Source organism: Streptomyces lycii (genome assembly GCF_009735685.1).
Lineage (GTDB): Bacteria > Actinomycetota > Actinomycetes > Streptomycetales > Streptomycetaceae > Streptomyces > Streptomyces lycii.
Window position 1 is genome coordinate 1 of record NZ_WHPN01000431.1, and the last position, 54462, is coordinate 54462.

At 72.6% G+C, this 54462-nt stretch carries 36 protein-coding genes and 3 pseudogenes; 22 read left to right on the forward strand and 17 right to left on the reverse strand.

The features are described 5' to 3' along the window. Positions 1 to 4 precede the first annotated feature (4 nt). Positions 5 to 712: a DUF6542 domain-containing protein gene (locus tag GCU69_RS32175; RefSeq protein WP_156207973.1), complete on the reverse strand. Its 708-nt coding sequence runs from the start codon at positions 710 to 712 to the stop codon at positions 5 to 7. Between the two features lie 184 nt (positions 713 to 896). On the opposite strand from GCU69_RS32175, the gene ychF reads away from it, so the two are divergent. Next, positions 897 to 1985: a redox-regulated ATPase YchF gene (gene ychF, locus GCU69_RS32180; RefSeq protein WP_156207974.1), complete on the forward strand. Its 1089-nt coding sequence runs from the start codon at positions 897 to 899 to the stop codon at positions 1983 to 1985. 466 nt (positions 1986 to 2451) lie between these two features. On the opposite strand, the gene GCU69_RS32185 is transcribed toward ychF, so the two are convergent. Next, positions 2452 to 3444, reverse strand: coding sequence for a helix-turn-helix domain-containing protein (locus GCU69_RS32185; RefSeq protein ID WP_156207975.1), 993 nt, complete (start codon positions 3442 to 3444; stop codon positions 2452 to 2454). A 942-nt stretch (positions 3445 to 4386) separates the two neighbouring features. Here GCU69_RS32185 and GCU69_RS32190 point away from each other — a divergent pair. Next, positions 4387 to 5610, forward strand: coding sequence for a right-handed parallel beta-helix repeat-containing protein (locus GCU69_RS32190; protein ID WP_098753768.1), 1224 nt, complete (start codon positions 4387 to 4389; stop codon positions 5608 to 5610). A 376-nt stretch (positions 5611 to 5986) separates the two neighbouring features. Beyond that, positions 5987 to 7087 (forward strand): annotated as a pseudogene (locus tag GCU69_RS32195) (pectate lyase family protein); the annotation flags it as partial. A 373-nt stretch (positions 7088 to 7460) separates the two neighbouring features. Here GCU69_RS32195 and GCU69_RS32200 read toward each other — a convergent pair. The 8 genes and pseudogenes from GCU69_RS32200 to GCU69_RS32240 form a co-directional block, all read right to left on the reverse strand. Further along, positions 7461 to 8561 (reverse strand): hypothetical protein, encoded by a 1101-nt coding sequence (locus GCU69_RS32200; RefSeq protein ID WP_156207976.1) that lies wholly within the window; start codon positions 8559 to 8561, stop codon positions 7461 to 7463. Between the two features lie 89 nt (positions 8562 to 8650). Continuing rightward, positions 8651 to 9217 (reverse strand): GNAT family N-acetyltransferase, encoded by a 567-nt coding sequence (locus GCU69_RS32205; RefSeq protein ID WP_156207977.1) that lies wholly within the window; start codon positions 9215 to 9217, stop codon positions 8651 to 8653. Positions 9218 to 9635: 418 nt separating this feature from the next. Further along, positions 9636 to 10400 carry an isocitrate lyase/PEP mutase family protein gene (locus GCU69_RS32210; RefSeq protein WP_098753772.1) on the reverse strand — a complete coding sequence of 255 codons (765 nt, stop codon included), beginning with the start codon at positions 10398 to 10400 and terminating at the stop codon, positions 9636 to 9638. Positions 10401 to 10685: 285 nt separating this feature from the next. Beyond that, entirely contained in the window at positions 10686 to 11426 is a 741-nt protein-coding gene (locus GCU69_RS32215; RefSeq protein ID WP_176604694.1) for a hypothetical protein, read from the reverse strand. A gap of 52 nt (positions 11427 to 11478) precedes the next feature. Continuing rightward, entirely contained in the window at positions 11479 to 12390 is a 912-nt protein-coding gene (locus tag GCU69_RS32930) for a hypothetical protein (protein WP_170315996.1), read from the reverse strand. An 80-nt stretch (positions 12391 to 12470) separates the two neighbouring features. Continuing rightward, complete coding sequence (locus GCU69_RS32230; RefSeq protein ID WP_156207979.1) at positions 12471 to 13736, reverse strand: WXG100 family type VII secretion target; 1266 nt, start codon at positions 13734 to 13736, stop codon at positions 12471 to 12473. Between the two features lies 1 nt (position 13737). Next, complete coding sequence (locus GCU69_RS32235; protein WP_098751017.1) at positions 13738 to 14040, reverse strand: hypothetical protein; 303 nt, start codon at positions 14038 to 14040, stop codon at positions 13738 to 13740. Between the two features lie 214 nt (positions 14041 to 14254). Beyond that, positions 14255 to 16810: pseudogene (locus GCU69_RS32240) on the reverse strand (alpha-L-arabinofuranosidase C-terminal domain-containing protein). A 257-nt stretch (positions 16811 to 17067) separates the two neighbouring features. Here GCU69_RS32240 and GCU69_RS32245 point away from each other — a divergent pair. The 9 genes from GCU69_RS32245 (at position 17068) to GCU69_RS34485 (ending at position 30483) form a co-directional block, all read left to right on the forward strand. Then, positions 17068 to 17361, forward strand: a complete 294-nt coding sequence (locus tag GCU69_RS32245) for a hypothetical protein (protein ID WP_156207980.1) — start codon at positions 17068 to 17070, stop codon at positions 17359 to 17361. A 342-nt stretch (positions 17362 to 17703) separates the two neighbouring features. After that, positions 17704 to 19077 carry a tetratricopeptide repeat protein gene (locus GCU69_RS32250; RefSeq protein ID WP_156207981.1) on the forward strand — a complete coding sequence of 458 codons (1374 nt, stop codon included), beginning with the start codon at positions 17704 to 17706 and terminating at the stop codon, positions 19075 to 19077. Between the two features lie 147 nt (positions 19078 to 19224). Further along, positions 19225 to 19635, forward strand: coding sequence for a hypothetical protein (locus GCU69_RS32255; RefSeq protein ID WP_143671107.1), 411 nt, complete (start codon positions 19225 to 19227; stop codon positions 19633 to 19635). Positions 19636 to 19963: 328 nt separating this feature from the next. Next, the gene (locus GCU69_RS32260; protein ID WP_235978848.1) at positions 19964 to 21343 is read left to right on the forward strand and encodes an ABC1 kinase family protein; all 1380 of its coding nucleotides are present in this window, start codon (positions 19964 to 19966) and stop codon (positions 21341 to 21343) included. A 350-nt stretch (positions 21344 to 21693) separates the two neighbouring features. Continuing rightward, on the forward strand, positions 21694 to 22932 hold the full coding sequence (gene ispG / locus GCU69_RS32265; RefSeq protein ID WP_156207982.1) for a flavodoxin-dependent (E)-4-hydroxy-3-methylbut-2-enyl-diphosphate synthase: 1239 nt from the start codon (positions 21694 to 21696) through the stop codon (positions 22930 to 22932). Continuing rightward, the gene (locus tag GCU69_RS32270; protein WP_156207983.1) at positions 22929 to 23999 is read left to right on the forward strand and encodes a polyprenyl synthetase family protein; all 1071 of its coding nucleotides are present in this window, start codon (positions 22929 to 22931) and stop codon (positions 23997 to 23999) included. The genes ispG and GCU69_RS32270 overlap by 4 nt, the downstream gene beginning before the upstream one ends. Positions 24000 to 24172: 173 nt before the next feature. Beyond that, positions 24173 to 25183: a 4-hydroxy-3-methylbut-2-enyl diphosphate reductase gene (locus GCU69_RS32275; RefSeq protein ID WP_156207992.1), complete on the forward strand. Its 1011-nt coding sequence runs from the start codon at positions 24173 to 24175 to the stop codon at positions 25181 to 25183. Positions 25184 to 25206: 23 nt separating this feature from the next. Next, on the forward strand, positions 25207 to 26325 hold the full coding sequence (locus GCU69_RS32280; RefSeq protein ID WP_156207984.1) for a terpene synthase family protein: 1119 nt from the start codon (positions 25207 to 25209) through the stop codon (positions 26323 to 26325). Between the two features lie 1467 nt (positions 26326 to 27792). Then, a complete protein-coding gene (locus GCU69_RS34485) occupies positions 27793 to 30483 on the forward strand; it encodes a LuxR C-terminal-related transcriptional regulator (RefSeq protein ID WP_156207985.1) in 2691 nt (896 codons plus the stop codon). Positions 30484 to 30782: 299 nt separating this feature from the next. Here the strand turns inward: GCU69_RS34485 and GCU69_RS32290 are convergent, their stop codons facing one another. After that, the gene (locus tag GCU69_RS32290) at positions 30783 to 31325 is read right to left on the reverse strand and encodes a hypothetical protein (protein ID WP_098753791.1); all 543 of its coding nucleotides are present in this window, start codon (positions 31323 to 31325) and stop codon (positions 30783 to 30785) included. A 490-nt stretch (positions 31326 to 31815) separates the two neighbouring features. Between GCU69_RS32290 and GCU69_RS32295 the strand changes: the two genes are divergently transcribed. Then, on the forward strand, positions 31816 to 33441 hold the full coding sequence (locus GCU69_RS32295) for a S8 family peptidase (RefSeq protein ID WP_156207986.1): 1626 nt from the start codon (positions 31816 to 31818) through the stop codon (positions 33439 to 33441). A 202-nt stretch (positions 33442 to 33643) separates the two neighbouring features. On the opposite strand, the gene GCU69_RS32300 is transcribed toward GCU69_RS32295, so the two are convergent. Next, positions 33644 to 34396: a GntR family transcriptional regulator gene (locus tag GCU69_RS32300; RefSeq protein ID WP_098753789.1), complete on the reverse strand. Its 753-nt coding sequence runs from the start codon at positions 34394 to 34396 to the stop codon at positions 33644 to 33646. 351 nt (positions 34397 to 34747) lie between these two features. Between GCU69_RS32300 and GCU69_RS32305 the strand changes: the two genes are divergently transcribed. The 3 genes from GCU69_RS32305 (at position 34748) to GCU69_RS32315 (ending at position 38813) form a co-directional block, all read left to right on the forward strand. Further along, positions 34748 to 34939 carry an SPOR domain-containing protein gene (locus tag GCU69_RS32305; protein WP_098753788.1) on the forward strand — a complete coding sequence of 64 codons (192 nt, stop codon included), beginning with the start codon at positions 34748 to 34750 and terminating at the stop codon, positions 34937 to 34939. 580 nt (positions 34940 to 35519) lie between these two features. Then, positions 35520 to 35978: an ATP-binding protein gene (locus tag GCU69_RS32310; RefSeq protein ID WP_098753787.1), complete on the forward strand. Its 459-nt coding sequence runs from the start codon at positions 35520 to 35522 to the stop codon at positions 35976 to 35978. A gap of 195 nt (positions 35979 to 36173) precedes the next feature. After that, the gene (locus GCU69_RS32315; protein ID WP_156207993.1) at positions 36174 to 38813 is read left to right on the forward strand and encodes a SpoIIE family protein phosphatase; all 2640 of its coding nucleotides are present in this window, start codon (positions 36174 to 36176) and stop codon (positions 38811 to 38813) included. Between the two features lie 237 nt (positions 38814 to 39050). On the opposite strand, the pseudogene GCU69_RS34285 reads toward GCU69_RS32315, so the two are convergent. The 5 genes and pseudogenes from GCU69_RS34285 to GCU69_RS32340 form a co-directional block, all read right to left on the reverse strand. Further along, a pseudogene (locus tag GCU69_RS34285) lies at positions 39051 to 40296 on the reverse strand (LacI family DNA-binding transcriptional regulator). A gap of 133 nt (positions 40297 to 40429) precedes the next feature. Beyond that, positions 40430 to 41197: a succinate dehydrogenase/fumarate reductase iron-sulfur subunit gene (locus GCU69_RS32325; protein ID WP_156207987.1), complete on the reverse strand. Its 768-nt coding sequence runs from the start codon at positions 41195 to 41197 to the stop codon at positions 40430 to 40432. Then, the gene (locus GCU69_RS32330) at positions 41194 to 43182 is read right to left on the reverse strand and encodes a fumarate reductase/succinate dehydrogenase flavoprotein subunit (RefSeq protein WP_156207988.1); all 1989 of its coding nucleotides are present in this window, start codon (positions 43180 to 43182) and stop codon (positions 41194 to 41196) included. Before GCU69_RS32330 ends, GCU69_RS32325 begins: the two co-directional genes overlap by 4 nt. 18 nt (positions 43183 to 43200) lie before the next feature. Then, positions 43201 to 44055 (reverse strand): hypothetical protein, encoded by an 855-nt coding sequence (locus tag GCU69_RS32335; protein ID WP_098753802.1) that lies wholly within the window; start codon positions 44053 to 44055, stop codon positions 43201 to 43203. A gap of 300 nt (positions 44056 to 44355) precedes the next feature. Next, the gene (locus GCU69_RS32340; protein WP_098753804.1) at positions 44356 to 44646 is read right to left on the reverse strand and encodes a hypothetical protein; all 291 of its coding nucleotides are present in this window, start codon (positions 44644 to 44646) and stop codon (positions 44356 to 44358) included. 556 nt (positions 44647 to 45202) lie between these two features. Here GCU69_RS32340 and GCU69_RS32345 point away from each other — a divergent pair. The 6 genes from GCU69_RS32345 to GCU69_RS32370 form a co-directional block, all read left to right on the forward strand. Beyond that, a complete protein-coding gene (locus GCU69_RS32345) occupies positions 45203 to 47230 on the forward strand; it encodes an ABC transporter family substrate-binding protein (protein WP_156207989.1) in 2028 nt (675 codons plus the stop codon). A gap of 406 nt (positions 47231 to 47636) precedes the next feature. Further along, positions 47637 to 49511 carry a translational GTPase TypA gene (typA, locus tag GCU69_RS32350; protein WP_098753806.1) on the forward strand — a complete coding sequence of 625 codons (1875 nt, stop codon included), beginning with the start codon at positions 47637 to 47639 and terminating at the stop codon, positions 49509 to 49511. Positions 49512 to 50250: 739 nt separating this feature from the next. Beyond that, positions 50251 to 51864, forward strand: a complete 1614-nt coding sequence (locus tag GCU69_RS32355) for a peptide ABC transporter substrate-binding protein (protein WP_098753807.1) — start codon at positions 50251 to 50253, stop codon at positions 51862 to 51864. Positions 51865 to 51999: 135 nt separating this feature from the next. Continuing rightward, the gene (locus tag GCU69_RS32360; RefSeq protein WP_098753808.1) at positions 52000 to 52929 is read left to right on the forward strand and encodes an ABC transporter permease; all 930 of its coding nucleotides are present in this window, start codon (positions 52000 to 52002) and stop codon (positions 52927 to 52929) included. Next, positions 52922 to 53878, forward strand: coding sequence for an ABC transporter permease (locus GCU69_RS32365; protein ID WP_098753809.1), 957 nt, complete (start codon positions 52922 to 52924; stop codon positions 53876 to 53878). The genes GCU69_RS32360 and GCU69_RS32365 overlap by 8 nt, the downstream gene beginning before the upstream one ends. An 11-nt stretch (positions 53879 to 53889) precedes the next feature. Further along, on the forward strand, positions 53890 to 54462 hold a 573-nt coding region (locus tag GCU69_RS32370), incomplete at its 3' end, for an ABC transporter ATP-binding protein (RefSeq protein WP_156207990.1).

A 54462-nucleotide genomic window follows, 5' to 3' on the forward strand; every position in this document is an offset into this window, starting at 1 on the left:
TGCTCTAGACGCTCGCGGCCGTCCGCTGCGCCTGCTGGGCCCGGCGGGCGGCACGGTCGCCGAGCAGCAGGACCTTCCGCACGGCGGCGACCGCGCAGGCGGCCAGGGTCCCGGCGTAGAGCCAGCCGGCGTTCAGGGCCAGCGCGCTGAAGAGGTTCAGCAGCCGGTCGGCGTAACCGGTGCCGCCGGTCAGCATGGGGAGCCCGGCGGCGTACACGATCGGCGCGGCGACCGGGGCGGCGATCAGCTCGGTGGGCCGTACCCACAGCGCGGCGGCCGTGGCGACGAGACCGAACAGCACCCCGTAGCCGAACCGGACGGCGTCCTCGCCCACCGGCAGCGGCAGCAGCCGCCCCGCCGTACCGGCCCCGAACATCGCGAGGGCGGCGAAGAGGCCGCAGCCGAGCCCGGTGAACCGGGGGCCGGGCATCTGCCGCAGCCAGTGCAGCCGGTGCAGGGTGGCGGTGACGGGCGGCGCGGCGCGAGAGGGCCGGGCGCGGTAGACGGAGGCGGATTCGGCGGCCGGCGCACCCGAGGAGCCGTCCGGCTCGCGGACCGGACGGGACCCGGCGCCGGCGGCCCGCGCCGGAGCGCGCCGTGTGCCGGCGGGGGGCGTGACGGTGCCGCCCGGCGGCCCGCCGGACGTGGGGCGGGGCAGCGGGGCGGACCGGGGCGGGGTGCGCTCGTTGGTGCGCATGCTGGGTTGCTCCACGTGACCAACGTAAGTCGGAGCGTGTACGGGGGACGGCTCGGGACACGCCGTTGACACCGACATGGCCGTACGGTCGAACGATCATCGGCCCGCGCGGGGCGCGGCGCGCCGACCCGTAGACTGGATGGCCGGTCCCGTTCGGGGACTGCAACCGTCCACGATCCTCGCTCCGGAAAGTCGCCACGTGTCGCTCACGATCGGAATCGTCGGTCTGCCGAATGTCGGCAAGTCGACCCTGTTCAACGCCCTGACCAAGAACGACGTCCTGGCGGCCAACTACCCGTTCGCCACGATCGAGCCGAACGTCGGCGTCGTCGGTGTGCCGGATCCGCGCCTCGACACCCTGGCGGAGATCTTCAGCTCGCAGCGCAAGCTGCCGGCCACGGTGGACTTCGTCGACATCGCGGGCATCGTGCGCGGGGCCTCGGAGGGCGAGGGGCTGGGCAACAAGTTCCTCGCGAACATTCGCGAGTCCGACGCGATCTGCCAGGTCATCCGCGCATTCCACGACGAGAACGTCGTCCATGTCGACGGCAAGGTCTCGCCGAAGAACGACATCGAGACGATCAACACCGAGCTGATCCTCGCCGACCTCCAGTCCATCGAGAAGGCTCTGCCCCGGCTCCAGAAGGAGTCGCGTCTGCAGAAGGAGAAGGCGCAGGTCGCGGCGGGGTGCGAGGCGGCGCAGAAGATCCTGGAGGAGGGCCGCACCCTCTTCTCGGCGGGCGTCACCAAGGAGTCCGACCAGGGCAAGCTGCTGCACGAGCTGCACCTGCTCACCGTCAAGCCCTTCCTCTACGTCTTCAACGTCGACGAGGACGAGCTGGTCGACGAGGCGTTCAAGGAGGAGCAGCGCGCCCTCGTGGCACCGGCCGAGGCGATCTTCCTCAACGCCAAGATCGAGTCCGAGCTGATCGAGCTGGACGACGACGAGGCGCTGGAGCTGCTGCAGTCCATGGGCCAGGAGGAGCCGGGCCTGGCGACCCTCGCCCGGGTGGGCTTCGAGACGCTGGGCCTGCAGACCTATCTGACGGCGGGGCCGAAGGAGGCCCGGGCCTGGACGATCAAGAAGGGCGCGACGGCCCCGGAGGCGGCCGGTGTGATCCACACCGACTTCCAGAAGGGCTTCATCAAGGCGGAGATCGTGTCCTTCGACGAACTGGTCGAATGCGGCTCGGTCCAGGAGGCCCGCGCCAAGGGCAAGGCCCGCATGGAGGGCAAGGACTACGTGATGCAGGACGGCGACGTGGTGGAGTTCAGGTTCAACGTGTAGCGGGTGACCTGTCACCACGTCGCCGATCTGGCAGACAATGCAGGCCGGAGAGGGTCCGGAGAGTCGCGCGGCTCGGCGGCGTCTCCCCCTGCGGTCCCCCGTGCCGCAGGGAGAGACGGTCCGGCTCAGGTGCCGGGCCCGCGCCCGGCCGGGCCTCGGGTGCCGCGGCGCCGCCGGTGCGGGCGGGCGACCGGAACGCGGGCGACCGGAACGCGGGGCGAATCTCCGCGGGCCTGCGAGTTGGGCACCGGCTGTGCACACAAGGGTGCCGGTTCGGCGCGCGGCGGTGTTGTGGTTCCGTCCACAGTTCCTTGCCTCGGCGTGCACACCCGCAGGGCGGGGGCGGTGCCTCGGGTACGGGCGCCGGGGCGCCGGGGCGCGTGGCGGGTCTGCGAGCGTCGGCGAGCCGCTTCATGCCTCCGTGCCCCGTGTCCCCGTGCCCTTGTGCCTCAACGAGGCTCGGGAGTTACGACCTGGTTCCGGTATCCCGCAGGGCCCGCAGGCGGTATTCCCCGGGAGAGATCCCGTAGGCGGATTTGAAGGCACGGCTGAATTCGCCGGCGCGGGGAAGGCCCCAGCGGGCGGCGATCGCGTACAGGGGAGTGGTGCGCAGAGCGGGGTTCTCCAAATCGCGGCGGGCGTGTTCGAGACGCCGGCTCCGGATGGTCGCGGCAACCGTTTCACCGTGCGCCCGCTGCGCGAAGAGGCGGTGCAGATAGCTGAGGGAAATGTGGTGCGCGGCGGCGACGGCGCGCGGTGACAGTTCGGGGTCGTGCAGGTTCTGCCGGATGAACGCGTCGATGTGCCGGAGCAGGGTGTGCCGCCGGGTCTCGGGCGGCAGTGCGGCTTCGGCGTCCAGCGTTCGGGCGAGCAGTGCCGAGACCAGGTCCAGCACGATCGTTCCCAACTGCGGGGCCTCGGACGGCTGGAGCGTGCCGGCCTGCTCCTCCAGGCCGGTGAGGAACCCGGAGAGCAGCGCACCGGTGCCCTCTCCCGGAAGGCGGCGGCCCAGCACGTGCTGGAGCCGGTGTGCGGGCAGCGGAAGCAGCGCCTTGGGGAAGTCGACGCCCACCCCTCTGACGGCGTGGCACGCACCGTCGCGGGACGGCCGGAGGTCGTACGGCTGGGAGTCGTCCACCATGTGCAGGTCGCCGGGGCCGAACGTGTCCGTGCCCCCGGTGTGGTCGAGGGTCAGCTCTCCGTCGAGCAGCAGTGTCAGGTGGTAGAGGCCGGTGTCGTTCCGGCGCGCCCGCCGCGGGCTCAACCGGTAGCGGGTCGGCAGCACCGATGTCGGCCACACCGTCACCGGACCCAGTTCCATCAGCCGCATTCCGGCCCGGAAGTCCCGGGCGTGCGGGCTGCTCATGTCGCTCGAGCGGGTACGGCCGACAAGTTCCCGCCAGTAGTCGAACCTGTCGGCGACCGGCACATCGCGGGTGTGGAACACAGTGCCGAGCACGCGCTCACCTCGGCTTTCTAGCGGAGTCTCAGATTCCGACAGCCTAACCACGGGGTGTCCGGACTGATCTTGAGGTCGAGCGGTGGTTGTGGCCGGCGGCCCCCGTACTGGTCCCCGCACGGTCCTGACCCCGGCCCCGTACCGGTCCCGGCCCGCATGCCGGTGCCCGTACCGGTTCCCGGTCCCCACTCCGATGGTTCCGGCCCCCACTCCGATGGTCCCGGCCGCGCACCGGTCCCGGCCCCGCACCGGCACCCGTACCGGTCCCGGCCCCGGCCCCGGTCCCGGTCCCGGTCCCGGTCCCGGCACCAGCGTCGGTCCCGTCTCCGCGTCCCGTGTGGACCGGGCGTGCGGGCGCGCGGTGCCGGGCGGGGTGCGGGGTGCGGCGCAGGGACCGGATGTGGCGTGCACCGCGACCTCGCAGGCGACAGGCGACAGGCAGCAGGCGACAGATGGCAGGCAGCAGGCAGTAGGCAGCAGGCGGCAGATGCATCCCGGCAGGCAGCAGGCCGCAGATGGCAGGCGCCAGGCACCAGGCACCAGGCGCGGAGAGGTGTCCGTGCTGGTCGGTGGCCCAGGCCGGCCGGTCGCTCGTGGCGGCCGCGTTATTGTCCACACGGTGCGCTGAATAGTCCCGTGGCCCGCGCCTATGCTCCTCAGTCAAGCGGCCTGACCCGAGCCGGAGATTCCGCGACTCGGATAGCAAGCGCTTACCCAACACCCGGCTGAGGCACCCCCACCGGAGCCGCCCCGCCTCACGCTGATCCACCACCGGCCCCGCCGGGTGGTGACGACCCCGGGCCGTCTCCGCCGGGCGGCGAACCGTCGCACGTCTCACGAAGCCGACGTCAGTCGGGGACACGCCGCAATCCCCGGTCCTGCCGGCGGCCTCTCGGGCAATCCATCCCTGCCCCCACCTCTGTCCGACGAGGAGATGACCCCATGTCACGCACACGTGCCACAAGACAACCGCACCGGCGGTACGCCGCCGCGCTGGCCGTATCGCTGTCCGGTGCGCTGGCCGCCTGGCTGCTGAGCGCCGGTGACGCGGCCGACGCGGGCGAGCCGCACTCCCGGGCGACCGCGGCGGACGCGCTCTACGCGGCGCCGGACGGCACCGAGGGCGCCGCCGGAACGGAGTCGGACCCGACGACGCTCACCTCGGCACTCGACCGCGTCGCCGCCGGCGGAACGATCTATCTGCGCGGCGGGGAGTACGGCCTCTCGGAGACGGTCACCATCCCACCGGGTGACGACGGCACCGCGGCGGCCCGCACCACGCTGTCCGCCTACCCGGGCGAGACCCCGGTGCTGGACTTCTCGGCCCAGAGCGAGGACTCGGCGAACCGGGGCCTCGCCGTGAACGCGTCGTTCTGGCACGTCCACGGCATCGTCGTCGAGCACGCCGGGGACAACGGGATCTTCGTCGGCGGCAGCGACAACATCATCGAGCGCACGGTGACGCGCTTCAACCGCGACTCCGGGCTTCAGCTCTCCCGGGCGACGTCCGACACCCCCGAGGACCAGTGGCCGTCCAACAACCTGATCCTCAGCGCGGTGTCGCACGACAACGCCGACTCCGACGGTGAGGACGCCGACGGCTTCGCGCCCAAGCTCACCGTCGGTCCCGGCAACGTCTTCCGGCACACCGTGTCCCACCACAACATCGACGACGGGTACGACCTCTACACCAAGTCGGAGACCGGACCCATCGGCGCGGTGACCGTCGAGAACTCCCTCGCCTTCGAGAACGGCACCCTCTCCGACGGGTCCCAGGCGGGGAACGGCGACCGCAACGGCTACAAGCTCGGCGGCGAGGACATCGGGGTCGACCACGTGCTCCAGGGCAACATCGCCTACGGCAACGGCAAGCACGGGTTCACCTACAACCGCAACACCGGCTCGATGACGGTGTCGGACAACATCAGCATCGGCAACGAGGAACGCAACTACAACTTCGACGGCGGCTCCTCGGTGTTCCGGGGCAACGTCTCGTGCGACAGCGGTTCCAACGACCGGACGATCGGCGACGACGACGGTTCGAACCAGTTCTGGTCCGGCGAGAACGGATCCGCCTGCTCCTCGTACGCCGGCGACCTCGACTGGTCCTTCGCCGAGGACGGCAGCCTCGTCGTGACCTTCGGCGGCGAGCGGCTCAACGGCTGACCGCACCGGCCCGTCCCGAGCCCGGGGCGGCCTGCCCGAGCCCCGGACGGGCTCACCGGGCCCCGGGCCGGCAGTACCGGCGGCCGGCAGTACCGGCGGCAGGCAGTACCGGCGGCAGGCAGTACCGGCTACCGGCAGTAGGCAGTCCCAACAGTCCCAACAGTCCCGGCAGTCCCTGTGGTCCTGCCGGGACTCGCGGAAACGGCACGCCGCCGGCCGGGGCCCGCAGACGCACGCCGCCGGAAGCCCGGTGCCCGTAACCGGAGCGCCGCCCGCCCGGCCGTCACCACCGACGACACGGCAGCGGCCGGCGGTCATTCGCCCAGGACCGGCCGGCGGCCATTTCGCACACGAAAACGTGAAAGAGGAGACCAGGATGAAGCGATCAGTGGCACTGAGGCTCTGCGCGGCGCTGGCCACGGCAGCAGTCGTGGGGACGACCGGCGCGCTCGTGTCCGTGCCCGAGGCGTCGGCGGCGGCCGGGACGGCCACCGGTTACGCGTCCCAGAACGGCGGAACCACCGGCGGCGCGGGCGGCGAGACCGTACGCGCCACCACCGGCACCGCGATCCACGAGGCGCTGTGCGGCCGGGCCGCGAGCGACACCCCGATCACGATCGAGGTCGAGGGCACCATCAACCACGGCAACACCAGCAAGGTGTCGGGCGACAGCTGCAACACCGCGGACGACGTGATCGAACTCAAGCAGATCAGCAACGTCACGATCGTCGGAGTCGGCAACGGAGCGGTCTTCGACCAGCTGGGCATCCACATCCGCGAGGCCAGCAACATCATCATCCAGAACGTGACGGTCCGGAACGTCAAGAAGTCCGGTTCGCCCACGTCCAACGGCGGCGACGCCATCGGCATGGAGAGCGACGTCCGCAACGTCTGGGCCGATCACCTCACCCTGGAGGCGTCGGGCGGCGAGTCGGAAGGGTTCGACGGCCTCTTCGACATGAAGAACAACACCCAGTACGTGACGCTGTCCTACAGCATCCTGCGCAACTCCGGCCGCGGCGGCCTCGTCGGATCCAGCGAGAGCGACACCTCGAACGGCTACATCACGTACGACCACAACCTGTACGAGAACATCGACTCCCGCACCCCGCTGCTGCGCGGCGGCACGGCGCACATCTACAACAACCACTACGTCAGCCTGCACGAGTCCGGCATCAACTCCCGTGCCGGGGCCCGCGCCAAGGTCGACAACAACTACTTCCAGGACTCCAAGGACGTCCTGGGCACCTTCTACACCGACCAGGCCGGATACTGGCAGGTCAGCGGCAACATATTCGACAACGTCAGCTGGTCCGAGCCCGGTGAGGAGAACAACCCCGCCGGCCCCGACCCGCAGTCCAACACCACGGTCGACGTGCCCTACTCCTACGACCTCGACGAGGCCGACTGCGTGCCGAGCGTCGTGAACCGCACGGCGGGCGCCAACACCGGACTCCAGGTGTCGGACGGCAGCTGCTGACACCGGGCAGTGCTGAGACCGGGAGTGCTGAGACCGGGCAGTGCTGAGACCGGGCAGTGCTGAGACCGGGAGTGCTGAGACACAGCACCGGCCGAGCACCGGCACCGGCTGAGATACCGGCACCGGCTGAGATACCGGCACCGGCCGAGCACCGGCCCGGCGGCACGACGTGGCCGGGCCGGCACGGGGGGCGGGCCCGGTGGTGACACGGCTGCGGCGGCCGGGTCACCGCCGGGGCCCGCGGCGTTCGGCCCGCCCGCGCGGCGGCCGGCGCTCCCGGACCGCTGCCGGTGCGCCCTCGTGCCGGGTACGGCTCGGGGAGCGACCGCCCGGGGCACGCCAGGCCGTCCGGGTCACCGCCGGGCGTCGCTCACGACCGCGTGGCGGTTCCGCACCCCGCTTCGCCTGACTCCCGGATGCGCGTGTCCATCGACTTGCTGCGGTCGTACGGGTCGACCTCGGGGCCGTCCCCGGCCGCCCCGTGTTCCGGGGTGAACTCGGGGGTGAGATAACCGGTGAAGGTGTCGCAGCCCCCGTTGGCGATGTCCGCCTTGTACGACACGAGGGAGAAGGTCCCCGGCTCGGTGACCACCTTCGCCGGGTCGTCCCAGCTCATCACGGTCTCGCGACGCACGATGGTGCGCGTGACCGCGTCGCTTCCGGCCTCGGCGCGGACCACCGGATAGACGTAGGTGACATCGGCGGTCACCTCGAGGGCCCCCAGCTCGCCCTCCCGGAACGTGAGGCGTCCCCGCGTCTTGACCACGTCCCCGGCGAGCCGCACCTCGGACTTGTCGAAACGGCTGAACAGCAGCAGCGGATCGTTCTCCCGTCCGGGCGAGTCGAACGCGGCCGCCAGGTAGTCCCGTACGTCCTGCTGATGCGGGTTGACCAGCGCGACGGCCTCCTTCGGCCGCTCACCCCGCAGCACTCCGGGATCCAGGCTCGACGCGGCGAGGAAGTCCAGGGAACGGTCGAGCGACCGCGCCACCTCTTCCTTGCTCATCCAGCCGGTCGCGCGCGCGGCGGGCAGGTGGATCCCCTCCGTGCCGTCGCCCCACTGCGCCGCGGGTGAACCCCTGAAGGGCTCGTCCACCGTGGGCCCCCGGCCCGCGGCCACCGTCGCCGGCGGCTGCCCGGGGCGCTGCGACTCGGCGGCGAGCGGCGCGCTCCCGCCGCCGCCCCCGAACCAGCCGGCCACCCACCCCGGGGCGACCGCCACGACGAGCAGCCCGGCCGCCACCAGCAGCCCGACCGCGTACCAGCCCTTGTTGCCCTTGCCGCTGCGGCGCGGCCCGGCCGTGTCATGGGTGCGCCACCCCGGCGGCGGGCCGGGCTCCTCCCGCAGCCGGCGCGTCACCATCCGGGCCCGCGTCGAGGGTTCCTTGGGCGCGCTCCGCGTCCCGGCCTCCGCGTCCCGCAGGAACCGCTCCCACTCCTCGTCCGGTATGGACTCCCCGCCCTTGCTCATCACGAGCTCCCGTCCCCTGTCACGCAGCCGGACCCCTCCCCGGGTCCGGTAATGATCCGTGCATCATCACACACGGCTCTTTCGACCCGTCAGGACCCCGAGTCCCGCTCGGCCGGTGCGGGCGTCCCGCCGATCCGCCGGGCCAGCACCTGCCCCGGCCAGGCACCGGCGAGGAAGCGGTCGGTCGGGGTGAAACCGTTCCGCTCGTAGTACGCGACCAGTTCGCCCCCGCCGCCCGCCCAGCAGTCCACCCGCAGCAGTTCCACGCCGGCCCGCCGGGTCTCCTCCGCGGCACGGGCGAGCAGCACGGCCCCGATGCCCCGGCCGGCGAGCCGACGGTCCGAGACCAGCAGCCGCACATACCGCTCGGGCTCCCCGGCCGGCGCGATCGGCACCTGCGGGCTGGGCCCGGAGTCCAGCACCAGGGCGCCGACCGGGACCCCGTCCAACTCCGCGATGTACGGGGAGTTCTCCGTCATGTACCGCTCGACGCGCGCCACCCCGCCGGGTTTTTGCGAATAGGGAGTCGTGCCCCACTGCTCGGTGTTGCCGCGGGCGTTCATCCAGGCCACCGCGGCGTCGAGCATGTCCAGGACGGCCGGTGCGTCGGCGGGGCCGCCCGGCCGGATGCGTATGTCGTGTGCCGTGTCGTTCACGGCGGAAGCCTAGGCGCGGCCGGGCCGCGGGGGCGACGAGGGCCGTACGAGCCGCGCGCCGCGCGCCGCGAGCCCGGGAGCCGGACCCCGGGAGCCGCGATTTGGGCCCCGGTCCCGCGACCCGGGACCGGATCCCGTGAACGGGGTCCCGCGACCGGTGCCCGCGCCGCGGGCCCTGTCCGGAGCCGGCCGTGCCCTGATACCCGTCGGCGGCCCCCCGTGCCCTGATACGCCTCCGTGCCCGCCCGTGCCGCGACCGCCGTCCGTCCGCGCCCGGTCGGCGCCCCGCCCGTGCCCCGGCTGAACCCCGCCCCGGGCCCCGTCCGCGGCGCGACCGCCCGCGCGCCCGCCCCGCGACCGGCTCTCGCCCGTGCCCCGGCCGCAGTCCGGCCCGGGCACGGGTCGCGCCGCCGCCGTGTCAGGTCAGCAGCTTCTGCACTTCGGTCTTCAGGTCCGCCAGGGCCGCGCGGTAGAAGCGGGGCCCGTACGACACGCGCGCCACCCCCAGCTCCCGGAGCGTCGCCAGGTCCAGCTCGTCACCGGTGTTGCCGTTGACCGGGCCGGGAAGCTCGGCGACGAGGGCCGCCAGGTCGCGCTTCCGGCGCACGCCGATCGGGTAGACACAGTCGGCGCCGGCGCCCAGATAGAGCCGGCCCCGCCGTACCGCCTCCGCGACCCGCTCCTCCTCCGGTACTCCGGCGGCCGGCAGAAAGGTGTCGACGCGGGCGTTGACGACGATCGGGACCCCGGCGTCGTCGGCGGCGGAGCGGACGCCCGCGAGCCGTTCGGCCTGCGCTCCGGCGTCGGCGGGGCGGCCGCCCGCACGGTGGTCGGTGTCCTCCAGGTTGCAGCCGACCGCGCCAATCTCCAGCAACCGGTCCACCAGTTCGCGCGGCCGCATGCCGTAACCCGCCTCGGCGTCCACCGTGACCGGGACCGTCACCGCCCGGGCGACCCGTCCGGCCGCGGCGAACATCTCCTCCCACGGCGCGCCCTCACCGTCCGGATGCCCGAGCATCGCCGAGATCGCCGCGCTGGCCGTGGCGACCGCGGGAAACCCCGCTTCGGCCACGGTCGCCGCGCTCGCCGCGTCCCACACGTTGGGCAGGACGAGCATGTCCCCGTGGTGCAGCTCGCGGAGCCTCTCCGCGCGGGCCTTCAGAGTCGTCACGTCAGCGGTCATCGCTGTCCTCCACATCGTCGAAGCAGCAGGTCACAGGAGCGGTAGGAGCGGTACGGAGAAGTTCGGCCGGGAGCCGGTTGTCCGGCCGACGCCGGTCCGGCCGCCCGCCCGGCGCCCGCTCCAGGCTCCTGCCGCCAGGCGCCCGCGGCCGGGCGGGCACGGCCCGGGGCACCGGGTCTCCGGGCCGGGGGTGTTCGCGGCATGCCGGCTCCTTCTCTCCTGCGGTCCTTACGGAGAGACAGACTCCACCGCGGCCGGAAACTGGTCGGCCCGGGCCCGGGTTTCTCAGGATTCGTGCGCGGGGCCGCTCCCGGGACCGTCCTCGGCAGAGCCGGCACGCACGGTCCCGATCTCCGGCTCCTCGAAGGACACGGTGCGCAGGACCGTCATGATGAGGTCGCAGAACTCCGCCCAGTAGTCCGTGGACGCGGTGTGGAGCGTGAACACCGCGGTGTACGGGCCGGTGGGGAAGGGTATGTGCACCTGGATCTGCCCGGTCAGCAGGCTCTTGGGGTCACCGGTCGCGGTGATGTCCGGATCGATCTCGTACTTGGTCAGCGTCACGGACGAGACCGCGGGCCCGCACGGCAGGTCGAGCCAGCGCGCGTCGTTGTGCGGATCGGCGGAGAGGACCGCGAGGATGCCCTGCGCGGCGATGTCGGGGGCCGTGGTCTCCTGCCCGGTCGGGACGGCAGCGAGGGTGAAGGCGCACTGGGCGACACCCGCGTCGGGGGCGCTCTCCTCGTCCGCCGTGGAGTAGAGCCCCATCGCGGCGTACGACACGCCCTGCCCGGCCATGAGTTCGGCCAGCCCGGCGTAGTAGGGCGCCGCGGGCTCCCAGAGGGACTCGTCGCCGCGGGAGTAGAGGCCGCGTACGAACTCCCGGGACCTTTCCGCGCGCTCCTCGGCGGTACCGGCGAGCGGCAGGGCGTAGAAGCCGTCGGGGGCGACGAACCAGATGGGCGGGGGCTGAGAAGTGTCGGCCGGGGCTGGCGGAAACGAGGTCGTGGCGGGGGGAGTGGTCATGGCGGCCGTTCTGCACGGGTGGTGGGGGGCAATGAGGTCGGTCTTCGGCTGATCAGCTGGAGAAGTCCTGCGGGTGGTATTGGCTCAGGTCGAGTTCCCTGCCCTCGGCGTCCATCACTGTGCTCAGGTTGGCAGCACCGAAGAGCGCGTCGATGGTGCTCGGAGCCACCACGGCGATCCGGTAGCAGCCGCAGGAATTCCTGACGATGTGCGGAGGACTGGAATCCGGTGGCTGGGCCTCCGCAAAGACACGGACCGTGTGCTGCTGGGCTGGAGTCAGCGATTCCAAAGAAACGAGCTGAAGAGGGCTGTGCAGGTACCGGATGAAGAGGGGCCGCCGCCGGGGCCGCAGCCGGCACCAGGAGCCGTCCGTGAAAGTCGTCTTCACGTCGGTTCCGTCCTTGAAGTCGCGTGGCTCGACTGCGGCAACGGCGGAGCGCGGAACCTCCCACAGCACTTCGTCGTCGACCAGGAAACGGTCCTTGTGGACGGGAAGCCCCAGGACGATCAGCCGACGATCTGTGATGACGGCGTGCGTGGTGTAGCACTTGGCGTTGGTCCGCCCCGGGTCCAGCTGCCAGGGCAGCGTGCGGGCGACGGCGCCCGGTGCTGCCCACATGACGGGGAAGTCCTCGACCTCGTCGGCCCGGTCGTCGGGCTCGTCCGATCCCTGGTCCGACGATCCGCCGCCGACGCTGCCTCCCTGCGAGCTGAGGATGCCCATGATGGCGACGCCCATCGCGATGAGCCCGCCCTTGACCACATTCAGCGTGCCGGCAGTCCCGGTGGAGCGGGGGGTGTGGACGGGGCCTTCCGGCCAGCCCGGAAGCTCCCCCTGGATGTCGCGTCTCCCGGTGTCACGGAACCAGCGCATGCCCTTGACGCGCATGGCGGCTCCGGTGGCGAACGTGACCGGGGTGCGGGCGAGAAGGGTCTCGCCCGGTTCGGGCTGCCAGATGTGCATGCGTGCGCCTTTCTGCACGGCGGCTTCGGGGCAGGTCCGGCTCTCTCCACGCGTTCGCGCCGACACTACCGGCGGTGGTGTCACGGAGCGGATGCCGACTTCTCCAGTTGGTCGCCGGGGGAGATGGCCTCACCGATGTGCTGGGGAATCGAGGTGATCTTGGGCAGGATCTTGGCCCCGGCGTCGATGGCGATACCGGCTCCGAGCGGATTGATGTTCACGCCCGGGACCAGGTTGAGCCCCTTGGAGCCGAGCCACTGGCCCTGGTGGTAGCCCGCGTGGGCCAGGCCGCCCATCCGCGACGCGAGGCCACTGGTCGCATGGGCGACCTCGTAGACCTCGTCGGACATGCCGCCGATCTTCACCAGTCCGGCCTTGCCGATGCCGCGTGTGATGTCTGCCGATTCCTTGCCGAAGGCCAGCAGCACGCGAGAGCTGCCGATCCTCGTTGCGGTGAATCCTTTGCCGAGGTTGGCGGCCGTTGCTGCGCCCTTGACCTCGCCCACCACCTTGATCCCCTTGCCGAACATCCCGATGCCCGGCAGCAGGCCGACCGCGTCGAGGCCCAGTTGGAGCCAGCTGACGTCGGCGCCGCCCGCCTTGGCCAGGCCGTGTGCCGCCAGGGCGAGGCCGCTCGTGATGAGGGCCGCGGTGCCGAAGATCGCGGCGAGGGGCGGGAAGGGGAGGCTGACGATGGCCAGCAGGCCGAGAACCGCGGTCAGGTCGCTGAGCAGGTCGCCGATCAGCTTGATCGTGTCGGCGTGCTTCTTGATCCAGTCCCCGGTGGCGTCCCAGGCGTCCGCCACGCCCCGGGTGAGCTTGTCCCAGAAGCCGGGCTCGTCGGGGGCGATGTCGCCGGCCTTGTCGAGTTCCCTGCCGATCAGCCCGGCCGCGGTCTTGTAGCGTTCCTCCAGGTCGCGGACCTTGCCGATGACCTCGTCGACGGCGCCGGAGGCGTCCGCCAGGTCGTCGCTGCCCTTGCCCTCGGCCTTCTTCTCGGCCGTGTCCCGGGCCTCCAGCTTCTGGCCGGCCAGCTTCTCCAGCCGCTCCGCCTCGTCCTGGAAGTCCTGGAGTTCGTCCGCCCACTTGTGCAGCGCCTTCGACGCCTTCTCGAAGGACTGGTGGCTCTTGCGGATGAGGGGGGTGACGTCCTTGTCGATGTAATCGGAGAAGGCGGCCGCGGTCTTGCCCTTCCAAGCGCCCGTCTCGATCTTGTCCAGGTCGCGGACGGCGGCCCCCAGCTCGGTGGCGAGTCCGCCGAGTCTTCTCGCCAGTCCCCGGGTGTCCTGCACGTCTCCGGGGGTCGGGTCCCAGCCGATGTGGGGGAAGGCGGGACGCTTGGTCACGTCACTCGCCCTTCTTCCGGTCCGCCTTCATGGACTCGGCCAGGTCGTGGTCGAGCTTGCCGAACTCCTCGCCGATCTTGTTGATCATCTTGACGGCGCCCTGGGTGTGCTTGCCGAGCTGTTTGACGCCGTACCCCCAGTCGTCGCTGAACTCGTGCACTTCCTCGATGAGCCTGGCGGAGCCGACGGCCGAGGCGTCGACGTTTCTCAGCGCCCGGCGGGCGGCTTCCATGCGGTCGCTGACCGTGGAGAACGTCTTCTTCAGGTCCTCGAAGACCGTTCCGTCGAGGCGAAGGTCTGTCATGTCGCGGGTCCGACTCCCTGTGTCGTCGAGGAACTCGAGGAACTGCCGTCCGTGAGCGCCTTGTTCGCGCGGTCGCGGCCGGGGATCCGACCCGGCCGCGGCGGTACGACAGTATTCCCGAGGAGGGCGTCCCGAGCACCCGGGTCCGCGCGCGGAAGGGCCGGTCCGCTGCGGACCGGCCCGTTCCGCACGCTGGGCGCGCGGACCCGTATCGCTATCCGCCTTCCTTGATCCGCATGAACGTCACCGAGTGCGGCGGGAAGGTGTGGGTGAAGCTGTCGTCCACCCCTTCCAGCACCGATTTCTCCGGTTCGACCGGCTGTTCGTCGGCGGTGTTGACCGCGTCCGGGTCGCCCTGCAGCGTCGTCAGCCGTGCCGTGGGGGCCACCTCGGTCCCGGTACCGAGGTCGATCGCCGTACGGGCGGGTGCCGCCTGTGCGTTGACGACCTTGACGACGAGTTCACCGGTGCGCTCGTCACGGGTGACGACCTAGCGGAAGGGTTCGGCGGTCTTGTCGTCGGTGAAGCTGCCCCACTCCTCGCCGTCCAGGAAGAGCGTCACCTTCCGGTCCCGCACCTGGATGTGCACGTCGTAGGTGCGGCCGGTCTCGATCGTGGTGCCGTCCTCGGCCATGGTCTGCTTGCCGCCGCCGGAACTCTTCTCCACGGCGGACCGGGTGTTGCCCCAGCCGCCGAGGTTCCACCAGTAGTGGCTCCCGGTCTCCTGGACGCCGAAGGCGACGAGGAAGCCCTCGCTGCCGGCCCGCTTGGTGGCCTTCACCCGCAGGTCGTAGTCGTGCCAGGCGGGGTCGCCCGCGGTGACCATGGTGTTCTCGGCGGCGGCGTCGGACTGGACGTACGCGCCGTCCTCGACGGACCAGGAGCCGGTGCCGGTGGCCGGGGTCCACTGCCCGGCGTCTCCCGAGAAGTCGTCGCCGAAGAGCTGCTCGCCGTCGGCGGAGGTGACCGACACGTCGTCGTACGCGGCGCTCGTGGCCCATGTCGAGAGGCCGATGGCGCCGGTGATGGGCTCCCTCGGTGCCGCCGGGGTGCCGGAGGCCTCGCTCGGGACGACCCGGTCGCCGGTGTTGTTCATGAAGAGCTTCTGCACCTCGTAGCTGGTGGAGCCCCATGACTGGTCGTTGTCGAACCAGATCATGTCGGGGCGCCACTGGACCGCGTCGGTGTTGGCGAGCAGCGGGGCGTACGAGGCCAGCCGCACGACGTCGGCGTTGCGTTCCAGGCCGGTCATGTACGCGGCCTCGCTCAGCGCGTTGAAGAAGCGGTTGTCCTGGGAGGCGTACTCGCCGAGGAAGACCTTGGGGCCCTCCCGGTCGTAGGAGTCGTAGCGCTCGTTGTTCTCCAGGAACCACTGGGGGCTGTTGTAGTAGTGCTCGTCGACCATCGCCACGTCCGCCTCCCGGTTCAGCTCCCAGGCGCGGTCGAAGACCGGTCCGCTGTCGTCGGGGCCGGAGTTGCTGATCACCGTGATGTCCGGGTACTCGGCCTCGATGGCCGCGCGGAACTGCGTGAAGCGCTCGAAGAACGCGTCCGGCAGGTTCTCCTCGTTGCCGACCTCCAGATGGGTCAGCCCGAACGGCTCCGGGTGGCCCATCTCCGCCCGCAGGGCACCCCATTCGGAGTCCGCCGGGCCGTTGGCGAACTCGATCAGGTCCAGGGTGTCCTGGATGTGCCGCCGCAGCAGCTCCGGATCGTCGGTCGCCCGGTTCTGGCCGCAGCCGGTGACGAGCGCGGGCACCACGGGCAGCGGCATGGCGCCGAGATCCTCGGCGAACTGGAAGTACTCGTAGTAGCCGATGCCGTAGGACTGGTTGTAGCCCCAGAAGTTGGCGTTGACGGCCCGTTCCTCGACCGGGCCGACGGTGTCCTTCCACTGGTACGACCGCTGCCGGGGCCAGTCCGGTCCCTCGTACGCCTCGTGGCTGCCGGTGTTGACCAGGCAGCCGCCGGGGAAGCGCAGGAAGCCCGGGTCGAGCGCTTCGATCTTCTCCGCCAGGTCCTTGCGCATCCCGTTCGCGCGGCCCTTGTAGGTGTCGCGGGGGAAGAGGGAGACCATGTCGAGCCGGAGGGTGCCCGTGCCGCCCGCGGTCACGGACAGCCGGCCGTCGGTGCTGGTGGTGCGGGCGGTGAGGCTGCCGGTGTACTTGGTCCAGCGGTCGCCGCGCACGGTGACGGACAACGGCCGGGCCAGCTCGGCGGTGCCGGCCGCGTCCCGGAGGGCGACCGTGAGCGGGGTGCCGGAGCGCTGGTCGGTACGGGCCCAGACGGAGAAGTCGTACGTCTCGCCCGCCCGCACGGCGATCCCGTGATAGCCGGAGTTGGCGACCCCGAAGCGGTCCGTGCGGCGGTTGCCCGCGCCCAGGTCCAGCCGCAGGTGGTTGCGGTTCCGTTCGTTCAGCCGGTTGTCGTCGTCGACCGCCTGCGCGCTGCCGGTGGCGTCGCCGGACGCGGTCTCCTCCCAGGCGGTGAGGGCCGTGTAGGACTCGTTGTCGGCGGGGGCGTATTCGAAGGACCGGTTCTGCACCAGCTCGGCGTACAGCCCGCCGTCGGCGGCCCGGTTGATGTCCTCGTAGAAGACGCCGTACATGGTGTCGCTGACGGCGGGGCCGTCGCGGGTCGGGTCGACCGCGAGGGTGTAGTCGACGGGGGCCGGGGCGGCGGCGCCCGGTGGCGCGGCGACGAGGGAACCGGTGAGCAGGATTCCGGCCGCGAGGCCGAGCGCACCGAGTCGGGGACGTGCTCGGGACATGGGACTCCAGCTTTCCTAGCGGGCCGCTACATGGTCGTCTTACCTGGTCGTCCGAAATCTCGTACGTTGGTCGTAACTTCGGACGGCAAGATATGCAGAGGCTGAGGGCCCGTCAATGCTTCGCGTCGGCATTGGTGTGGGGTGGTGGGGGGAGACGTATCGGCGGCCGGTGGGGCTGGTGCGGCCAGTGCGGCCGGTGTGGTTGAGGTCGCTGCTGCGGCTGCTGCGGCTGGTGCGGTCTCGGTGGCTGCTGTCCGTTGCCGCTGTCGCTGTCGCTGTCGCTGTCGCTGTCGCCGGTCGTCGCCGTCGGCGTATGCGTGGCCCTCGGTTTCCGGGTGAAATGCGGCCGCTGCTTCCCGCTGCCGTCGTGCCGGGTGCGGATTCGCGCGGCGGACCCCGGTGATGATGGCCATGGCTTTTACATTCCGTGGCAATTCGGCGGGGCTCCACGTTTCTTCGGCACCGGGATTCGCTGTTCGGTGTTCGGTGTTGTGCACACCCGTTGTGCGGGCGGGGATTGTCCCGGCGCGAACGGGACACGGTATTGCTGATTGTCTTCTTTGGTGCCCGTGTGTCCGCGTGTCGGTGGTGTCCGCCCGCGCGTCCCCGTTCTCCGTGTGCCGGGGCGCACGCGCTGGTCGAGGCGGTGCGGCCGGGCGGAACCGGCATGCTCCGGTGCGGCACCGGACGCCCTGCCGCGGACGCGTCGTCCCCGGGAGGGCGGTTCGCCGGAATGAGTACACGATCGGGGCGCATATACGGCCGGGGTGAATTCGTAGTATTGACCCCTTCCCGTGCGGCGAATCACAGTGAGGAATGTCCGCGTTGCCTCCGCGGAGTGCTGTGGCAGGCAGCCCTCCTGCCGGAAATACGGTTCCGACAAGGTAGAGGAAATGCCCGACAGGCGAACGCCGAATTCGTCGTTGCGCAGGTTGCTGGCCGCGGGAGACTGGACGTACGAGGCGCTGGCGCGCGCCGTCAACGCGCTCGGTGCGGAGAACGGCACCTGTCTGCGCTACGACCGCACCTCCGTGGCGCACTGGCTGGCGGGAACCGTCCCGCGCCCGTACGTCAGGGAGTTGATCGCCGAGGCCCTGACCCGCAGACTGCGCCGCCCCGTGACGGCCTCCGATCTCGGCATGGGACCCTGCGAGCCCGGGCCTCCCCTCGACACCCGCCCGCCCGGGGGCGCCCCGTCGGGAGCCGTGGCGCGGCTGACCACCCTGTGCGCGCTGAACGCCGACCCGGCGCGCCGGCCCGTCCTGGAGGAGTGCGTCTACCGAGCCGACGGCCCGGACGGGTCCCCGTGGCAGGACCTGCTCGCCCGCTGCCCGGCGCAGCGCCGGCCCGGCGGCACCCCGGAGCACGAGCGGGAGGTCCGGCACCTCCGGGACGCGGTCGACTTCTTCCACCGCGCCGGGGACCTCGGCGGTCGCCACGCGCAGACGGCGCTCGTCTCGTATCTCCGGGACGACGTGACCACCCGGCTGCACACCGGCCGCTCCGGCGGGCCCCATCCCGCGCTGATGGCCCAGGCCGCCCTGCTGGCCCTCGTACTCGCCGACATGTACGCCGACGACCTCAGGCACGGGATCGCGCAGCAGTACCACCGCGCCGGTGTGCATCTCGCCGCCGAGGCCGGTGACCACCTGGTCGGCGCGGTCGTGCTGAGCGGAATGGGCGCGCACGCGCTCGACGTCGGGCACTGCCGGCAGGCCCTGCGCCTGACGGAGGCGGCGCTGCGCGTCGCTCCGGCCCGCACCCCGCCGGGCACGAGGGCGCTGCTGCTGACCCGGCTGGCGCCGGCCCTGGCGTCCGCGGGGCACCGGGACCGGGCCCTCGCCTCGGTGGCGGAGGCGGAGGAGCACTGCCGCCGGGCCGCGGACGGCGGTACGCCCGGACCGGCCGGGGTCTGTGACTGTTCCCGGGCGCTCTGCGCCTTCGCCAAGGGGCGGACGCTGGCCGCCCTGGGCGACCGCGCGGCAGCGGTCGCCGCCCTGCGGCAGTCCCTGGAACACCGTCCCGCGTCCGCCTGCCGCTGGCGTGCCCTCACCCATGCGGAGATCGCCCGGCTGCTGCTGGCCGACGGCCGTCTGGAGGAGGCGTGCGCCGCCTGGCACCGGTTCCTCGACGACCGTCCCCAGTGGCGCTCCGCCCGCGCCGACCGGGCGCTGGCCGGTCTGCGCCGGGAGTTGCGCGGCCATGCGGCGCATCCGCGGGCCGGCGCGGTCCTCGGCCGTGCGGAGCGCGCCGGGAAACGGCCGTGACGCGGGGGATGCAACGCGTTCAACACCCCGGGCGGGCCGCCGGGGCGTCGCCGCGGCTGCCGGAGCGCACCTATCCGGTGTGGACAACCGCTGACGGCGCCGGTAATACGCACCGCGCGCCGGCCCACCACGACCGGAGGTTCCTCCGTGGGGAAAGCCAAACGCCGTACCAGCCTCAGCAGGTACGTGAGCAGGGTCGTCGACGCCACCGAAGACTTCGTCGACGACGTCCTGGAGAACGCCGACGATCTCGAATGCGATGTCCGGCACAGCTTCAGCAAGGCCCTGGACTGCAAGGACGACGACGACTGGGATGACGACGACGACGGCGACTGGGACGACGACGACTCGCGCGAACCCCGCGGCACCCGGGCCCGGCGCGGCGCGCCCCGCCGTACGGGGAGCACGCGGAGCGGACGCGGGGAGCAGGGCAGGCGGCGCGCGAGCGGCGGCAGCCGGGAGCCCGCGGGCCCGGACCAGCAGGAGGTCGAACGCCTCAGGCGGGAACTCGCCGAACTGGCGGACAAGCTCGCGGATCTGACCGCCGACCGCCGATAGCACGGATGAGCCCGGCGTGGTCGCGCCCGGGGGAGAGGCGGGGACGCTCATGGGCACCAGCCGTGCACGTCTGGTCGCACGCACCGTAGGAGACCTCGTCGGACAGGAGGCCGCCGGCACCTGGCGTTCCCGGCGGCGTCCGGCCGGTGACGGACGGGCTGCCGGGGAGGGACCGGCTCCCGGGGAGGGACCGGCTCCCGGGGAGGGACCGGCTCCCGGGGAGGGACCGGCTCCCGGGGAGGGACCGGCTCCCGGGGAGGGACCGGCTGCCGGAGACGGGCCGGGTGGCGGGGACGGGCCGCGAGCGGGGGAGCGGCGCGCCCGGAACGTGCGCAAGGCGCTGGAGAGCCTCGGCCCCTTCTACATCAAGATCGGGCAGATCCTGGCCACCCGCCCCGACTTCGTACCGCAGAGCATGATCGGCGAGTTGGAGAAGCTGCACGACCAGGCGTCACCGGCGCCCTTCTCCGACTTCGAACCGGTGCTGGCGGACGAACTGGGCCCGGGCTGGGCGCACGGCTTCCGGGACATCGACACCGAACAGCCGCTGGGCACCGCCTCCCTGGCACAGGTCTACCGCGCCGTACGCCGCGACGGCTCGCCCGTGGCCGTGAAGATCCAGCGGCCCGGCGTCGGCGCGGTCGTGGCCGAGGACATGCGGCTGCTGCAGAAGGTCTCCCGGATCGCGGCCAGGGCGGCCCCGCGGTTCAACGACGTCGTCGACATCCGGGCGATACTGGGCGTGGTCTTCGACGCGATGCGCCCGGAACTGGACTACCTCGTCGAAGCACGCAACATGGAGCACGCGCTCGCGGCCAGTGAGGGATTCCAGCACGTCACCGTTCCGCGGGTGCTCACCGCGACACCGCGCGTCCTGGTGCAGAGCCTGGCGCCCGGCTGCTCGATCCGGCACGCCGACCCCGGTGCGTTCCCCGCCCACGAGCGGGAGGCGATCGGACGGGACCTGCTCGCTTTCATGTACCGGGGCTACTTCGTCGACCGGATCTTCCACGGCGATCCGCACGCGGGCAACATCTTCGTGCACCCGGGCGAGCCGGCCACGGTCATCGACTGGGGCATGGTCGGACGCATCGACCGGCCCATGAGCAACAGCATCCTGCTGCTCCTGCTGAACCTCGCCATGAACGACGGCGCGGGCACCGCGCGGGCCTGGATCGACATGGGAAGCTGCACCGGACGGGCTCAGGTGGCCGCCTTCGCCGGGGACATGGCGGCGCTCGTGCCGCAGGTCGCCACCGCCTCGCTGGAGGACCTCAACTTCGGGGTGACGCTGACCGCCGTGCTCCAGCACTCCACCCGGCGCGGGATCCGTACCAGCCCGATGGTGTCGATGCTGGGCAAGTCCTTCGCCAACATCGAGGGCTCGATCCGGCACCTGTGCCCGGAGCTGTCCCTCGTGGAGGTCTTCCGCGAGGAGCTGTCCGGCATCGTCACCGAGCTGATCGGGGAGAACTTCTCCGCCGAGCAGGTCATGCGCACCGCGCTGGAGGTCATCGCGGGAGGCGGTGTGGCGTCCCAGCAGATCCGCGGCATCGCCCGCGACCTGTCGAACCGCGACCTCTCCCTGCGCGTCGGCATGAACCAGCCGCAGGAGTCCCGTCCGGGCTCGCGGCCCTCGGTCGGCCCCAGGGAACTGGCCCTGACGCTCGGCGCCCTGATGCTCTGGCAGCGAAGAGCCCGGCCGTAGGCCTCGGCTCCGTACCGGCCCGGCGGCCGTTGTCGTACCGGCGGGCCTCGGCAGCCGCGCCCGGCCGGCCCCGCCCGGCGCCCGCCGGTACGGACTCCCGGTGCCGTACGGATTCCCGGCTGCCGTACGGAACCGGGGGCGCCGTAGGGATTCCCGGCACCCGTACGCAGCCCCGCCACCCGCTCGTACGCAGCCCCCGACCACCCGTCCGTACGGCAGCTTCGACGCCCGCCCGTACGCAGCCCCGACTCCCGTACCCAGCCCCGCCCCTCGTACGCGGCTCCGACTCCCGTACGCGGCCCCAGCCCCTGAGAAACCCCGCTCGGCCCAGCCCCCGCACGGAGTGACCGATGACCGTCCAACTCGGCATGCCCCCGACCCCCACCACCCCGCCGCGCCGCGCCAGTCGCCAGCTGATGGTCGGCCGGGTCCCCGTCGGCGGCGACGCGCCGGTCTCGGTGCAGTCGATGACCACCACCGTGACCGCCGACGTCAACGCCACACTCCAGCAGATCGCCGAACTCACCGCCGCGGGATGCCAGATCGTCCGGGTCGCCGTCCCCTCCCAGGACGACGCCGACGCCCTGCCCGCACTCGCCGCGAAGTCCCCCGTCCCGCTCATCGCCGACATCCACTTCCAGCCGAAGTACGTCTTCGCGGCCATCGACGCCGGGTGCGCCGCCGTCCGCGTCAACCCCGGCAACATCAAGGCCTTCGACGACAGGGTCCGGGAGATCGCCGACGCCGCTGCCGCCGCCCGGGTGCCCGTCCGGATCGGCGTCAACGCGGGCTCCCTGGACAAACGGCTGCTGGCCAAGCACGGCAGGGCCACTCCCGCCGCCCTGGTGGAGTCGGCCCTGTGGGAGTGCTCGCTGTTCGAGGAACACGGCTTCCGGGACCTGAAGATCTCCGTCAAGCACCACGACCCGATGACCATGATCACTGCCTACCGGATGCTCGCCCGGGCCTGCGACTACCCCCTGCATCTCGGGGTCACCGAGGCCGGACCCGCCTTCCAGGGCACGATCAAGTCCGCCGTCGCCTTCGGTGTCCTGCTCGCCGAGGGCATCGGCGACACCATCCGCGTGTCGTTGTCCGCGCCGCCCGTGGAGGAGGTCAGGGTCGGCGAGCAGATTCTCCAGTCGCTGGGCCTGCGCCCCCGGCATCTGGAGATCGTGTCCTGCCCGTCCTGCGGCCGCGCCCAGGTCGACGTGTACCGGCTCACCGACCAGGTCACCGCCGCGCTGGAGGGCTTCCCGCACCCGCTGCGGGTCGCCGTCATGGGCTGCGTCGTCAACGGGCCCGGCGAAGCCCGGGAGGCCGACCTCGGCGTCGCGGCGGGGAACGGCAAGGGCCAGATCTTCGTCCGCGGCGAGGTCATCAGGACCGTACCGGAGTCGAAGATCGTGGAGACCCTCGTCGAGGAAGCCGTACGGCTCGCCGGGGAGAGCACGGAGGCCGGGGCGAGCGCGGAGACCGGCGAGAGCACGGAGACCGGCGAGAGCACGGAGACCGGCGAGAGCACGGAGACCACGGAGATCCGGGACAGTACGGAGACCGCGGAGACCCGGGAAGGGGCCGCGTCGTGACCGCCGCGCCCACCTGCGAGTCCGGGCTGGACGGCGTACCGGCCGCCGTCGACGCCGTACTGGAGGACTTCCTCGGCGCGAAGGCCCGTGTCACCGGCCTGCCCTGCCTGCCCGAGGTCGCGCGCCTGCTCAAGGACTTCCTGGCGGGCGGCGGCAAACGGCTGCGGCCCCTGCTGTGCTGCTGCGGATGGCGGGCGGCGGGCGGGGAGGAACTGGCGCCGGTGCTGCCCGCCGCCGCCTCGCTGGAGCTGTTCCACACCTTCGCCCTGATCCACGACGACCTCATGGACCGCAGCGACACCCGCCGCGGGCGTCCCACCGTCCACCGTTCGCTGGCCGCCGGCCTGCGCGGCCGGGCACACCGCGTGGACGCGGAGCGGTTCGGCACCAACGGGGCGGTGCTCCTCGGCGACCTCGCCATGGTCTGGTCCGACGAACTGCTCCACACCGCCTGGCCGGAGACCGCGACCCCCGCCGCCCGCCCGGTGCTGGAGCGGATGCGCAGCGAGGTGATGTACGGCCAGTACCTCGACCTGCTGGCCGGCACCCGGTTCGGCGGCGGGCTCGACGGCCCGCTGACCGTCATCCGCTACAAGACCGCCAAGTACACGGTGGAACGCCCCCTGCAACTGGGCGCCGCCCTGGCCGGCGGCGGGCGGGCCGTCCTGGACGCGTGCAGCGCCTACGGGATCCCGCTGGGCGAGGCGTTCCAACTGCGCGACGACCTGCTCGGGGTGTTCGGGGACCCGGCGGTGACCGGCAAGCCGTGCCTGGACGACCTGCGCGAGGGCAAGTACACCGTGCTGCTGGCCCTCGCCGTCGAGCGGGCCGACCGGCGGCAGCAGCGCGTGCTGCGGGACCTCGTGGGCGACCCCGGGCTGGACGAGCGCGGGGCCGGGGCCGTCCGCGCCGTGCTCACCGCCACCGGGGCGGCCGACCGGGTCGAAGGCATGATCACCGCTCGGCGGCGGCAGGCGCTGCTCGCCCTCGAACACTCCCCGTTCCCCTCCGCCGTCCGCGGCACGCTGCGCCGGCTCGCCACCACCGCCACTGTGAGGAACGCATGACCACCGACCACCGGCCGTCCGCCCTGACCGAGAACGGCCGCCCGTCCGCCGCCGTGCCCGCGACCGACGGGCCGTCCGCCGCCGTGAGCACCGGCCACCGGCCGTCCGCCGCCGTGACCACCAACGGCCGCCCGTCCGCCGCCGTGCCCGCGACCGACGGGCCGTCCGCCGCCATGACCGCCGGCGACCCGCCGTCCGGCACCACGGCAGCCGGCGACCGGCCGCCCCTCCCCGGCCCCCCGGCCTCCCTCCGGCGGCGCGTGCTGCTCGCCGCGCCGCGCGGCTACTGCGCCGGGGTGGAGCGCGCGGTGCGCACCGTGGAACGCGCCCTGGAGATCCACGGCGCACCCGTCTACGTCCGCCGGCAGATCGTCCACAACACCCATGTCGTACGCACCCTGGAGGCGCGCGGCGCGGTCTTCGTGGAGGAGACCGACGAGGTGCCGGAGGGCGCCACCGTGATCTTCTCGGCGCACGGTGTCGCGCCGTCGGTCCACACCCGCGCGGCCGAACGCCGGCTCACCGCCGTCGACGCCACCTGCCCGCTGGTGACCAAGGTGCACCAGGAGGCCCGGCGGTTCGCCGAGGACGGTTACGACATCCTGCTCATCGGCCACGAGGGACACGAGGAGGTCGTGGGCACGATGGGCCACGCCCCCGGCGGGATCCACCTGGTGGACGGGCCGGACGACGTACGGAACGTGGAGGTCCGCGACGCGAGCCGGGTGGCCTGGCTGTCCCAGACCACGCTGTCGGTGGACGAGACCATGGAGACCGTCGCCCAACTGGAGCGGCGCTTCCCGGCGCTGACCGGACCGCCCAGCGACGACATCTGCTACGCGACACAGAACCGGCAGCTGGCGGTCAAACGGATGGCAGCGGAGGCCGGGTTGGTGATCGTGGTCGGCTCCCGGAACTCCTCCAACTCGGTGCGTCTGGTCGAGGTCGCGCTCCAGGCCGGGGCCGCCGCGGCCCACCTGGTCGACGGCCCGGAAGGGCTCGCCGAGTCCTGGCTGAGCGGCGTGACCACGGTCGGGGTGACGAGCGGCGCCTCGGTGCCGGAGGTGCTCGTCGACGGTGTGCTCGACAGGCTCGCCGAGTCCGGCTTCGAGGACGTCGGCGTGGTCCGGGTCGCGGACGAGCGGCAGCGCTTCGCCCTGCCGCGCGAACTGCGGCAGCCGTGACCGGGGCCCGCGCGGGAGCACCCGTGAACACCGCGTCCCTCGGCATGCTTCCGTTCTACTGCCCGCTCGAATCCGCGGTCCATCCCGGTCTCCGCGAGGCCGAGCGGCGTGCCGTCGACTGGATCGACCGGCTGGGGTTCTGCCCGACGGAGGCCGAGCGTCGCGCGGTGCTCGCCTCCCACAGCGCCGATTTCTACGCCCGGTTCGCGCCGGAGGCCGACCCCGAGCGGCTGTGGATCACGGCCTGCTGGGTGTACTGGGGTTTCGCGTTCGACGACGCGCGCTGCGACGAGGGCGAACTGAGCAGCGACCCGGCGCGGTTCGCGGCCATGGCCGGCCGGGTCCAGCGCGCCCTGGAGGTCCCGGGTCCGTACCCGTGCGCCGACCGGTACGCCGCCGCCGCGCACGACCTGGGGGAACTCTTCCGGGGCTGCGCCACCCCGCTCCAGGTCGGCCGCTTCGTCCGGGCCCACCGCGGCTGGCTCTCCGGGGTGCAGTGGCAGGTGGGCAACGCCGCGCGCGGCCGACTGCCCGATCTGGACGAGTACATCGTCATGCGGCTCCACTCGGCGGGGGGCGAGCCGACCTACGCGATGCTGGAGATCGCCAACGGCGCGGAGGTCCCGGCGCGCGAGATGGACACCCTCGCGGTGACCGCGCTGACCGAGATGGCCGTCTTCGTCGCCGCGATGGACAACGACCGGCATTCCTTCGCCAAGGAGAGGAACCGGGGACAGACCGACCAGAACTTCCTGAGCGTCCTGCGGCAGCGGCACGGTCTCACACCGGAACAGGCCCTGTACGAGGGGGTCGCCCTGCGGGACCGCGTGCTGTGCCGCTTCCTCGCCGTGCGCGAGCGCGTCCTCCGCCGGGGAAGCCAGGAATTGCGCCGCTACCTCACCGATCTCGGGCACGGCATCCGCGGCAACATCGAGTGGGGCTTGCGCGTTCCCCGCTATCTCGCCCGCTCCGGCGGCCCCGGTGACGGCCCCGGTGGCGGCCCCGCGGGCACCGCTTCCAGGACGACGGCCGACGACTGGGCCGAGAGGCCCCTCGACGGGAGCGCGGGGCCGCCGGTGCTCGCGCCCTCGATCGCCTGGTGGTGGGACGACAGCCTGCTGCGGCCGGACCGCCCGTGGTAGCGCACCGGCCGGGGTGGTCCGTGGCGACGCACCGGACAGGGCGGTCCGTGGTGGCGCACCCGGCGGGTCCGGCTCGTGGCGGCACCACACGGAGGCCGCTCGTGGTGGCGCGCACGCCGAGGCCGCTCGGGGTGGCGCATGCGAAGGGACTCGCTCGTGGCGGCGCATGCTGAAGGGACTCGCTCGTGGCGGCGCATGCTGAAGGGACTCGCTCGTGGCGGCGCATGCTGAAGAGGCCCGCTCGTGGCGGCGCATGCTGAAGAGGCCCGCTCGTGGCGGTGGACTCGCGGGGTTTCCTCGTGGCGGTGGGCTCTCGAGGTCAGGTCTCGCTCGTGGCGGTGCGCTCGTGGCAGCGCCCCCGGCTCGGACCGGTGTCGCGCGCCGGCCGGACCGTCCGGGGTGTCGCGCACCGCCTGACGGCCGGGGTGAGGCCCACCGGTGTGGGCCTGCCCCGGTGCCCCGAACCGGTGCCCCGCCCCGGTGCCCCGCCCCGGTGCCCCGCCCCGGTGCCCCGCCCCGGTGCCCCGCACCGGTGCGTGCGGAAGCCCCGGTTCTCTCGCCTTCGCCCGCACCGCCGTGTGATAGTCGGCGGGCACCGGAGCCTCGACGGGCGCACTCCTGACGGCGGGACCGGTGAGGATTCGTACGGGCAGGTGCGGATCGGTACGGGTACACGGTCCGTACGGGCCGAAGCGGTCCGTACGGAGCGGAGCGGACGAGGAGCGGCCTGGCGTGGGCGAACGGGCGTGGGAAGGGCGGCTGGCGGACGCGCTGACCGGGGCCGGACCGCCCGCGCTGCTGCTGGTCGAGGGAGCCGCCGGCATGGGCAAGAGCAGGCTGGCCCGGCGGCTGTCCGCGACGGCGGCGGCACGGGGCGCGCCACGGCTGGCCGTCACCTTCCGCCCGTCGGGCGCCGTCGTGGTGTCCCGCGCGAGAATCCCGGGCTCCCGGGACGGCGCGGGGTGCGGTGCCCGGCCGGCGGAGAACCGCCGGAGGGCGGGCGGCCCGGCCCCGGCGAGTGCGGAAGGCCCCGGAAGCCCAACAAGCCCAACAAGCCCCGCAAGCCCGGCGGGCCCGCCGTGCCCGCCGGCGGCCGGGGCGACGGCGGGCACGGGAACGGGCACGGGCACGGGCACAGGAACGGGCACGGCAGCCGCCGGACCGGGAGCAGCCGTGGGACCCGGGGCAGCCGCCGGACCGGAAGCAGCCGCCCGACCAGGAGGACCCACCCGACCGGGAGTGCCCACGGGGCCGGAAGCAGCAACGGGCACGCGGGCAGCCGCAGTCGCGGGAGCGACCGCCGGACCGGGAGCAGCCGCTCGACCAGGAGGACCCACCCGACCGGGAGTGCCCACGGGGCCGGAAGCAGCAACGGGCACGCGGGCAGCCGCAGTCGCGGGAGCGACCGCCGGACCCGAAGCGGTCGCGGCCACCGGATCAGTCGCCGACCCGGGAGCCACCACGCGCGTGGGAGCCACCACGCGCCCGGAAGCGGCCACGGCCCCGAAAGCCCCCACCGCCCCGGGAGCACGCAAGGACGCGGAAGCGGCCACAGCTCCCGCAGCAGCCACGGCCGCAGGAGCACCCACAACTCCCACAGCACCCACAACTCCCGCAGCGGCCACGGCCCCCGGCGCAGCCGCCGCCCGCGACCTCGAAGCGGCGCTCGCCTCGGTCCGTCCGGGACTCCTCGTCGCCGAGGACGTACAGCACGCGGACGAGCACTGCCTGACGGTGCTGCGCAACCTGTTGCGCGAACCCCCCGAGCGGTTCGCGGCCGTGCTGACGTACCGGCCGGAGGACCTGAGCGGCTCCGGGCTGCTGCTGGGGCGGGCGGTGGACTACCCGGCGCGGCTGTCGGTGACGCGCTGCGCGCTGGAACCGCTCGACGAACGCGGGGTGCGCGCCCTCGCCGACGAATTCCTGGGCGTCGAACGCTGCTCCGTGGAGCTGGTCGCCCGGCTGCTCCGGCGGTCCGCGGGCGTCCCGCAGGTGCTCGTCGACCTGCTGTGCGCGCTGCGCGACGCGGGCCCGGGCCGCGACCGCTTCACGGTCCGGGACGTGGACGCGGCAGGGGTCCCGGTCCGGCTGGCCGAGTCCGTCCTCGGTCGCACGGCGGCCCTCCCGGAACCGCACCGCCCGGTCGTCTGGGCGGCCGCGGTGCTGGGCCGGCCGTCGGACGCGCGCGACCTGTCCGCCGTCGCGGGACTGCCCGAGGAGGCCGCGCGGGAGGCGCTCGTCGCGGCGCTGGCGGCGTCGGCGCTCCAGGAGACGGACGAGGGCCGGTACGGCTTCGCGGTGCCGCTGGCCGCATCGGCCGTCCACCGGCACCTGCCCGGCCCGGTCCGGGAACAGCTGCACCGGCGGGCCGCCGCCGTGCTCACCGCCCGCGAACCGGTGCCCTGGGCCCGGGTCGCCCGCCACTGGCGGGGCTGCGGCCGCACCGAGGAGTGGCTGCGCGCCACGGAGCGGGTCGCCGACGGCGAGGGCGGGGGCACCGTGACCGACGACGAGACCGCCGTCGCCCTGCTGGAACAGGCGCTGGACGAGGGCGGCGGCCCCCCGCGGCGGCGCGCGCGGCTGGCGCTGGCGCTCGCCCGGGGCGCGACGCTCGGGCTGCGTACGGAGGAGACGGTCCGCGCGCTGCGCCGGATCGTCGCCGACACGTCGCTTCCGCTCCCGGACCGGGGCGAGATACGCCTCGAACTCGGGCTGCTGCTGCACAACCAGAAGCGGCGTTTCACCGAGGGCCGGGACCAGGTGGGCTGTGCCGTCGGCGAGCTGTCCGAACGGCCGGTGCAGGCGACCCAGGCGATGGCGGCGCTGGCCAACCCGTTCTTCCCCGGAGCCTCCCTCGCCGAGAACCGGCACTGGCTGCGGCGGGCGGAGCGGACGGCCGCCGCGGCGGGGGACGACACGGCCCGCACCGCGGCCGCCGCGATCCGGGCCACCCTGCTCGTCGCCACCGGCGATCCGGAAGGCTGGGAGCTGGTGGAGCGGCTGCCGCGCGACAGCCCCGGTCCGGCGGGCCGGCAGCAGGTGGCGCGCGCCCTGTGCAACACCGCGAGCGCGGCGGTCCATCTCGGCCACCACCGGCGGGGCGCCGAACTGCTCGGTGAGGGACTGGAACTGGCGGCCCGCAGCGACGCCCCGTTCCTCGAACGGGTCGGACGGGGCACGGCCCTCTTCCGCGACTGGCTGACGGGTTCCTGGGCCGGGCTGGCGGAACGGTGCACGGCGGTCCTCGCGGAGGACGGCACCGCGAACGAGGCCCGGGTCGTGCTCGCCCTGCTCGCGCTGGCCCGGGGCGAGTGGCACACGGCCGGGGACCGGCTCCCGCCGGGCGGCCCGCCCTCCTTCGACGGCTGTGAGGTCCCCGTGGCGACGACGGCGGCCGGAGTCCACATCCGGTTGCTGCTGGCCCGGGAGGACACCGGGGCCGCCGCCTCGGCCGCCGCGTCGGCGTGGACGTGGCTCGGCGGGAAAGGGGTGTGGGCCTGGGGCGCCGAACCGGCGCCCTGGGCGGTCGAGGCGCTCGTCCGCGCGGGACGCCGTACGGAGGCGGGGCGGCTCGTGGCCGAGTTCGCCGACGGCCTCGACGGGTGCGACGCCCCCGCGGCGCGGGCGGCGCTGCTGCACTGCCGTGCCGTGCTCGCGGAGGCCGACGGCGAACCGGCGCGGGCGCTGGGGCACTTCAGGGCGGCCGGTGCGGCCTACGGCCTGCTGGCCTACCCCTATGCGCGGGCGCTGACGTCCGAGGGCGCCGGCCGCTGTGCCTTCGCGGCCGGCGCCCCGGTGGAGGAGGCCGTCGCGGAACTCACCGGCTGCGTCGAGCGGCTGAGCCGGCTGGGCGCGTCCTGGGACGCCGCCCGTGCCCGGGCGACCCTGCGGGCCCACCATCCCGGTGCCGGGCGGCGCCCGCGCGGGCGTCCGGCGTACGCGGAGCGGCTGTCGCCGCGCGAGGCCGAGGTCGCGGAGCTGGCGGGCCGCGGACTGACCAACCGGGAGATCGCGAGCACTCTGCATCTGTCACCGCGCACGGTGGAGCACCACGTCTCGCGGGCGATGCGCAAGCTGGGCGTGGGGCTGCGGCAGGAGTTGGCGGGACGGGTGCCGCGGGACGACCCGGGCGGCGCGGGGCCGGTACCGCCCGGGTGACCCATGCCGTACGGGCCTGGTACCGCCGGGGTGAATCCACGCCGTACGAGGCCGGTACCGCCGGGGTGAATTCACGCCGTACCGTACGGGCCCGCACCGGCCGGGACGACTCATGCCGTACGGGGCCGGTGCCGCAGGGGTGAATCCACGCCGTACGGGACCCGCACCGCCCGGATGCATCGGCGCCGTACGGGCCCGCACCGCCCGGATGGCCCACGCCTCACGAGGCCGCACCTCCCGGCTGCCCGCACGCCGTACGGGCCCGTGGCACGGCACCTCCGGTCCTGCCGCGTCCGCCGTCAGCAGATCGTCGGGCGCATGACCTCGTAGGCGCTGGCCCAGTTCATGCAGCCCGCGGCGGAGTGCGGGTGCCACTCGTGCCCGAACTCGTGCGCGGCGAGCAGGGCGAAGTCGCCCACCCGGGTGGACAGCATGATCATGCGGCCCGGGCCGTAGTTGCACCCCACGGCGTTCACCGTGCCGAAGCAGTCCGCGATGTAGCCGTTGGTGCACTCCACCGGCTTGCCGCTGCCGGGCGTCTCGGTGGCGCCCTGCCAGTAGTTGGCGCCCTGCCGGATCAGATGCTCGACCCCGCCGCAGGACGGCATGATCTGGTAGCCCCAGGCCGCCGTCCGCACGCCCTCGGCGGCCCCGGAGGTGCCGTCGGCGAGCTGTGCGGCACCGGTCGTGCCGGTGCCGCCGGCCGAGCCGCCGGCAGCCCGCGCGGCCGACGGGCGCGGGGCGTCGGAGCTTTCGGCCGCGCCGGCCGTGAGCGGCGTGGCGGCGGTCAGGGCGAGCGCCAGGGCGGCGGCTCCGGTGAATGTCCGTATGGATGTGCGCATGACAAATCTCCTGGGTGGGGGGAGCGGCGGGAGGCGTGCCGGCGGGTACCGGCCGTGCCGCACGGCGCCGCGGAAGAGGACGGGCCCGGGACGCGAGCCCGTACGCCGAAAGCTACGCGCGGCCTCTGTCCGTGCCTATACGGACCCGGGCAGCCACGGATACCCAAACAAAGGCACCGGTCCCTGCCGGGGCAGGCGCCCCCGCACCGGCGGGGCTATTGGTGCCGGTCGGGCGCCCGGAAACCGGAGGTGGGCACGGCGGGAGGGCTCGGGCCACGGTGCTGGCCGGCGTGGCCGGGCCACCGCTCCCGCCGCGGGCGCTGTCACACGGGGCGCATGTGTGCCCTTGTGCGCCCCCTGTTCATCCGACACTCTTTCGACCGGCGGAGCGCCGCTGGACCGGCGGCAGGCCGCCGTGCCCCCTGCCGGCCTGTCACGCCGGCCCCGGGCACCCCCACTTGCGCACCACTTCGGAGAAGGAACTCTCGACATGGCAGCGTTACCCAACACCCGGCACACCCGATGGAGAGCGGCCGCCGTCGCCGCCTGCGGTACGGCACTGGCTCTCGGAGCCCTTGTCGCACTGCCCGCCACCGCGGACGCGACGGCCGAGGGCCGGATACTCAACGCCGGGGCACCCGGGGCGATCGACGGCAGCTACATCGTCGTGCTGGACGAGGACGCGCCCGCCGCGGACTCGCGGCAGGGACGGGCACTGGCCGAACGGCACGGCGGCGAGATCGCCACCACCTACCGGGCCGCGCTCAACGGCTACGCCGTCGAACTCACCGAGCGGGAGGCGAGGAAGCTCGCCGCCGACCCCGCCGTGGCGTCCGTGGAGCCGAACACGGTCGTCAGGGCGCTCGACACCGACCAGGCCGACCCGCCGTCCTGGGGCCTGGACCGGATCGACCAGCAGGCGCTGCCCCTCGACGGCAGCTACACCCACCCCGAGTCCGCGGGCAAGGGCGTGACCGCGTACATCATCGACACCGGGATCCGGATCAGCCACGCGGACTTCGAGGGCCGGGCCTCGTACGGCTACGACGCCGTGGAGGGCGACACCACCGCCGACGACGGCGTGGGCCACGGCACCCATGTCGCCGCCACCGTCGCCGGCGCGGAGTACGGGGTCGCCAAGCAGGCGAACGTCGTCGCCGTCCGGGTGCTCGACGAGAACGGTTCCGGCACCGCTGCCGGTGTCATCGCCGGGGTCGACTGGGTCACCGAGAACGCCGTGAAGCCCGCGGTCGCCAACATGAGCCTGGGCGGCGGCGCCAGCGACGCCCTCGACGACGCGGTGCGCAAGTCCATCGCCTCGGGCGTCGGTTACGCGGTCGCGGCGGGCAACTCCGGCATCGACGCCTCGAACTCCTCCCCGGCCCGGGTCGGCGAGGCCGTCACGGTCGGCGCGACGACCCGCGCCGACGTCCGCGCGAGCTATTCGAACTTCGGTCCGGCGCTGGACCTCTTCGCGCCGGGCTCCTCAATCACCTCCGCCGTGAACGGCAGCGACACCGCCAGCGACACGGCCTCGGGCACCTCGATGGCGTCCCCGCACGTCGCCGGTGCCATGGCGCTGCATCTGGCCGACCACCCCACGGACACCCCGGCCCAGGTCGCCGACGCGCTGCTGGGCTCGGCCGTCACCGGTGCGGTCAAGGGCAACACGAACGGGGACGGCTCACCGGACCGGCTGCTGCACGTCGGCTCCGGCACGGGCGGCGAGGACGGCGGCGGTGAGGACTCCGGCGGCGAGGAGGAACCGCTCGGCCCCCGCTTCGAGAACAGCGACGACTACACGATCGCGGACCGCGGCAGCGGCGAGTCGCGGATCACCGTCAGCGGCGTCACCGGCCGGGCGCCCGCCGACCTCTCCGTCGAGGTCGACATCGAACACAGCTGGACCGGTGACCTCGCCATCGAACTCGTCGGACCGGGCGGCACGGTCCATCCGCTGAAGGCGAGCGGACCGGGCACCGGGGCCGGGAACCTGAAGGCCGCCTACACGGTCGACGCGTCCGCCGAGCCCGCAGACGGAGTCTGGACGCTGCGCGTGCACGACGAGTACGAGCAGGACACCGGCTTCATCAACTCCTGGGCGCTGCAGTTCTGACCGGCGCCGCGGCAGCAGGCATGGTCCGGGGGTGCGCCGGGGCATGAGCCGCGCCCGGGCGGGCCCGCGCTGTGGGCGGGCCCGCCCGGGCGCTTCCGTGAAAGCGGCGCCGCGGGCGGTGAGCCGGCGGACGGGCAACTGGCCGGTGAGCCGTCGGACGGGCAGATGGCGGGGAATCAGTGGACGGGCAGATGACGAACAGTCAGCGGACGGGCAGGTGGTACGAGAACGTGAAGCGGTCGGCCGGGACCACCACGTCCGCCGTCTCCACGGGCCGCCCCGAGGCGTAGAAGGTGCGCGACACGGCCAGCACCGCCCGCCCGGGCACCCCGCCCAGCGCCAGGGTCTCCTCGGCCAGCCCGGGCCGCGCCCCGACCTCTTCCTGGACGTTGTCCACGATCACGTCGATGGCGGCCATCCGCTCGACCACCCCGCAGCCGGCCAGCGGCCCCTCCTCGGGCAGCATCACCGGCGTGCGCCCCGTGAGCGCGAGGGGCTCCCAGGAGGTGGTGAGCATCATCGGCTCGCCCTCCGTGCGGTACAGATAGCGGGTGCGCATCACGCGGTCACCCGGTTCGATCCCGAGCCGGGCGGCGGTCTCGGCCGTCGCGTCCTCCTGCTCGCTGTGCGACTCCCAGGTCCCCTTGACCCGCTCGTCGGCCTGCTCCTGGCGGAACGGGGTGCGGTCGTCGGCCGAGCGATAGCCGGACCGGACGATGCCCCGGAGGGTGCCGCGCTCGCGGACATACGTCCCCGAGCCGGACCTGCCCTCGACGAGGCCCTCCGCCATCAGCACCTTGCGGGCCTCGAGGGCGACGGTGTCGGAGACGCCGTACTGCTCGCGGATCCGGGCCTGGGAGGGGAGCCTCGTGTGCGGCGGCAGGGCGCCGTCGACGATCTTCTGACGCAGGTCGCCGGCGACGCGGAGATACGCAGGCTGCTCACCGAAAGGCACGTGCCCCTCCCAACGGGTTGACATTCTGCAACAGCGTGGCAACCCAGAGTTGGCCCCGCAAGTCCAGGCCAAAGTTTCACCTGATGTGATGTTCTTGGCCCCCGCCAGGCATAAAGAGAAGCGGGAGGGGAACACGATGAGTTTTCCCCGCCGTCCTCTGCCGCCCCGCGCGTCGCTCGCTGTGACGGCCCGCGCGCTGCCGGGCGGGTGGCTTGATGCGTGCCTCATCGTAAAAATCCGTATCCGCTCCGTAAGGGTCGGGCGTACGCTCGGGCATATGCGGATTGCGGTTTCCTCAGAGGTCGGGACCCCGGGCACCGGCGTACGCCCCCGGACGGGAGAGGTGGGGCGATGAGCGACAGCGGCGCCGGGCTTCCCTGGCTCGTCATACGCGAGGACGGCAACGGAAACCGCTACCGCGTGGGGAGCTACGGCACCCGCGCCGAGGCGGAGAAGGCCGCCGCGCGGCTCGGCGGCGAGCGGCACGGCGGCGGGGCCGGCGAGCAGCTGTACGTGGTCGAGCGCGTGGGCCGCCGCGGCTGAAGACCTCCCGTACGCCCCCGAGCCGGAAGCCCGGCGCCCACCGCCCGGCGAACCGCGCCCACCGCCCGGCGCGGACCCGGCCCGGCCCGCCTCGGCCCGACTCTGCGCGGACCCGGTCCTGACCCGGGTCTGACCCGGCGCGGCGCTCCCGTCCGCCGCCGCGGCCCGACAGCCCGCCCGCCGCCCGCGGCCGACGGCCCCGCTTCGCTCAGCCTGCCCCGCCGTGTTCCGCCTGTGCGCCGCGACTGCCCGCCCCGCCCGCCTGTTCTTCCGCGCCTGGCGCTCTGCCCGCCGGATCCCGTCACGGCCCGCCTGTCCGCCGCCCTCCGCGGCCCGGCCCGGCATCCCGCCGCACCCCGGCCGCCGCTCACCGCGCGGGCGGAGTGCCCCGTCTGACGGGTCACCGGCGCCCGGCAGGGGCACCGACCCGGCAGTCCGCTGCGCCGTTCGGGGCACTGTCACCCCCGTGATGCGATAACCGGACCATGCCATCGGGTATGGGGTCAACACAGGACAATCCATCCGATAAGCAAATGGCAGCTGTCCGTGCCGGGTGGATGACCCGCCCCTCGGTCTGGAAGTGGTCGGTGTGAGCGACATCGCAGGGACCTCCGGTCCGGCTACGCCTGTCTCCCTCCGCCGTGAACCACCACCGGAGGAGGAACGGGCCGCCGAATGGAGCTTCCCGGCCGAGCCGGACGCCGTACGCAACGCCCGGGCCCTCACCCGCGCCACCCTGGACGCCTGGCAGCTGAACGCCGTGGCGGACGTGACCGTACTGCTGGTCAGTGAGCTGGTCACCAACTCCCTGCGTTACGCGAGCGGCCCGATCGGAGTCCGTATGGAGCGCACCCGGAACCACACCCTGGTCGTCGAGGTGTCCGACCCGCTGCCCGACCCTCCGCTCACCCGCACCGCCGCCCCCGACGACGAGGGCGGCCGCGGACTGCACTTGGTGGCCTGCGCCTCCCGCCGCTGGGGTACCCGTCGGGGAAGGACGGGGAAAACAGTGTGGTTCGAGCTGGGCCTCTCCGGTTAGGAGACAGGAGGCAGTGCTGATCACGCCCGATTCAACAGTTGAAACCGTGCTGTGATCGTGAAGGCCGTGTTCCGGATGGCTGTGGTGCTGGATACTCGGCGCAGGCCGGTCCGGGCAAGGTGAGCTGGAGGGGACGGGCGCGTGAGCGAAATACCAGCGGGGCCGGAGCCGGCCTCCGAGACAACCGGCATGCCGATGTGGCAGGCCAACCCGCCCGGATCGATCTACGACTACATCCAGGTCGCGTCGTTCTCGCTGGGTCCCGACGGACGCATCGACCAGTGGAGCCGGCGGGCCGCCGAGCAGCTGGGCATCCCGGCCTGCGACGCGGTCGGCAAGGACCCGGTCACCGCCTTCGTCCCCTCGCACCTGCGCGCCGTCGGACACCGGACGGTCGAGGACATCATGGACGGCCGGGAGTGGGTCGGCCTCGTACCGTTCCGCACCGGCTCCGCGGCCGGCGACGCCGAATCGCACGGCGTCGCCGAGCTCTACGTCATGCCGAGCGACACCGGGGACGGGAAGCGGGGCGCGCTCTGCATCGTCGTCAACGTCCGCGCCCTGCGACGCATCGAGACCGACCTCGCCGTCTCACAGGCGGTTTTCGGTCAATCTCCGAACGGCTTCATGCTCTTCGGACCCGATCTCAGGCTGCTGCGGGTCAACGAACGCTTTGCCACCGTCTTCGGCGGCACCCCCGACTCCCACCGCGGCCGCGTCCCCGCCGACTATCTGCCGCGCGGGGAGGCCGAGCGGATCGACGCCGCGCTCCGCCAGGTGCTGGAGACGGGCAACGCCCTGACCGACCTCCAGCTCGTCGGCCACCCCTCCGGCGACCAGGAGTTGCACCGCTGGAACGTCAACCTCTTCCGGCTGCACAGCGCGTCGGGACGCCCCATCGGCGTCGCCGGGCTCGGCACCGACATCACCCGCCGGCGCAACGCCGAACGGGAGGCCGCCAGCGCCCGGCGGAACCTCGCGCTGCTCAACGCCGCCGGTGCCCGGATCGGCAACTCCCTCGACCTGGAGACCACCGCCCGCGAGCTGCTCGACGTCGCCGTGCCGCAGTTCTGCGACCTGGCCGCCGTCGACCTCTTCCAGGGCCTGCTGCGCGGCGACGAGGCCCCGCTCACCCCCGGCATCGGCCGCGAACCGGCGCCCGGGCTCGCCGACGGCAGCGCCGAGCTGCGCCGGGTCGCGTTCGCCAGCGCCGTGTCGGACGCCCCCCTCGGCCTCTCCGGGCGCACCCCCGGGCTGGGCGGCGAGCACACGGCCGGCGGCACGGAGGCCGCGGGCGCGGCGGAGGCGGCCGGGGCGGGCCCGGGCCCCGTGCAGGTCGGCGCGGTCCACCGCTATCCCTTCGACTCGCCCTGCGCCGACGCCCTGCGCACCGGCCGCCCGCGCGTCGTACCGGGCCGGGACAGCGACGACCGGCCCGAGCTGGGCGCCGTCGTGCAGTCCACCCTGGCCGTGCCGATGATCGCGCACGACACGGTGGTGGGGATGGCGCAGTTCTCCCGGACGAAGGGCAGCGAGCCGTTCGGCGAGCGGGACACCGCGCTGGCCGTCGAACTCGCCTCGCGCGCCGCGGTCTGCATCGACAACGCCCGCCTCTACCGCCGGGAGCACGAACGGGCGCTGATCCTCCAGCGCAGCCTGCTGCCGCCCGGCGACCCCGAGGCCGCGGGCCTCGACATCGCCTGCCGCTATCTGCCGGGGACCACGGCCACCGAGGTCGGCGGCGACTGGTTCGACGTCATCGAACTCCCCGGGCACCGTACGGCGCTGGTCGTCGGCGACGTCATGGGGCGCGGGCTGCGGGCAGCTGTGGCGATGGGCGAACTCCGCACGGCCGTGCGCACCCTGGCGATGCTCGACCTGGAGCCGGCGGAGGTCCTCTCGCACCTCGACGAGATCGCCCGCGGGCTGGCGGCCCCCGCCGGCTCGCACGGCGTGGCCCCGGCCGGGGCCCGCGGCGCACGCTCCACTCGGGGCGCCGCCGACGACCTGTCCGAGGTCTACCTCGCCACCTGCGTCTACGCCGTCTACGACCCGGTGACCCGGCGCTGCACCATCGCCAACGCCGGGCACCTGCCGCCCGTCCTCGTCGAGCGCGGCGAGCCCGCACTGATGATGGAGGTGCCGACCGGGCTGCCGCTGGGCGTGGGCGGCGAACCGTTCGAGGAGATCGAGGTCGAGCTGCCGGACGGGGCGCTGCTGGCGCTCTACACCGACGGCCTCGTGGAGTCCCGGGACCACCCGCTGGACGAGGGCCTCGCGGCGTTCCGGGCCGCCCTGACCGACCAGAGCCGCCCCCTGGAGGACGTCGCGGACCATGTCCTGGGGACCCTCGACACCCATCACGGCGAGGACGACACGGCGCTGCTGATGGCCCGGGTGCAGGGGCTCCCGGCCGAGGCCGTCGGCGACTGGACGCTGCCCCGGGACCCGCAGTCGGTCTCCCGCGCCCGTGAGCTGGCCCGCGACCAGCTGGTGGGCTGGGGCCTGGAAGCCCTGGTCGACACCACGGAGCTGCTGGTCAGCGAGCTGGTCACGAACGCCCTGCGGTACGGCGAGGGCGACATCCGGCTGCGGCTGCTGAGGGACCGCACGCTGGTCTGCGAGGTGTGGGACGGCGGACTGGTGCAGCCGCGCCGCCGGCGCGCGCGGGTCACCGACGAGGGCGGCCGCGGGCTCCAGTTGGTGGGCCTGCTCAGCAACAGCTGGGGCAGCAGGCGGACCCCGCGCGGCAAGACGGTCTGGTTCGAGCTGGCGCTGCCGGGCGACGAGAACCCGGCGGCGGATCCGGTGGAGGCGCTGCTCAGCCTGTACTGACCGGGCGGTTCCGGCCCGCACGGAACGACCCGGAACGGCCCGGCCCGTGGCACCCGTACGGTAGGGGCCCGCTCGTGGCACCCGTACGGAAGCGGCCGGCCCGTGGCGCCGGTACGGCACGGGTCCGCCTGTGGCGCCCGTACGGAAGCGGTCGGCCGGGGCAACGGCGGGCGGGGGACGGGGCGGGGCCCGTGCCCCCGCCCGGCCGGAGTCCGTCTCACATCCCGGAAAAGGGATTCAGACGGTGAATGCGGCCTCCCCGCCCGCCGGCGCCGAAGGGCGGGCCCCGGCCGGCTCCGGCGCCGGGCAGCCGCAGCTCGCCCGGCGGACCTGACGCACCGGCAGCACCAGCGACACCGGCTCCCGGTCCCGCTCCGCCAGCCGCCGCACCAGCAGCTCCGCGGCCTGCTCGCCGAGGCGCCGCATCGGCTGCCGTACGGTCGTCAGCGCCGGCCGTGCGAGCCGGCCCGGCGGGATGCCGTCGAAGCCCGTCACGGCGAGGTCGGCGGGCACCCGCACCCCGCGGAGCCCCAGTGTGCGCAGCGCCCCGACGGCCATCTGGTCGTTCGCGAACAGCACGGCGGTCGGGCGCTTCCCGGTCCCCTCCAGCAGTGCCCGGGCGGTCTCCGGCCGCCCGCCCGGGTCATCGCGCCGCACAGCGCCGGGGCCCCCGGAACCGGCAGTCCCGCGTCCCGCAGCGCGTCCTGGAAGCCGCGGAAGCGGGCCCGCGCGTCGGGGGGCCCGTCTCGTCACCGACGAAGGCGAGCCGCCGGTGCCCGTGGTCCGCGATCAGATGGCGGGCCGGCTCCCGTGCGCCGGTCCGGTTGTCGGCCCCGATGTGGTCGAGGTGGTCCGCCCCGCGCGGCCCGGCGAGCAGCACGGCCGGCAGCCGGCCCGAGACCGGCTTCAGGTCCTCGGCCGGCACCGCGTCCGCGAGCACCGCGAAGCCGTCGACCCGCCCGGCGACCTCGGCGACCGGGCTGCCGGGCCCGCCGGGGAGCGAGGCGGTGATCAGCAGGGCGTAGCCGTGCCGCCGCGCCGCCCGCTCCATGCCGCGGATGATCTCGTCGCAGTAGAGCAACAGCCCGTCTTCGTCGGCGTCTTCGTCGGCGTCGGCGTCGGGGTGGGCGTCGGCATCCGGGTCGTCGGGGCCGCCGGAGCCGTCGAGGCCGCCGGATCCGTCCGGGCCGCCGGAGCCGCCGGAGCCGTCGGGCCCCTCGGCGGTCCCGCTGTCCCCGCCGCCCCGGCCGCCCGGCCCGGCGTGCTCCTCGGCCTCCGCCCCGGCGTGGTCGGGAAAGCACAGGCCGAGCACGCCGGTGCTGCGGCTGGCGAGCCCGCGGGCGTTGCCGCTCGGTACGCAGCCCAGCTCGCGGGCGGCGTCCAGCACCCGGTCGCGGGCCCCGGCCCGGACGGACTCCGGGTTGCGGTGGACGCGCGACACCGTCGCGATGGAGACGCCCGCCCGCTCGGCGACGTCGTACACCGTGGGGCCACTCACCCGACCGACCGTCCGCCCGTGTCCCGGCTCCGCACCGCTCGGCGAAGCGCCGGCAAGCGCATTCACCGTACGGGCCGCGCCGGCCGCCGGGAAACCGGAACGCCGGGCCCGGCGCGGTTCACTCGCCCCGGCGGCGGATCTTGTTGCCGAGCCAGACGAGCGGGTCGTACTTGCGGTCGGCCGCGCGCTCCTTCAGCGGGATCAGGGCGTTGTCCGTGATCTTGATGTTCTCCGGACAGACCTCGGTGCAGCACTTGGTGATGTTGCAGTAGCCCAGTCCGTGTTCCTCCTGCGCGGTGCGCTTGCGGTCGAGACCCGACTCGGCCGCCGCGTCCAGCGGGTGCATGTCCAGCTCGGCCACCCGCATCAGGAAGCGCGGCCCGGCGAAGGCGGGCTTGTTCTCCTCGTGGTCGCGCACCACATGGCAGGTGTCCTGGCACAGGAAGCACTCGATGCACTTGCGGAACTCCTGGGAGCGCCCGACGTCCTCCTGCATCATCCGGTACTCACCGGGCTCCAGCTCCGGCGGCGGCACGAACGCCGGGACCTCGCGGGCCTTGGTGTAGTTGAACGACACGTCCGTCACCAGGTCCCGCATCACCGGGAAGGCCCGCATCGGGGTGACCGTGACCGTCTCCGCCGGGTCGAACACCGACATCCGGGTCATGCACAGCAGCCTCGGCCGCCCGTTGATCTCGGCGCTGCACGAGCCGCACTTGCCGGCCTTGCAGTTCCAGCGGACCGCGAGGTCGGGCGCCTGGGTCGCCTGGAGCCGGTGGATGATGTCGAGCACCACCTCGCCCTCGTTGACCTCGATGTCGTAGTCCGCCAGGCCGCCGCCTTCGGCGTCGCCGCGCCACACCTTGAAGTGCGCCGTATGGGTCACTGGAACAGCTCCTCGTCGGGCAGGTACTTGGCCAGCTCGTCCTTCTCGAAGAGGGCGAGCAGATCGCGCCGGATGTGCGGGGTGGTGTGCCGTACCAACTCGATCCGGCCGCGCCCGGGGCCGGCCGCCGCGTCCCCGGCCGGTTCCTTCCCGAACGGGGTGTCGTCGCCGCCGTCGGCGAGCCGGCACAGCAGGTTGACCCGCCGCCACTGGCGGTCCATCTCCGGATGGTCCTCGCGGGTGTGGCCGCCCCGGGACTCCTCGCGCTCTAGCGCGGCCCGCGCCACGCACTCGCTGACCAGCAGCATGTTGCGCAGGTCCAGCGCCAGATGCCAGCCCGGGTTGAACTGCCGGTGGCCCTCGACCCCGGCGCGCCGGGCCCTGGCCCGGAGCCGGGCCAGCTGCTGCAGGGCCTCGGTCATCTCGCCGCCCCGCCGGATGATCCCGACCAGGTCGTTCATGGTCGTCTGGAGCTCCTGGTGGAGCGTGTACGGATTCTCGCCGCTGTCCCCGGCCGTCTGCTCCCCGGCGCCGGCCCCGGCGCTGAACGGCCGCAGCGCCTCGTCGGCCGCCGCGTCGACGGTGCCGGGGTCGACGGCGGGGCGACCGCCGCCGAGCCCGAGGGCGTACTGCGCGGCGTGCAGACCGGCGCGGCGCCCGAAGACGAGCAGGTCGGAGAGGGAGTTGCCGCCCAACCGGTTGGAGCCGTGCATGCCGCCCGCGACCTCGCCCGCCGCGTACAGCCCGGTCACCCCGCGGGCCTGCGCGGTGTCCGGCTCGACCCACACCCCGCCCATCACGTAGTGGCAGGTCGGGCCGACCTCCATCGGCTCGGCGGTGATGTCGACGTCCGCCAGCTCCTTGAACTGGTGGTGCATCGACGGCAGCCGGCGGCGGATCGTCTCCGCGGGCATCCGTGTCGACACGTCGAGGAACACCCCGCCGTGCGGTGAGCCGCGGCCCGCCTTGACCTCGGCGTTGATGGCGCGGGCCACCTCGTCACGGGGCAGCAGCTCGGGCGGGCGGCGGTTGTTGTCCGCGTCCTCGTACCAGCGGTCGCCCTCCTCCTCCGTCTTCGCGTACTTGTCCTTGAAGACGTCCGGGACGTAGTCGAACATGAACCGCTTGCCGTCGCTGTTGCGCAGCACGCCGCCGTCGCCGCGGACGGACTCCGTGACCAGGATGCCCTTGACCGACGGCGGCCAGACCATGCCCGTCGGATGGAACTGCACGAACTCCATGTTCGTCAGGCGGGCTCCCGCCAGCAGCGCCAGGGCGTGCCCGTCGCCGGTGTACTCCCAGGAGTTGGAGGTCACCTTGAACGACTTGCCGATGCCCCCGGTCGCCAGCACCACGGCGGGCGACTCGATCACGAAGAACCGGCCGGACTCCCGCTCGTAGGCGAACACCCCGGACACCGCGCCGCCGTCCTCGCCGCGGCTCTCGTCCTTCAGGACGCGGGTGATCGTGCACTCCTGGAAGACCTTCAGCCGGGCCTCGTGGTCGCCGAACTCCCGGAAGTCCTCCTGCTGGAGCGAGACGATCTTCTGCTGGAGGGTGCGGATCAGCTCCAGGCCCGTACGGTCGCCGACATGCGCGAGCCGCGGGTACTCGTGGCCGCCGAAGTTGCGCTGCGAGATCCGCCCGTCAGCGGTGCGGTCGAAGAGCGCGCCCCAGGTCTCCAGCTCCCACACCCGGTCGGGGGCCTCGCGGGCGTGCAGCTCCGCCATCCGCCAGTCGTTGAGGAACTTGCCGCCGCGCATGGTGTCGCGGAAGTGCACCTGCCAGTTGTCGCCCTCGTTGACATTGCCCATGCTGGCGGCGATGCCGCCCTCGGCCATCACCGTGTGGGCCTTGCCGAACAGGGACTTGCAGATCACGGCGGTGCGCGCGCCCTGCTCGCGGGCCTCGATGGCGGCGCGCAGTCCGGCGCCGCCGGCGCCGACCACGACCACGTCCCACGCCTGCCGCTCGGGTTGCGTCATCGTTTCTGTTGCTTCCTCTCAGAAGAGCTTCGGGTCGTCGAAGACGCCGGTCGCGAGCAGATACACGTAGAGATCGGCCACCGCGACGCTGACCAGCGAGGCCCAGGCGAGCAGCATGTGCCGCTCGTTGAGTCTCCCGACCCAGCCCCACAGCCGGTAGCGCACCGGGTGCTTGGAGAAGTGCTTGAGCCGGCCGCCGATGATGTGCCGGCAGGAGTGGCAGGAGATGGTGTACGCCCAGATCAGCACGATGTTGACGAGCATCACCAGGGTGCCGAGGCCCATGTGGCCCCACTCGTAGTGCTCGTCGCGGAAACCGAGGACCGTGTCGTAGGTCAGGATCACGGCCACGGGCACGGCGGCGTAGAAGAAGTACCGGTGGATGTTCTGCAGGACCAGCGGGAAGCGGGTCTCACCGGTGTACCTGCGGTGCGGCTCGGCCACCGCGCAGGCGGGCGGGGACGCCCAGAAGCCCCGGTAGTAGGCCTTGCGGTAGTAGTAGCAGGTGAGCCTGAAGCCCAGCGGGAAGATCAGGATGATCACCGCGGGGGAGAGGCCCCACCAGTCGCCGAACAGCGCCCAGTTCGGGCCGCCCTTCATCGGCTCGCAGTTCTCCGCCAGACAGGGGGAGTAGAAGGGCGAGACATAGGGCGCCGCGTAGTAGTCGGCGTTCGCCAGGGCCCGCCAGGTCGAGTAGACGATGAAGGCGAGCAGACCGGCCGCGGTGGCGGCGGGGGCGAGCCACCAGCGGTCCGTGCGCAGATGCGCGGCGGAGATGGCGGCGCGCGAGGGGGCGTATACGCCCCGGCGCGCGCCGCCGGGTGCTTCGCCGGGATCGTCTGTGGCGGTGGTCGGGTCGGTGCCAGTGGACAAATCGGACTCCGGGTCGGGGGTGCGGTGGTCGGTCCCGTACGGCCGGGCTCGGGCCGGGCGTACGGGACGGCGGTCCGGTGAGGGCGGCGGGCCCCGGAGCCGCGGAGGGGGCCGCCGCCGTCCGGTGCCCGCGGGCGGCGCGGTGCCGCCGTACGCGGTGCCGGGGGCCGCCGTGGAGCGTGTGCGGGAGGCGGGGAGCCCCGAGGCTCGGGCCGGTGGTCCCGGTCCCGCCGTGCTTCCGGCCGGTCCGCGCCGGTCCCGGCCGGGCGGCGGGTGGATCCGGGACCCGCCCGGGCACGGCTAGGGTGCGTGCCGGTCCCGCGCGCCGAGCCCCTCCTCGTCGGCATCGGTCCAGAGCGCGCTGTTGTACGGCGCGTCCGGGATGATGACCATCTCGGGGGCCGGTACCGGCCGTGCGGAGGCCGGGGCGGTCTCGCTCAGCAGGGCCAGGCTCTCGCGCAGGTGGTCGGTGTCCGTACGCACCCGGCGTATGTCCGGACCGCCCCCGACCTGCGTCTCCAGGCGTCCCACTGAGCGGACGAGATCGTCCAGACAGCGCTGTGCGGCTTGCAGATCGTCGTGCAGGGACATGGGGGGCCCTCACCTCCGCGTGCGTTGCGGCTGCGACACCCCGCGAGTGTTGCGCGTCACACGCGCACTTGTGAAGAGATCTGCCGCGATTCCACCGTCCGGCGCGGACAAAGCCGGTTTTCCGCCGCACAACCGGCGCGGGGCGTACTCCGATCTGCTGGAGATGCGGCGGAAGGGTTTCCGCCACGGCCTGGCGCCACCGGTCCGTCCGGGTCGTCGTCCGGCCCGTCCGGGTCGTCGGGGCCGTACTGGCTGTCAGGGCCGTACTGGTTGTCAGTCGCCACCAGGGCCGTACTGGCTGTCCTGGCTGTCCTGGCTGTACGGTGCCCCGCCGCGCCCCGGGCCGGCGCCGCCCGGCGGCGGCCTGTCCCGTGCGCGCCGGGCCGGTCCGCGCCGTACGTCCCGTACGCGCCGTACCGAGCCCCGCCCCGCCGCCGGGGGCGAAACGGTTCATCCAGGCGGGTGGCAAACCCCCGTCCCCGGCGATGGAGCGGTGTCCCCGTGGAAGGCGTTGCGTTGAGCGGGGAGACCGCGCGCGAGCCCGGAGGTATCAGACATGTCCAGCGACGGCGTACGCCCGCAAGGCCCAGGCGACGGCGCCGGCCCAGGCCGTGCCCCCCGTGCCGGGCGGCGGACCGCAGACACCGGCGGTTCCCGCGCGCGACGGCTCCGGACCGGCCTCACGCTCGCCCTCACCGGTGCCCTGCTCGCCGGATGCGGCGGCAGCGACGACGACGCCGGGGAAACGGTGCCGCCGGACATCGCCGCCACCACCCGCGAACACGTCCGCGACGGCGGCACCGTGCGCTGGGCCGTCGACACCGTCCCCGCCACCCTCAACACCTTCCAGGCCGACGCGGACGCGACCGGCGACCGCATCGCCGAGGCCGTGCTGCCCGTCCTCTTCACCCTCGACCGGCTCGGCCGCCCGCACCTCAACGGCGACTATCTGACCTCCGCCGAGGTCGTCGAACGGGAACCCGAGCAGGTCGTCGTCTACCGGCTGAACCCCGACGCCGTCTGGAGCGACGGCCGGCCGATCGGCGCCGCCGACTTCCGCGCCCAGTGGAAGGCCCTCAGCGGCAAGAACCGCGCCTACTGGACCGCTCGCAACGCGGGCTACGAACGGATCTCCGGGGTGGAGGCCGGGGAGAACGAGCACGAGGTGCGCGTCACCTTCGCCGATCCGTACGCCGACTGGCGGGCCCTGTTCACCCCGCTCTACCCGGCCTCCGTGATGAGCAGCCCGGACGCCTTCAACGACGGGGCCCGCAAGACGCTGCGGGCCACGGCCGGACCGTTCACCGTCAAGGGGCGGGACGACAAGCGGGGCACCGTCACCCTGGTCCGCAACCCCCGCTGGTGGGGGGAGAAGGCCAAGCTCGACCGGCTCGTCCTGCAAGCCGTGCCCGACGAGAAGCGGGTGGCCGCCCTCGCCGAGGGGAAGCTGGACGTCGCCGCGATCAACCGGCCGGGCCTGGAGCGGATCCGCAGCGTCGCCGGCCGGAAGGACGCCCGCTCCGCCGCGCTCCGCGAGATCTCGGTGCGCCGGTCGATGGCCCCGTCGTACACACAGCTCGCGCTGAACGGCGCGGAGGGTCCGCTCGCCGACGACCGGGTGCGCCGCGCGGTGGCCCGGGCGATCGACCGCAAGGCCCTGGCCGAGGCGGTGCTCAAGCCGCTCGAACTGCCGGCCGGGCCGCTCGGCAGCCATGTGCGGATGGCCGGGCAGCAGGGCTACAAGGACGCCAGCGCGGCACTCGGCGAGCAGGACGCCGGGGCGGCCCAGGCGATGCTCGCCGAGGTCGGCTGGGAGCGGGGCACGGTGGCCGCGGACGGCGGCACGGGCAACGCCAAGGCCGACGAGAAGGCCGATGAGAAGGCCGACGAGAAGGCCGACCAGCAGGCAGATCAGCAGACAGACCAGCAGGCGGACGAGAAGCCCGACGAGCGGGTGGCGGAGAAGAAGAAGGAGGAGCGGCGGGGCGACGGCCGGGACGACACGGGCGCCGGGAACACCGGCCGTGAGGCCCGCCTCGCGAGCGCCAACCTGCTCCGCAAGGACGGCGAGCCGCTCGCGCTCGACTTCGTCCTGCCGTCCGGCCCCGGCAGCGAGCCGCTGCGCACGGTGGGTGACCGGATCGCGCAGCAGCTGGAGGCGATCGGGATCCACACCGACATCCGGCAGGTGGAGAACGTCAGCTACTTCCGGGACCACATCGCCTCGGGCGACTACGACCTGGCCCTCTACTCCTGGCCGGTCACCCCCTTCCCGGCGACCGACGCCCGCCCGATCTTCGCCAAGCCGCGCCCCGCTCCCGACGGCTCGCTGACCGTGGAGCAGAACTACACCCGCGTCGGCACCGACCACATCGACCAGCTGTTCGAGCAGGCGGCGACCGAGCTGGACGAGGGCGCCTCCCGGGAGCTGCTGAACCGCGCGGACGCCCGGATCTGGGCGGTCGCCGGAGCGGTGCCGCTGTTCCAGCGGCCGCAACTGGTGGCCACCGACCCGGACGTGGTCAACGCCGGCGCCTTCGGCTTCGCCACACCGCGCTACCAGGACATCGGCTTCCGGCGCTGACGGCGGCCGCGCCGTACCGGCCGGCACCGGCCGACCGTCCCGGGCGAGGCGTCCCGGCCGTGCCGTCCCGGGCGTGCCTCCCGGGCGTGCCGTCCCGGTGTTCCGGACGTTCCGGGGCACACCGGGCGGCCCCGGGCGTCACCGGCGCCCCGCGCATCCCGGGTGTCCCGCCGGCCGCTGACCGACCCCGTACCCGGGTGTCCCGCCGCCTCCCGGCCCGGCGCCCCGCCGGCCGGCGCGGGTCCGGCCGCCGAGCGCTGCCCCGGCGGCCGATGCGCCCCGGCGTGCCGCCGCACCGTACGATGGGATAAGGCCGAGGCGTGGTCCGACGTGACTGAGCCGCCCGGCAGGCGCGCGTGCCGGACCGTACGTGACGTCAACCACGATCCACGGGAGAAGCCCCGCAGTGCCCACGCGCCACGACATCCGTAACGTCGCCATCGTCGCCCACGTCGACCACGGCAAGACGACCCTCGTCGACGCCATGCTCAAGCAGGCCGGCTCCTTCGCCGCTCACCAGCAGGAACACCTGGACGAGCGCATGATGGACTCGAACGACCTCGAACGCGAGAAGGGCATCACCATTCTCGCCAAGAACACCGCGGTCAAGTACCACCCGTCGCACGGCGGCGACCCGGTGACCATCAACATCATCGACACCCCCGGCCACGCCGACTTCGGCGGCGAGGTCGAGCGCGGCCTGTCGATGGTTGACGCGGTCGTCCTGCTGGTCGACGCCTCCGAGGGCCCGCTGCCGCAGACCCGCTTCGTGCTCCGCAAGGCGCTCGAGGGCAAGATGCCGGTCATCCTCTGCATCAACAAGACGGACCGCCCCGACGCCCGGATCGCGGAGGTCGTGGACGAGACGTACGACCTGTTCCTGGACCTGGACGCGACCGAGGAGCAGATCGAGTTCCCGATCGTCTACGCCTGCGCCCGCGACGGGGTCGCCTCGCTGACCAAGCCGGAGGACGGCACGGTCCCCGCCGACAGCGAGAACCTGGAGCCGTTCTTCACCGCGCTGCTGGAGACCGTCCCGGCGCCGGAGTACGACGAGAGCGCCCCGCTCCAGGCGCACGTCACCAACCTGGACGCGGACAACTTCCTCGGCCGCATCGCCCTGCTCCGGGTCGAGCAGGGAGAGCTGAAGAAGGGCCAGACCGTCGCCTGGATCAAGCGTGACGGCACGATGGCGAACGTCCGGATCACCGAGCTGATGATGACCGAGGCGCTCACCCGCAAGCCGGCCGAGCTGGCCCGCCCGGGCGACATCTGCGCCGTCGCCGGAATCCCGGACATCATGATCGGCGAGACCCTCGCCGATCCGGAGAACCCGATCGCGCTGCCGCTGATCACCGTCGACGAGCCCGCGATCTCGATGACCATCGGCACCAACAACTCCCCGCTGGTCGGCAAGGGCGGCAAGGGCCACAAGGTCACCGCCCGGCTGGTGAAGGACCGTCTCGACCGCGAGCTGGTCGGCAACGTCTCGCTCCGCGTCCTGCCCACCGAGCGCCCCGACACCTGGGAGGTGCAGGGCCGCGGCGAGCTGGCGCTGGCCATCCTGGTGGAGACCATGCGCCGGGAGGGCTTCGAGCTGACCGTCGGCAAGCCCGAGGTGGTCACCAAGGAGATCGACGGCAAGCTGCACGAGCCGATCGAGCGGCTGACGATCGACTCCCCGGAGGAGCACCTCGGTGCCATCACCCAGCTGATGGCCGCCCGCAAGGGCCGGATGGAGACGATGACCAACCACGGTTCCGGATGGATCCGGATGGAGTGGATCGTGCCGTCCCGCGGACTGATCGGCTTCCGTACGGAGTTCCTGACGCAGACCCGCGGCACGGGCATCGCGCACTCCATCTTCGAGGGCCACGAGCCGTGGTTCGGCGAGCTGCGCACCCGCAACAACGGCTCCCTGGTCGCGGACCGCGCCGGTGCCGTCACCGCCTTCGCGATGACGAACCTCCAGGAGCGCGGCACGCTCTTCATCTCGCCCGGTACCGAGGTGTACGAGGGCATGATCGTCGGTGAGAACTCCCGGTCCGACGACATGGACGTCAACATCACCAAGGAGAAGAAGCTCACCAACATGCGGTCCTCGACCGCCGATGTGACCGAGTCGCTGGTCCCGCCGCGGCTGCTGTCGCTGGAGCAGTCCCTGGAGTTCTGCCGCGACGACGAGTGCATCGAGGTGACGCCGGAGACGGTCCGGATCCGCAAGGTCGTGCTGGACCAGAAGGAGCGCGGCCGCGCCGCCTCGCGCGCCAAGCACTCCTGACGCGGCACCGGTTGGGCGCCGCCGCACCGGTTGCCGCCGCCCGCACGCGGGCGGCGGCAACCGGTGGCCCCGGGGGCGGACGGAGACACGGCGCCCGGAATGTCCGGTAAGCTGACGCGGGCCCGGCATCGGGATGCTTTCGCCGGTTGGCGGGGTCACACCGCACGGGAGCGTTCCGGACACTCCCGCCCGGTGCGTCACGGCACACCGTCCAGGCCGTCTCGTGCGAACGGGCCGTTCCGGCTACGTCATGTGGCCGACCGCGGAACCGCCCGCCGCCGTGCGGCGTCGTGAGCAGTGTCCGAAAATGCTGTTCTACGCGCGTCATCAGCGCTACGCTCCCAGCGAGCCGCGCAGGTGCGGGCCCGGAAACCGGGCCGCTCGCACCCCGCTCGCCGACGCAACCGCTTTTCCCGGTGCGGCGTCCGATATTCGAACGCTCTTCCCCGATAGATGGGTAACACGTCCGTTTCGCAACCATCTATATCGGATCGTTTTGTCCGGATTTTGGAAGAAGTGAACATCAGGTGTGATCGAACCGCAACCAAAAGAGTGTGGCCGGGTCGCACCGCATGGGCTGATAGTTGGAGCCAGTAGAGCTCGGGTCAACGGGTCATGCGCTGTGGGGAGCGCCGGCTCACGAGCGACCGGGTGCCGGCTGCAGCTGTCAGGGGTGTCAGCGCACGCGACCGGCGCCCTTCCATGTAGTGGCTTTGGAACTCCTGAGGAGGGCACACCCATGCGCGGTGCCAGAAGTGCCAAGTGGGTTGCGGGTGCGATCGTGGTGGCGATGGCCGCGACGGCCTGCGGTGGCGACAGCGGTGACGACAAGAAGTCGGCCTCCGGCAAGCCGGAGGGCTACGTCTCCATCGAGGTCGGTGAACCGCAGAACGCACCACTGCCCTCGGACACCAACGAGAGCAACGGCAGCTACATAGTCAAGGCGCTCTTCACCCAGCTGCTCGAGTTCGACGACAAGGGCGAGATCGTCTACCTCAACGCCGAGTCGGTCGAGACCGAGGACTCGAAGACCTGGACGGTCAAGCTGAAGGACGGCTGGACCTTCCACAACGGTGAGAAGGTCACCGCCCAGTCCTACGTGGACACCTGGAACTTCGCGGCCAATGTCAAGAACAACCAGAAGAACAGCTTCTGGTTCTCCGACATCAAGGGCTACGAGGACGTCCACCCCGAGAAGGGTGACCCCAAGGCCGAGGAGATGTCCGGCCTGAAGGTCGTCGACGACCTCACCTTCACCGTCGAGCTGTCCGAGCCCGTGCCGTACTTCGAGTACAAGCTCGGCTACACCACCTGGGCCCCGCTGCCCAGCGTCGCCTTCGACGACCCGAAGAAGTTCGGTGAGAAGCCGATCGGCAACGGTCCGTACAAGTTCGAGAAGTGGAACCACAACAAGCTGTTCCAGGTCGCCAAGTACGACAAGTACAAGGGCGAGGACAGCGCGAAGAACGAGGGCATCCAGTTCAAGAACTACTCGACGCCCGAGGCCGCGTACCAGGAGCTGCTGTCCGGCAACGTCGACATGGTCCGCCAGATCGGTGCCAAGGACCTGCCGAAGTACAAGCAGGACCTGGGCGACCGCGCGATCGAGCAGCCGTACGCCGCGGTGCAGAGCATCGTCCCGGCCTTCTACAGCAAGCCCTTCAAGGACGTCGACCCGAAGGTCCTCCAGGGCCTGTCGATGGCGATCGACCGCGAGACGATCGCGAAGACCGTCATGAACGGCACCCGTGAGGCCGCCACCAGCTTCACGCCGCCGCAGGTCCAGGGCAACCAGGACCTCGACATCCCGAGCCTGAAGTTCGACGCGAAGAAGGCCAAGGAGCTCGTCGAAGAGGGCGGTGGCGTTCCGGGCAACAAGATCTGGATCCAGTTCAACGCCGACGGCGGCCACAAGGAATGGGTCACGGCGGTCTGCGAGAACATCCGCCAGAACACCGGCGTCGAGTGCATCCCGGACTCCAAGCCGGACTTCCAGACCGACCTGGACCTGCGTGACGCCAACAAGGTCAAGGGCATGTACCGCGGTGGCTGGGTCGCGGACTACCCGCTGAACGTCAACTTCATGCGGGAGCTTTACCACTCCAAGGCCGAGGCGAACAGTGGTCGCTTCAACAACAAGGAGATCGACGCCCTGATGGAGAAGGGCGACCACGCGAAGACCCTGGAAGAGTCGATCAAGCTCTACCAGGAGGCCGAGCAGGTCATGGCCGAGGAGATGCCGGCGTTCCCGATCTTCAACTACAAGATCAACGCTGGTTACGGCGAGGACGTCGAGAACGTCAACGTCGACTGGCACGGCGACCTCGTGGTCAGCGAAGTCACCACCAAGTAGTACGCCCGCGGTTCACTCCGCAACCGGCCACTCCCCGCCGACGCCGCGACCCGGCCGGCGCGGGCCAGGCACCCGGGGGCCGTTCCCGTCACCGTGGAACGGCCCCCTGGGGCCGTCTTTACCAATGGAGGAAACATGGGGCGCTACGTCGTGCGACGACTGCTCCAGTCGATCCCCGTGTTCATCGGGGCAACCCTGCTGATCTTCCTGATGATGTACAGCCTGCCCGGTGACCCGGTGCGGGCACTCTGGGGAGAGCAGTCCGTGGACCCGGCGCAGATCGCCGCGATGAAGAAGGACCTCGGGCTGGACCTGCCGCTCTGGCAGCAGTACTGGAACTACTTCATCGGGCTGTTCCAGGGCGACTTCGGGACCCAGATAGCCAGCGGGCGTCCGGTGTCCGAGGTGATCGGTGAAGCCCTCCCGGTCACCATCCGGCTGGCCCTGTTCGCCTTCACCTTCACCACGCTGGCGGGTATCTCGCTCGGCGTGCTGGCGGGCCTGCGCGCCGACCGGCTGTTCGACCGCGGGATGCTCTTCTTCACCCTGCTGCTGATCTCCGTGCCGTCGTTCGTCCTCGGTTACGTGGCGCAGTTCGTGTTCGCCTTCAAGCTGGACCTGCTGACCCCCACCGTGCAGGACTCGGAGGCATTCGGGGACCTGCTGATGCCCGCCGTCGTGCTGGGCTCGCTGTCGCTGGCCTACGTGGTCCGGCTGACCCGGACCTCCATCGTGGAGAACCTGCGCTCCGACTACATCCGCACCGCCATCGCCAAGGGCCTGCCGCGCCGCCGTGTCATCGGTGTCCATCTGATGCGCAACTCGCTGATCCCGGTCGTGACCTTCCTCGGCACCGACCTCGGCGCGCTCCTCGGCGGAGCGGTCATCACCGAGGGCATCTTCAACGTCCAGGGCGTCGGCAACCTCGTCTACGACGCGCTCTTCCGCCGCGAGGGCTCGACCGTGGTCGGCATCGTCACCCTGCTCGTCATCATCTACCTCGCTGTCAGCCTGATCGTCGACCTGCTTTACGCGGTCCTGGACCCGAGGATCCGTTATGTCTGACGTGACCGAAGCCGCCCGCGTACCCGCAGCCGCACCCGACCTGGAGAAGAACGCCCCGGCCGGCACCGAGTCCGGTCCCGTCGGCAAGCCGCGCAGCCTGTGGTCGGACGCCTGGCACGACCTGCGGCGCAATCCGCTGTTCGTGGTGTCCGCGATCCTGATCTTCTTCCTGCTCGTCATGGCCGCCTGGCCGGGGCTGTTCACCAGCGTCTCGCCGCGGCACGGCGATTTGTCGACGCACTACCTCAAGTCCCCGGAGTACGGCCACCTGTTCTCCCCGGAGTGGCTCGGCTACGACGCCCAGGGCCGCAGCATCTACGCGCGCGTGGTGTACGGGGCCCGCGCCTCGGTGATCGTCGGCGTCGCGGTGACCCTGCTCGTCACGGTCCTCGGCGGGCTGTTCGGCATGGTCGCCGGCTACTTCGGCGGCTGGCTCGACAGCATCCTGTCCCGGATCCTCGACACGTTCGCCGGTGTGCCGTTCCTGCTCGGCGCCATGGTCGTGCTCAACACCTTCGACGTCCGCACCGTCTGGATCGTCGTGCTGGCGCTGGCCTTCCTCGGCTGGACGCAGATCGCGCGTGTCACCCGCGGCTCGGTGATCACCACCAAGCAGGCGGACTACGTCCAGGCCGCCAAGGCGCTCGGCGCGGGCACCGGCCGCATCCTGCTGCGCCACATCCTGCCGAACGCCGTCGCCCCCGTGATCGTCGTCGCGACCATCGCCCTCGGCGGTTACATCGCCGCGGAGGCCAGCCTGTCGTACCTCGGCATCGGCCTGTCCGAACCGACCGTGTCCTGGGGCATCGACGTCTCCGCCGGCAAGGACCAGCTGCGCAACGCGCCGCACGTCCTCCTCGCGCCCGCGGTGATGGTCTCCATCACCGTGCTGGCGTTCATCATGCTCGGCGATGCGGTCCGCAACGCCCTCGATCCCAAGCTGCGCTGAGGGAGGCGTACGTGACCACCATCGACAAGACCGAGGCTGTTCCCCAGCCGCGCTCCGGCGACGCCGACAGCGGCCCGCTGCTCGACGTCCGCGACCTGCACGTCGAGTTCCACACCCGGGACGGCGTCGCCAAGGCCGTCAACGGGGTCAACTACTCCGTCTCCGCCGGCGAGACGCTCGCCGTCCTCGGCGAGTCCGGCTCCGGCAAGTCCGTGACCGCCCAGGCCATCATGGGCATCCTCGACATGCCGCCGGGGAAGATCCCGAAGGGCGAGATCTTCTTCCGCGGCCAGGACATGCTGAAGATGTCCGGTGAGGAGCGGCGGAAGATCCGCGGCGCCAAGATGGCGATGATCTTCCAGGACGCGCTGTCCTCGCTCAACCCGGTGCTGACCGTCGGCTACCAGCTCGGCGAGATGTTCCGCGTCCACCAGGGCCTCTCCCGCAAGGACGCCAAGGCCAAGGCCGTCGAGCTGATGGAGCGGGTGAACATACCCGCGGCGAAGCAGCGGGTGAACGATTATCCGCACCAGTTCTCCGGCGGCATGCGGCAGCGCATCATGATCGCGATGGCGCTGGCCCTG

Bases quoted from the DNA above. Each gene is read 5' to 3' on its own strand.
- GCU69_RS32190 (WP_098753768.1), top strand. From the start codon at position 4,387: ATGTCACGCACACGTGCCACAAGACAACCGCACCGGCGGTACGCCGCC.
- GCU69_RS32200 (WP_156207976.1), bottom strand. From the start codon at position 8,561: ATGAGCAAGGGCGGGGAGTCCATACCGGACGAGGAGTGGGAGCGGTTC.
- GCU69_RS32210 (WP_098753772.1), bottom strand. From the start codon at position 10,400: ATGACCGCTGACGTGACGACTCTGAAGGCCCGCGCGGAGAGGCTCCGC.
- GCU69_RS32215 (WP_176604694.1), bottom strand. From the start codon at position 11,426: ATGACCACTCCCCCCGCCACGACCTCGTTTCCGCCAGCCCCGGCCGAC.
- GCU69_RS32930 (WP_170315996.1), bottom strand. From the start codon at position 12,390: ATGCACATCTGGCAGCCCGAACCGGGCGAGACCCTTCTCGCCCGCACC.
- GCU69_RS32235 (WP_098751017.1), bottom strand. From the start codon at position 14,040: ATGACAGACCTTCGCCTCGACGGAACGGTCTTCGAGGACCTGAAGAAG.
- GCU69_RS32250 (WP_156207981.1), top strand. From the start codon at position 17,704: ATGCCCGACAGGCGAACGCCGAATTCGTCGTTGCGCAGGTTGCTGGCC.
- ispG (WP_156207982.1), top strand. From the start codon at position 21,694: ATGACCGTCCAACTCGGCATGCCCCCGACCCCCACCACCCCGCCGCGC.
- GCU69_RS32275 (WP_156207992.1), top strand. From the start codon at position 24,173: ATGACCGCCGGCGACCCGCCGTCCGGCACCACGGCAGCCGGCGACCGG.
- GCU69_RS32290 (WP_098753791.1), bottom strand. From the start codon at position 31,325: ATGCGCACATCCATACGGACATTCACCGGAGCCGCCGCCCTGGCGCTC.
- GCU69_RS32295 (WP_156207986.1), top strand. From the start codon at position 31,816: ATGGCAGCGTTACCCAACACCCGGCACACCCGATGGAGAGCGGCCGCC.
- GCU69_RS32305 (WP_098753788.1), top strand. From the start codon at position 34,748: ATGAGCGACAGCGGCGCCGGGCTTCCCTGGCTCGTCATACGCGAGGAC.
- GCU69_RS32315 (WP_156207993.1), top strand. From the start codon at position 36,174: ATGTGGCAGGCCAACCCGCCCGGATCGATCTACGACTACATCCAGGTC.
- GCU69_RS32330 (WP_156207988.1), bottom strand. From the start codon at position 43,182: ATGACGCAACCCGAGCGGCAGGCGTGGGACGTGGTCGTGGTCGGCGCC.
- GCU69_RS32340 (WP_098753804.1), bottom strand. From the start codon at position 44,646: ATGTCCCTGCACGACGATCTGCAAGCCGCACAGCGCTGTCTGGACGAT.
- GCU69_RS32345 (WP_156207989.1), top strand. From the start codon at position 45,203: ATGTCCAGCGACGGCGTACGCCCGCAAGGCCCAGGCGACGGCGCCGGC.
- GCU69_RS32355 (WP_098753807.1), top strand. From the start codon at position 50,251: ATGCGCGGTGCCAGAAGTGCCAAGTGGGTTGCGGGTGCGATCGTGGTG.
- GCU69_RS32360 (WP_098753808.1), top strand. From the start codon at position 52,000: ATGGGGCGCTACGTCGTGCGACGACTGCTCCAGTCGATCCCCGTGTTC.
- GCU69_RS32365 (WP_098753809.1), top strand. From the start codon at position 52,922: ATGTCTGACGTGACCGAAGCCGCCCGCGTACCCGCAGCCGCACCCGAC.